This window comes from Trinickia sp., assembly GCF_035492435.1.
Lineage (GTDB): Bacteria > Pseudomonadota > Gammaproteobacteria > Burkholderiales > Burkholderiaceae > Trinickia.
The window spans coordinates 1-57671 of record NZ_DATJJF010000082.1; the positions used below are offsets into that span (position 1 = coordinate 1).

49 protein-coding genes and 2 riboswitches (1 of these 51 running past the window's edge) are annotated in these 57671 nt (G+C 61.5%); of the genes, 31 read left to right on the top strand and 18 right to left on the bottom strand.

The window, feature by feature from the left end:
* The 4 genes from VL598_RS05680 to VL598_RS05695 form a co-directional block, all read left to right on the top strand.
* A partial coding sequence (locus VL598_RS05680; protein WP_325325721.1) for an error-prone DNA polymerase occupies positions 1–2596 on the top strand: 2596 nt, incomplete at its 5' end.
* A gap of 1185 nt (positions 2597–3781) precedes the next feature.
* Positions 3782–4912 (top strand): porin, encoded by a 1131-nt coding sequence (locus VL598_RS05685; RefSeq protein ID WP_325325722.1) that lies wholly within the window; start codon positions 3782–3784, stop codon positions 4910–4912.
* 292 nt (positions 4913–5204) lie between these two features.
* The gene (locus VL598_RS05690) at positions 5205–6287 is read left to right on the top strand and encodes an NAD(P)/FAD-dependent oxidoreductase (RefSeq protein WP_325325723.1); all 1083 of its coding nucleotides are present in this window, start codon (positions 5205–5207) and stop codon (positions 6285–6287) included.
* A gap of 165 nt (positions 6288–6452) precedes the next feature.
* The gene (locus tag VL598_RS05695) at positions 6453–6926 is read left to right on the top strand and encodes a universal stress protein (RefSeq protein ID WP_325325724.1); all 474 of its coding nucleotides are present in this window, start codon (positions 6453–6455) and stop codon (positions 6924–6926) included.
* Between the two features lie 608 nt (positions 6927–7534).
* Here VL598_RS05695 and VL598_RS05700 read toward each other — a convergent pair.
* Positions 7535–8644, bottom strand: coding sequence for a CmpA/NrtA family ABC transporter substrate-binding protein (locus VL598_RS05700; RefSeq protein WP_325325725.1), 1110 nt, complete (start codon positions 8642–8644; stop codon positions 7535–7537).
* Positions 8645–8646: 2 nt separating this feature from the next.
* Positions 8647–9234, bottom strand: a complete 588-nt coding sequence (locus VL598_RS05705; protein ID WP_325325726.1) for an ANTAR domain-containing response regulator — start codon at positions 9232–9234, stop codon at positions 8647–8649.
* Positions 9235–9900: 666 nt separating this feature from the next.
* On the opposite strand from VL598_RS05705, the gene VL598_RS05710 reads away from it, so the two are divergent.
* Positions 9901–10554 (top strand): peroxiredoxin, encoded by a 654-nt coding sequence (locus VL598_RS05710; RefSeq protein ID WP_325325727.1) that lies wholly within the window; start codon positions 9901–9903, stop codon positions 10552–10554.
* Between the two features lie 100 nt (positions 10555–10654).
* On the opposite strand, the gene chrA is transcribed toward VL598_RS05710, so the two are convergent.
* The 3 genes from chrA to VL598_RS05725 all read right to left on the bottom strand — a co-directional run bounded on the left by chrA (position 10655) and on the right by VL598_RS05725 (position 13308).
* Complete coding sequence (gene chrA, locus VL598_RS05715) at positions 10655–11917, bottom strand: chromate efflux transporter (protein WP_325325766.1); 1263 nt, start codon at positions 11915–11917, stop codon at positions 10655–10657.
* Entirely contained in the window at positions 11913–12230 is a 318-nt protein-coding gene (locus VL598_RS05720) for a hypothetical protein (protein WP_325325728.1), read from the bottom strand. The genes chrA and VL598_RS05720 overlap by 5 nt, the downstream gene beginning before the upstream one ends.
* Before the next feature lie 130 nt (positions 12231–12360).
* On the bottom strand, positions 12361–13308 hold the full coding sequence (locus VL598_RS05725) for a universal stress protein (protein WP_325325729.1): 948 nt from the start codon (positions 13306–13308) through the stop codon (positions 12361–12363).
* 361 nt (positions 13309–13669) lie between these two features.
* On the opposite strand from VL598_RS05725, the gene VL598_RS05730 reads away from it, so the two are divergent.
* Positions 13670–14338, top strand: a complete 669-nt coding sequence (locus VL598_RS05730; protein WP_325325730.1) for a dienelactone hydrolase family protein — start codon at positions 13670–13672, stop codon at positions 14336–14338.
* Between the two features lie 191 nt (positions 14339–14529).
* On the opposite strand, the gene VL598_RS05735 is transcribed toward VL598_RS05730, so the two are convergent.
* Positions 14530–15921, bottom strand: coding sequence for a PLP-dependent aminotransferase family protein (locus VL598_RS05735; RefSeq protein WP_325325731.1), 1392 nt, complete (start codon positions 15919–15921; stop codon positions 14530–14532).
* Positions 15922–16324: 403 nt separating this feature from the next.
* Between VL598_RS05735 and VL598_RS05740 the strand changes: the two genes are divergently transcribed.
* The 9 genes from VL598_RS05740 (at position 16325) to scpA (ending at position 25240) form a co-directional block, all read left to right on the top strand.
* Positions 16325–16807: an MSMEG_0572/Sll0783 family nitrogen starvation response protein gene (locus VL598_RS05740; protein ID WP_325325732.1), complete on the top strand. Its 483-nt coding sequence runs from the start codon at positions 16325–16327 to the stop codon at positions 16805–16807.
* 15 nt (positions 16808–16822) lie between these two features.
* A complete protein-coding gene (locus tag VL598_RS05745; protein WP_325325733.1) occupies positions 16823–17857 on the top strand; it encodes a Nit6803 family nitrilase in 1035 nt (344 codons plus the stop codon).
* Positions 17850–18920, top strand: coding sequence for an MSMEG_0568 family radical SAM protein (locus VL598_RS05750; protein WP_325325767.1), 1071 nt, complete (start codon positions 17850–17852; stop codon positions 18918–18920). The genes VL598_RS05745 and VL598_RS05750 overlap by 8 nt, the downstream gene beginning before the upstream one ends.
* 2 nt (positions 18921–18922) lie before the next feature.
* Positions 18923–19483, top strand: coding sequence for an MSMEG_0567/Sll0786 family nitrogen starvation N-acetyltransferase (locus VL598_RS05755; protein WP_325325734.1), 561 nt, complete (start codon positions 18923–18925; stop codon positions 19481–19483).
* Positions 19480–20478 carry a sll0787 family AIR synthase-like protein gene (locus VL598_RS05760; protein WP_325325735.1) on the top strand — a complete coding sequence of 333 codons (999 nt, stop codon included), beginning with the start codon at positions 19480–19482 and terminating at the stop codon, positions 20476–20478. Before VL598_RS05755 ends, VL598_RS05760 begins: the two co-directional genes overlap by 4 nt.
* 51 nt (positions 20479–20529) lie before the next feature.
* Entirely contained in the window at positions 20530–20814 is a 285-nt protein-coding gene (locus VL598_RS05765) for an MSMEG_0570 family nitrogen starvation response protein (RefSeq protein ID WP_325325736.1), read from the top strand.
* Between the two features lie 97 nt (positions 20815–20911).
* Positions 20912–22210, top strand: a complete 1299-nt coding sequence (locus VL598_RS05770) for an MSMEG_0569 family flavin-dependent oxidoreductase (protein ID WP_325325737.1) — start codon at positions 20912–20914, stop codon at positions 22208–22210.
* Positions 22211–22214: 4 nt separating this feature from the next.
* Complete coding sequence (locus tag VL598_RS05775; protein ID WP_325325738.1) at positions 22215–23048, top strand: Pnap_2097 family protein; 834 nt, start codon at positions 22215–22217, stop codon at positions 23046–23048.
* A 68-nt stretch (positions 23049–23116) separates the two neighbouring features.
* Entirely contained in the window at positions 23117–25240 is a 2124-nt protein-coding gene (gene scpA, locus VL598_RS05780; RefSeq protein WP_325325768.1) for a methylmalonyl-CoA mutase, read from the top strand.
* 147 nt (positions 25241–25387) lie between these two features.
* Here the strand turns inward: scpA and VL598_RS05785 are convergent, their stop codons facing one another.
* Together VL598_RS05785 and VL598_RS05790 are read right to left on the bottom strand one after the other, a co-directional pair.
* Positions 25388–26746, bottom strand: coding sequence for a trypsin-like peptidase domain-containing protein (locus VL598_RS05785; protein ID WP_325325739.1), 1359 nt, complete (start codon positions 26744–26746; stop codon positions 25388–25390).
* A gap of 480 nt (positions 26747–27226) precedes the next feature.
* Positions 27227–28726: a cobyric acid synthase gene (locus VL598_RS05790; protein ID WP_325325740.1), complete on the bottom strand. Its 1500-nt coding sequence runs from the start codon at positions 28724–28726 to the stop codon at positions 27227–27229.
* Positions 28727–28896: 170 nt separating this feature from the next.
* On the opposite strand from VL598_RS05790, the gene VL598_RS05795 reads away from it, so the two are divergent.
* Genes VL598_RS05795 through VL598_RS05805 form a run of 3 tightly spaced genes read left to right on the top strand, consistent with a single transcriptional unit; the run spans position 28897 to position 31195 of the window.
* Positions 28897–29892 carry a CobD/CbiB family cobalamin biosynthesis protein gene (locus VL598_RS05795; RefSeq protein ID WP_414718662.1) on the top strand — a complete coding sequence of 332 codons (996 nt, stop codon included), beginning with the start codon at positions 28897–28899 and terminating at the stop codon, positions 29890–29892.
* A gap of 8 nt (positions 29893–29900) precedes the next feature.
* The gene (cobD, locus tag VL598_RS05800) at positions 29901–30962 is read left to right on the top strand and encodes a threonine-phosphate decarboxylase CobD (protein ID WP_325325741.1); all 1062 of its coding nucleotides are present in this window, start codon (positions 29901–29903) and stop codon (positions 30960–30962) included.
* Positions 30959–31195: a DUF1289 domain-containing protein gene (locus VL598_RS05805; RefSeq protein ID WP_325325742.1), complete on the top strand. Its 237-nt coding sequence runs from the start codon at positions 30959–30961 to the stop codon at positions 31193–31195. The genes cobD and VL598_RS05805 overlap by 4 nt, the downstream gene beginning before the upstream one ends.
* 48 nt (positions 31196–31243) lie before the next feature.
* On the opposite strand, the gene bluB is transcribed toward VL598_RS05805, so the two are convergent.
* Genes bluB through VL598_RS05825 form a run of 4 tightly spaced genes read right to left on the bottom strand, consistent with a single transcriptional unit; the run spans position 31244 to position 34291 of the window.
* Complete coding sequence (gene bluB, locus VL598_RS05810; RefSeq protein ID WP_325325743.1) at positions 31244–31888, bottom strand: 5,6-dimethylbenzimidazole synthase; 645 nt, start codon at positions 31886–31888, stop codon at positions 31244–31246.
* Entirely contained in the window at positions 31872–33170 is a 1299-nt protein-coding gene (locus tag VL598_RS05815; protein WP_325325744.1) for a cobyrinate a,c-diamide synthase, read from the bottom strand. The genes bluB and VL598_RS05815 overlap by 17 nt, the downstream gene beginning before the upstream one ends.
* A gap of 2 nt (positions 33171–33172) precedes the next feature.
* Positions 33173–33775 carry a cob(I)yrinic acid a,c-diamide adenosyltransferase gene (cobO, locus tag VL598_RS05820; RefSeq protein ID WP_325325745.1) on the bottom strand — a complete coding sequence of 201 codons (603 nt, stop codon included), beginning with the start codon at positions 33773–33775 and terminating at the stop codon, positions 33173–33175.
* 6 nt (positions 33776–33781) lie between these two features.
* On the bottom strand, positions 33782–34291 hold the full coding sequence (locus tag VL598_RS05825) for a cobalamin biosynthesis protein (RefSeq protein WP_325325746.1): 510 nt from the start codon (positions 34289–34291) through the stop codon (positions 33782–33784).
* 217 nt (positions 34292–34508) lie between these two features.
* A riboswitch (cobalamin riboswitch) is annotated at positions 34509–34790 on the top strand.
* Between the two features lie 57 nt (positions 34791–34847).
* On the opposite strand from VL598_RS05825, the gene cobW reads away from it, so the two are divergent.
* From cobW to VL598_RS05845, 4 genes are all read left to right on the top strand, one after another.
* On the top strand, positions 34848–35948 hold the full coding sequence (gene cobW / locus VL598_RS05830) for a cobalamin biosynthesis protein CobW (protein ID WP_325325747.1): 1101 nt from the start codon (positions 34848–34850) through the stop codon (positions 35946–35948).
* Positions 35949–35970: 22 nt separating this feature from the next.
* The gene (gene cobN / locus VL598_RS05835; RefSeq protein ID WP_325325748.1) at positions 35971–39798 is read left to right on the top strand and encodes a cobaltochelatase subunit CobN; all 3828 of its coding nucleotides are present in this window, start codon (positions 35971–35973) and stop codon (positions 39796–39798) included.
* Positions 39789–40898 (top strand): ATP-binding protein, encoded by a 1110-nt coding sequence (locus VL598_RS05840; protein ID WP_414718663.1) that lies wholly within the window; start codon positions 39789–39791, stop codon positions 40896–40898. The genes cobN and VL598_RS05840 overlap by 10 nt, the downstream gene beginning before the upstream one ends.
* 104 nt (positions 40899–41002) lie before the next feature.
* Entirely contained in the window at positions 41003–41575 is a 573-nt protein-coding gene (locus tag VL598_RS05845; protein WP_325325770.1) for a vWA domain-containing protein, read from the top strand.
* A 119-nt stretch (positions 41576–41694) separates the two neighbouring features.
* On the opposite strand, the gene cobJ is transcribed toward VL598_RS05845, so the two are convergent.
* Genes cobJ through cobG form a run of 4 tightly spaced genes read right to left on the bottom strand, consistent with a single transcriptional unit; the run spans position 41695 to position 46313 of the window.
* Complete coding sequence (gene cobJ, locus VL598_RS05850; protein ID WP_325325771.1) at positions 41695–43500, bottom strand: precorrin-3B C(17)-methyltransferase; 1806 nt, start codon at positions 43498–43500, stop codon at positions 41695–41697.
* Positions 43500–44234, bottom strand: a complete 735-nt coding sequence (locus VL598_RS05855; RefSeq protein ID WP_325325750.1) for a precorrin-2 C(20)-methyltransferase — start codon at positions 44232–44234, stop codon at positions 43500–43502. Before VL598_RS05855 ends, cobJ begins: the two co-directional genes overlap by 1 nt.
* A complete protein-coding gene (locus tag VL598_RS05860) occupies positions 44231–44857 on the bottom strand; it encodes a precorrin-8X methylmutase (protein WP_325325751.1) in 627 nt (208 codons plus the stop codon). Before VL598_RS05860 ends, VL598_RS05855 begins: the two co-directional genes overlap by 4 nt.
* A complete protein-coding gene (cobG, locus tag VL598_RS05865) occupies positions 44850–46313 on the bottom strand; it encodes a precorrin-3B synthase (protein ID WP_325325752.1) in 1464 nt (487 codons plus the stop codon). Before cobG ends, VL598_RS05860 begins: the two co-directional genes overlap by 8 nt.
* Before the next feature lie 104 nt (positions 46314–46417).
* A riboswitch (cobalamin riboswitch) is annotated at positions 46418–46594 on the bottom strand.
* A 79-nt stretch (positions 46595–46673) separates the two neighbouring features.
* Between cobG and cbiE the strand changes: the two genes are divergently transcribed.
* From cbiE to cobM, 4 genes are read left to right on the top strand one after another with little or no spacing between them, the layout of a single operon-like run.
* Entirely contained in the window at positions 46674–47909 is a 1236-nt protein-coding gene (gene cbiE, locus VL598_RS05870) for a precorrin-6y C5,15-methyltransferase (decarboxylating) subunit CbiE (protein ID WP_325325753.1), read from the top strand.
* A complete protein-coding gene (locus tag VL598_RS05875; protein WP_325325772.1) occupies positions 47909–49012 on the top strand; it encodes a cobalt-precorrin-5B (C(1))-methyltransferase in 1104 nt (367 codons plus the stop codon). Before cbiE ends, VL598_RS05875 begins: the two co-directional genes overlap by 1 nt.
* Positions 49009–49767, top strand: a complete 759-nt coding sequence (locus VL598_RS05880) for a cobalt-precorrin-6A reductase (protein ID WP_325325754.1) — start codon at positions 49009–49011, stop codon at positions 49765–49767. The genes VL598_RS05875 and VL598_RS05880 overlap by 4 nt, the downstream gene beginning before the upstream one ends.
* A gap of 16 nt (positions 49768–49783) precedes the next feature.
* Positions 49784–50512, top strand: coding sequence for a precorrin-4 C(11)-methyltransferase (cobM, locus tag VL598_RS05885; RefSeq protein ID WP_325325755.1), 729 nt, complete (start codon positions 49784–49786; stop codon positions 50510–50512).
* A 67-nt stretch (positions 50513–50579) separates the two neighbouring features.
* Here cobM and VL598_RS05890 read toward each other — a convergent pair whose 3' ends face one another.
* Entirely contained in the window at positions 50580–51035 is a 456-nt protein-coding gene (locus VL598_RS05890; protein WP_325325756.1) for a GNAT family N-acetyltransferase, read from the bottom strand.
* A 702-nt stretch (positions 51036–51737) separates the two neighbouring features.
* Between VL598_RS05890 and VL598_RS05895 the strand changes: the two genes are divergently transcribed.
* Together VL598_RS05895 and VL598_RS05900 are read left to right on the top strand one after the other, a co-directional pair.
* Positions 51738–52967 carry an aconitase X catalytic domain-containing protein gene (locus VL598_RS05895; protein ID WP_325325757.1) on the top strand — a complete coding sequence of 410 codons (1230 nt, stop codon included), beginning with the start codon at positions 51738–51740 and terminating at the stop codon, positions 52965–52967.
* Positions 52964–53476, top strand: a complete 513-nt coding sequence (locus VL598_RS05900) for an aconitase X swivel domain-containing protein (RefSeq protein ID WP_325325758.1) — start codon at positions 52964–52966, stop codon at positions 53474–53476. The genes VL598_RS05895 and VL598_RS05900 overlap by 4 nt, the downstream gene beginning before the upstream one ends.
* 85 nt (positions 53477–53561) lie before the next feature.
* On the opposite strand, the gene VL598_RS05905 is transcribed toward VL598_RS05900, so the two are convergent.
* The gene (locus tag VL598_RS05905; RefSeq protein WP_325325759.1) at positions 53562–54416 is read right to left on the bottom strand and encodes a GntR family transcriptional regulator; all 855 of its coding nucleotides are present in this window, start codon (positions 54414–54416) and stop codon (positions 53562–53564) included.
* Between the two features lie 562 nt (positions 54417–54978).
* Between VL598_RS05905 and VL598_RS05910 the strand changes: the two genes are divergently transcribed.
* The 3 genes from VL598_RS05910 to soxC form a co-directional block, all read left to right on the top strand.
* Positions 54979–55608: an AidA/PixA family protein gene (locus tag VL598_RS05910; RefSeq protein ID WP_325325760.1), complete on the top strand. Its 630-nt coding sequence runs from the start codon at positions 54979–54981 to the stop codon at positions 55606–55608.
* Between the two features lie 453 nt (positions 55609–56061).
* A complete protein-coding gene (locus tag VL598_RS05915) occupies positions 56062–56688 on the top strand; it encodes an alpha/beta fold hydrolase (RefSeq protein WP_325325761.1) in 627 nt (208 codons plus the stop codon).
* A 238-nt stretch (positions 56689–56926) separates the two neighbouring features.
* A protein-coding gene (soxC, locus tag VL598_RS05920) for a sulfite dehydrogenase (RefSeq protein ID WP_325325762.1) crosses the window boundary here: on the top strand, positions 56927–57671 show its 5' portion. It continues 530 nt past the right edge of the window; 745 of the gene's 1275 nt are visible here — the first part of the coding sequence; it begins with the start codon at positions 56927–56929; its stop codon lies beyond the right edge, outside the window.

A 57671-nucleotide genomic window follows, 5' to 3' on the forward strand; every position in this document is an offset into this window, starting at 1 on the left:
CCGGCGCGCTGCGCTCGCGCGCCAAACCGCCGTGCCGCTCATCGCCGTCAACGACGTGATCTATCACCATCCCGACCGGCGCGAATTGCAGGACGTGCTCACCTGCATCCGCAAGCACCTGACGATCGAAACGGCGGGACGCCGACTTGCCGCGAATGCCGAGCGCTATCTAAAGCCGCCCGCCGAGATGGCGCGTCTCTTCCGCGACGTGCCGGAAGCGATCGATGAGACCGCGGCGCTCGATGCGACGCTGACCTTCTCGCTCGATGATCTGCATTACGAATACCCCGAAGAGATGCGCGCGGGCTTCGCGACGCCCCAAGACGCGCTCGTCCATATGGCCTGGGAGGGCGCCGCCGCGCGCTATCCCGACGGCATCCCCGATACCGTCCGCCAATCGCTCGATCATGAATTGGCGCTGATCGCCAAGCTCAAATACGCGCCTTATTTTCTCACCGTCCATCACATCGTCGGTTACGCGCGGAGCCAAAACATCCTGTGTCAAGGCCGCGGCTCGGCGGCGAACTCCGCGGTCTGCTACTGCTTGCGCATCACCGATGTGGACCCGCGGGACGGCCGCCTGCTGTTCGAACGGTTCATCTCCTCGGATCGCGGCGAGCCGCCCGATATCGACGTCGACTTCGAGCATCAGCGCCGCGAAGAAGTCATCCAATATATCTATTCGAAGTATGGACGCGACCGTGCCGCAATCGCGGCTGCCGTATCGTGCTACCGGCTACGCGGCGCCCTGCGCGAAACGGGCAAAGCGCTCGGCGTTGATCCGCACATTGTTGATGTCGTAGCCAAGTCGCAACAATGGTTCGACGGCAGGCAGCATCTACTCAAGCGTTTCGAAGAATGTGGTCTGGATCCGCAAACGCCGCTGATCGAAACATGGGCAACGCTCGCCATCCAATTGCTCGGATTTCCCCGGCATCTATCGCAGCATTCGGGCGGTTTCGTCATCAGTCGGGGCAAGCTTTCGCGCCTTGTGCCCATCGAGAATGCCGCAATGCCGGACAGATCCGTCATCGAATGGGATAAGGATGATCTCGAATCATTAGGACTGCTAAAGGTGGATGTGCTGGCATTGGGCATGCTTTCGGCCATTCGTCGCACGCTCGATCTTGCCTCGGAGCGACGAGGCGAACGGTTTGAAATGCAGGATATTCCCGCCGAGGACGCCGAAACCTACGAGATGATCTCGCGAGCGGATACGGTTGGCGTGTTTCAGATCGAATCGCGCGCGCAAATGTCGATGCTGCCGCGACTCAAGCCCAAGGCGTTCTATGACTTGGTGATCGAAGTGGCCATCGTGCGTCCCGGCCCCATTCAAGGCGGTGCCGTTCATCCTTATTTGCGGCGCCGTCAGGGGATCGAGCCCGTAACTTATCCGAGCGAAGACTTGAAGCGGGCTCTTTCACGCACGTTGGGCGTGCCCATCTTTCAAGAGCAGGTCATGCAGATTGCCATCTTGGCGGCGGGCTTTTCGCCGGGTGAGGCCGATCAGTTGCGGCGGGCCATGGCGGCCTGGAAGCGCAAGGGCGATCTCGGGAAATACTATGAGCGCATCGTGGGCGGGATGACAGCACGTGGCTATGAGAAAGCGTTTGCCGACAGCATCTTCGAGCAGATCAAAGGCTTCGGCGAGTACGGATTTCCGGAGAGCCATGCTGCGAGCTTCGCATTGCTCGTCTATGCGAGCGGCTGGCTCAAGTGTCATGAGCCGGAAGCCTTTCTGGCTGCGATGCTCAACAGTCAGCCGATGGGGTTCTATTCTCCGTCGCAGCTTGTGCAGGACGCGAAAAGACATGGTGTTGTGGTCTTGCCTGCCGATGTCATGTTCAGCCATGGCGATGCGTCACTCGAGCAAATCGAAGCCGCCGACAGGCCCGCTGTGCGGCTCGGCCTCTCATTGTTGAAAGGCATGCGAGAGGAGAGCGCCGAGCGAATCGAGGTAGCGCGCGCGGTGCGTCCGTTCGAAAGCGTACGCGACATGGCGCGCCGAGCACAGCTCGATCGTCATGATCTTCAAGTACTCGCCGCAGCTAACGCGCTTTCGTCTCTTGCCGGCAATCGCCGGGAGGCATTGTGGCAATCGGTGTCGGCTGTGCCGGATAAGGACATGCTCGAGCGCGCCGTGGTGCAAGACGACACGCCGGTATTGAGCGCGCCGTCAGAAGGCGAGGATATCGTCGGCGATTACCGATCGATGGGGTTGACGCTCGGTCGTCATCCTTTGGCGTTGTTGCGGCCGCGCCTGCAGAAAAAGCGGCTGATGCAGGCCGCGGTCTTGCAGCACTACCCAAGCGGCCGGCTTGCCCGCGGATGCGGCATTGTGACCGTGCGCCAGCGGCCTGACACGGCAAAGGGCGTCATTTTTATCACGATCGAAGACGAGACCGGCAACGTCAACGTCATCGTCTGGCCCAAAGTTCTCGAACAGCAAAGGAAAGAAGTGCTCAGTGCCTCGTTTCTCGGCGTGCTGGGCGTATGGCAGTGCGAGGGGGAAGTGCGGCATCTCGTGGCGCACAGGCTAATCGATCTTTCGCATTGGCTTGGAGAGCTGCCATCCGTCAGCAGGAACTTTCATTGAGGTTTCGCGTGCGTTTGCTCGAACTTGTCGCATATTGCGGTTGTGGACCACCACGAACCGAAAGGGTGCAAGAGGCCCTATGAAATCAAACAGCGTTATGCCTATCCGCATTAGGGGCGTAACGGCCTAAGTCATCTTGCTATCGGCATCGATAGAAGTAGGGCAAGCCCGTGCAGGCGTTGCTCTGATTGCGACTTCGATCACGCCATCCGTCATTGCAACGTCCGCATGGGCAATCGGCATGCTGCGCCTCATCGCGGCGATTGCAGTCAATGTACCCCGTAGCCGCGGGATTGCATGCAATCGCCAAATGCATGCCAGTAAACCGTCATGGGCGGTTCAGGATGAGGAAGAGGAGGGAGCTGGGCGCCACTGGCCACCAACACTGCGCTTGCGTCAGCCGCGCTGGCAGCACCTATGACGTCGGCGCCGTGCGGTAATGGCGGTGCCGCTGTACCGCTGCCCACATCGAGTGCAGCGCCGACTCGCGGAGAGCGAGTTGGCCGTTGTGGTTGGCGCGTGATATCGACGCCCGTTTGCTGCTTCGCTTGCCAATAGCAATACGCTTCGTCGACGCTCTGTTGGCTCACAGATTGGCTGCGCAACGGATACGTTACGGGGCGTTGCGCCCACGTGATCGAGGGCGCCGTTATCGCCAATAAGAGACAAGCCCAAACACGAATGCTCATTGTTCGTGATGTTCCTTCCCATTGCGTCGCGTCACATAGCGTACGCGCACAGATGCCATGCGAGATAGCTTTCGAAGTATAGGTGCATGTACTAGGTAGCGAGCGAAAGAGTATCGCCAGAATCCGCCAGCCGATTGGGGGACGGGCGTCGATCGTGACTTCAATATGAAGACATGTTGTCAATTTGCAACTCTTTACGGGCTCGTTGGGCGGCCGACTGACGCGTCATCCGTGACTGTGGATGCGCTCGAAAGCGGGCATTAGCCTTGCAAAAACAGCTGGTTATGTCACGTGCCGAGAAGTTCATTTCCGTTTTCGAAAAAATGAATTGCACCGGCTACGTTCTCCCTTGTGAGGGCCGGCCCGTAGACTCCCAGCCATTGGGACGGTTTGGTCTGTCGCCTGTCTCCGCGCCACGGGCGCTGGGTGACGGCACCGTGACCGTCTGTAGTAGTCTGGTCCTCACGGGCCAGTCGTTATTAGGAAAGGCACTAACATGAAAAAAACTCTGATGGTCGCGGCAGCGTCCGCCTCTTTCTTCGCTGTGGCTGCTCATGCTCAGAGCAGCGTTACGCTGTACGGCATTATCGATGCAGGCATCACTTACACGAGCAATGCCGGTGGGCATTCGAACTGGCAACAAACGAGCGGTGGCATCGAGCAAAGCCGCTGGGGCGTGAAGGGTTCGGAAGACCTCGGCAACGGCCTGAAAGCAGTTTTCGACTTGGAAAACGGCTTTAACGTCGGTAACGGCAAATTCGCCAACGATGGTGGCGAGTTCAACCGTCAAGCGTATGTTGGTCTGTCGAGCAACTACGGCACCGTGACGCTCGGTCGCCAGTACGACGCTAATCAGGACTTCCTCGCACCGTTGACGGCAACGGGCAGCTGGGGCGGTACGTCCTTTGCCCACTACGGCAACCTGGACAACATGAACACGAATGGTGGCTACTCGGTCAACAATTCGATCAAGTTCATGAGCGCGAATTACGCTGGCTTCTCGTTCGGCGGCACGTATGGCTTCTCGAACGCGGCTGGCCAGTTTGCGAACAACCGCGAATACAGCGTTGGCGCACAGTACCAGTTCCAGGGTCTGCGTGTTGCGGGCGCCTACTCGGAAATGAACAACCCGTTCGGCTCGACGACCGGCGCGGTCGACTCGCTCAGCAGCCTTGGCGCGTTCACGAACAGCGCTACGACTGCCGCGCTGGGTAACACGCGTCTGCGTGTCTACGGTGCTGGCGCAACGTATGCGTTCGGCCCGGCGCAGGCTGGCGTCGTGTGGACGCAGGCACGTCTTGACAGCACCACGACGGCTGTTCCGACGATTCATCAAAACAACTACGAAGTCAACGCAAAGTACAACCTGACGCCGGCACTGGGTCTGGGCGTGGCTTATACGTACACGCAGCAGATGAACAACGACATCAGCCAGCACTTCAACCAAGTTGGCGCGCAAGCTGATTATTCGTTGTCCAAGCGTACCGACCTCTACGCTGAAGTTGTCTATCAGCGCGCATCGGGTGCCAACGCGTTTGTGTACAACCCGTCGACCATCGGTATGAACGGCGTGTCGAGCTCGATGAACCAGACCACGGCAACGGTGGGCCTGCGTCACCGCTTCTAAAGCCGGCTTGATCGCTTGATTGCTGAAAAGGCGCCCTTCCGGGGGCGCCTTTTTTCTTGTGCGCCCAGATTTAGGCGCACAGCATGGGCGGGCGAAGTCCATTGGCTTAGCCCTATCTCATTTGAACCTATTTCACCGCAGCGGGGGGCACTGCACCTGCTGTCGCTCGGCCCACTTATACTCGATTCGTTCGCAACAGATGTCCTCGTTGTGCCCCTCGTAGCGTCGGCTGACCGTCGCTTTACGTAGATGAGGCGTACAACCGTTTGTTGCGCTTCATGGAGGATCGAGCGTGGATCAGACATCGTCCCCAAACAGCACCACTGCAATCCGTACCGATGTAGTCATCGTGGGAGCCGGCCCCGTTGGCCTTTTCGCGGCGTTCGAAGCGGGCGTGATCGGATTGTCGTGCCATGTCATCGATGCGCTCGATGCGGTGGGTGGGCAATGCATCGAGCTTTACCCTGAGAAGCCGATCTTCGATATTCCCGCCATTCCCGTTTGCACGGCGCGTGAGTTGGTCGAGCGTTTAACGCAGCAGTGCAAGCCATTTGCGCCGCCTGTCCATCTCGGCCATCGTGTCATGCATGTCGAGCAGCGTAGTGACAACAAACGCTGGCAGGTCACTACGGAGCCAGGACTCGTTTTCGATACCGCCGCCATTGTGCTTTGCGCAGGCAACGGCGCTTTTGTCCCGCAGCGTATCGCGCTTGAGGAGGCGCGTGCACTTGAGGGGCGGTATGTTCACTACGCGGTGCGTCAGCGCGCCCCATTTGTGAATCAGCGCGTCATTGTGGCCGGCGGCGGCGACTCAGCACTCGACTGGGCGCTCGCCCTTCGCGATGTGGCCCAGCGCGTGACACTTGTGCATCGGCGCCAAGCGTTCCGTGCAGCCGAGGCGACGGTGCAGGAAGTCAGGCGTGCGGTGGCGGCCGGTGAGCTTGAACTGATCATCGGCACGATAGACGCTCTGGATGCGCCGGACGGCGTGCTTCGGTCCGTCATGATCAAGCAGATAGGGGGGACAGTTACCGTCGGGGCCGACCATGTGATTGCACTCTTCGGTCTCGTTGCTGAACTGGGCCCCATTGCACAGTGGGGGCTCGAGACGCTCGGCGGCCGTGTGACGGTCGATACCTCCCACTACGAATCTTCGAGGCCTGGCATCTTTGCGGTGGGCGATATCGCTGTTTATCCCAACAAGCAAAAGTTGATCCTCTCCGGTTTTCATGAAGCTGCGCTTGCGTTGCGCAAGGCATACACGTATGCCTTTCCAGACACAAAGCGGGTGCATGTGCACTCGAGCTACGACCCAAAGCTGTCGGAGCTCATTCTTGGCGGCGAGGCTGGAGCAGCGCAGCGCACGGACGCTTGATGGTGCCGGTTAACATACGCACAGAGTCGCCGATTCGCAAACCGCGGAGTTGTCCCGACTTCGATCGAAACCATACTGCCGCGGATGCCGGACATTCGCGATGCGCCGGCAAGTGTTTGGCATGGCAGGTGCTCTCAGACGCGGCGTTTTAGAGGGAGGCGTTCCATGTACCAGCGAATTTTGGTACCTATCGATGGCAGCGACGGTGCAATGCTTGCCCTCGATAAAGCCATCGAGCTTGCGCACCTCATGCACGCCGATATGCAGGCAGTTTTCGTGGTCGAGCACCGCGCGCAGACGGTCGATCTCACCGAGAATTTTGTGGAACCGATGGTGCCGGACGACGATACCGCAAGTCGTACGGCAACGTCCGTTCTTGACGATGCGCGCGAGCGTTTCGCACGCGCTCATATCGCGGGGAGCACGCGAGCGATCGATTCGTACGGGGACGGTGTCGCAGTTGTGCTGACGCGAGCCATTGAGGATTTTTCCGCCGATCTCGTCGTCATGTATTCGCATGGCCGAAGAGGGCTGAAGCGGCTACTTGCGGGCAGTGTCTCGGAATCGTTGCTGCGCGATACAACCGTTCCGCTGCTGTTGTTGCGTGACAGGGCTGATGTTGCCGTCGGCAACCGTTAAGAAGCGCACGTCACCATTGTGCGCTTCGGCTCACGCGAGCTGCTCGAAGTGGTCCTATCGCGCCTCTCGGCCAATATTGTCCTGGACGCTGCACGACAGCCGTCTGCGACGACAAGCGAATGGGCGATGGTGCGCAGCTTTTGTTCGTGCGGACGGGTGACGCGAAATCCGCCGCTTTGCGTCGCTTCTCGATTTTCTACGCTTTCGGGATTCGGCGAGCGTCGCCGCTTTCACCGCGTCGGCGAAGCGCTGCAGTGCTGGAAGCGGCCCGCTGACGCTGTGGTACGTCAGGCTGCCGATGCGTGCGTCGAGCAATATTTGCAAGCCCGCTTCCGTCGCCATTTCCATCAGGTTCATGGTTCTCTCCCCCGTCGGCTATGAACAACCAGCCGAAACCGCCCAGTCGTCGGTGCCTCGCACGCATGACGTGATCTTTGCTTCGTTGCCCCGACCTCGCCGACTGTCTGGCGCTATTGCACATCGCCGTGCGATTCGTCTTCAAGTTTTGAAGCCGATGCCGCCAATTGTCAGACTTGTGTGGCGCGGCGAATGTTCGATGCCGCACGCCGGCTCGTTTTTGGTTTGATCGGTGCTGATCGGTGGCCGCGTCAACCCCACGTGGCGCCGTCGCAAAACACGTCTTTTCGCGTTTCTTCGGGAATCGGCACTTCGACGATTGCTGCAGCGTCACGATAGAGCGCAGTCTGATTGATGGCTGACGCGATCTCGGCGTCGCCCGTTGCTCCGCTATCGCCACGTAGCAAGCCCCAGCGCCGATATTGACCGAGGAACCAGCACCCCTCCGAAATACGTGGATAGTTGACTGCGCCGCCGTCAAAAAACGACACGGGCAGCGGAGGTTCTGAGAAACGCCCCCCTGTCTGCCGACCGGAGAGGCGTGGGGCGATGAGTTCGAACGGCACGTCAAGTGCGTCTGGCTTGGCAAGCCATCGCGCGATTTCGTCTCGGTGGGACAGCGCGTCGACCCATCGGCAGGCTTCAAGCATGGTCTGAATCAAGGCGCGCGCCGTATTCGGGTGCCGTGCAACGAAGTCTCGCCGGCAGGCCAGGACTTTCTCCGGATGGCCTGGCCAAATGGCGCTCGTTGAAGCAACCGTTTCGCCGGCGCCGCAGGCTTGCGCGAGCGCATGCCATGGCTCACCGGCACAGAAGCCGTCCAGCATGTCGCGCGCCAGCGCGTCGACCATTCGCTGCGGCGGAATGACAACGCTTTCAATCTCCGTCAGCGGATGTACGCTCTGTGCAGCAAGCCAGTAATAGAGCCACATGGCATGAGTGCCAGTCGGAAACGTCTGTGCGAAGACGGGCCGCCGGCCCAGGGTGCCAAGCGCAGCTTTCAAATTGCCAGTTTGATCGAGTGCGTGCGCGAGTCGCTTGGAAAGCGTGATGGCTTGTCCATTCCGGTTCAACACCATGAGGACAGCCATATCCGCCTGGGGGCCGCCGATGCCAAGCTGGACACCATAGACGAGCCCATAAAGCGCATGCGCGGCATCGAGTTCGCCGGCGAGCAGCTTGTCGCGCACGGCCGCCCAAGAGGGCTGGCGGCACAGTTCGAGCGTCAGCCCGTGGCGGTGCCCGAACTCGAGTACCTTGGCGGCAACGATTGGCGCCGCGTCCGAAAGCGCCACGAAGCCCACGCGAAGATGCGTCTTTTCCAGCGTGGTTGCTTCCGTGGAAAGGGTGTCGTTGTGCATTTCTACCTCGATGAATCTGCCGCTTCGACAATCCGGCGCGCGATCTCGGCAAGCCGCACTCCGCCGTCCATTGCGCGCTTGCGCAGCATGGCATAGGCCTCATGTTCCGAAATCCTGCCTCGCTCCATCAGCAGCCGCTTTGCCCGGTCAATCGTCTTGCGTTCGGCCAGCTCGCCTTCGACTTTTGCGAGTCGTTGACGCAGTTTTTCCTCATGAGCAAACCGTGCCAGTGCGACCTCGAGAATCGGGGCTAGCCGTTCGGGCGCGAGGCCTTCGGCCAGGTACGCGGTGACGCCCGCATCCACGGCCTCCCGAATCAAGCGTTGGTTCGCATCGTGGCTGAACATCAGCACAGGCCGCGGGGCGGTTTCGTTCATGACGGCCAGATGCTCGAGGGTGTCACGTGAGGGCGATTCGGTATCGATGATGATGACATCGGGGCGTTCTTGCTCGACAACCTTGGGCAGTGCCTGCGGCGTTGCGGCTTCGGCGAGCATTTCGTAGCCGAGGCGCGCCAGTGCCTCGCGCATTTCGCCGATCGGTTTGTCGGTATCGGTAACGAGCAAGATGCGGAGCTTGGATGAGGTCATGCAATCGCCGTCGCGGTCAACAATCGCTTGCTTTCGGGCTCGCTGGAACCGCACACCGTACCGCAGCCGGTATGCTCAGCGATGGCTTTCTCGACCTGCGCCGGTGCCGCCCTCTTGCAATTGCAAACGAATCTTGCTCGAAGCGCAAGGGAGCGCGAGCATATTCGCCGCTCGGCAGAAAGGTTCGTGGCGCGAGCCACCCCGCAGGGCTTACAGATCGGCTCGGCTCGATCAGCGAGCGTGCCATGCTCGTTTTGCCCGTCAACAAGAAGCCGCTGATCATATCACCGCTCCATACGACACGCGGCCTACCTCAGCCGCGCTGGGGGTCGGTTTGCGGGCAGGTTGTTGGCGAGGCATTTTTTGTAACGCGGAGCATGATGCGGCGTCTGGCAAGCACTCACTATGCCTGCGCCGGCTATCGGGCCGGCAGCAAAAACGAATCGGTACTGCACTGAGGCGGCAGTTGCACCGTTGCGGTAAGCCTCGAAGCGACGCCTTACCCGTTCGACGCCCGCGATATCTGCTTCGGTGCGAGGCGGCCACCGGCTGCTCATTCGACGTCTATAATTTGGAGCTTCATCCCTTGCCTTTAGATGCGCGACATTATTCGCGTCAAGTACGAGGATCTTTGACTTGCCAACGCAATAGCAAAGGAGGTTTGAAATGACCATCCGAATCGGTGACGAAGCGCCCGATTTCAATGCCGACACGACTGAAGGCCCGATTCAGTTTCACCAGTGGATCGGCGACGGTTGGGCAATCCTTTTCTCACATCCGAAGGATTTCACGCCCGTATGCACCACCGAGCTCGGATATATGGCTCGGCTGAAGCCCGAATTCGACAAGCGCAACACAAAGATCATCGGTTTGAGCGTTGATCCCGTCAGCGACCACGAGAGGTGGGTTGGTGACATTGCCGAAACGCAGGGCCATGCCGTGAACTATCCGATGATCGGCGATGACGATCTGAACGTCGCCAAGCTTTACGACATGATCCATCCGAACGCGAGCAGTGGACCCAGGACAGCCGTCGACAACGCAACGGTACGCTCGGTCTTCATCGTCGGGCCGGACAAGAAGGTAAAGGCGATGTTGGTTTACCCGATGAGTGCCGGCCGCAACTTCGATGAAGTGCTGCGCTTGCTTGACGCCCTGCAGCTGAACGCCAAGCATACGGTTGCTACGCCTGTGAACTGGCGCCCTGGCGATGACGTCATTATTCCGACGTCGGTGTCGGACGAGGAAGCAACGAAGAAGTATCCGGCGGGCTTTAAGACGTTAAAGCCCTATCTGCGCACGGTGGCTCAACCGAAGTAGTAAATCACGATATCGATATGCCGGCGTGTTGAGCCGGCATATTTTCTAATTGGCTTGTCACGAGCCGATTTTTTTCAATGCGTGTCAGGCTAAGGCAAGCTCAGCCAAGTGCGACTTGAGCGGCGCCGGCTATTGCACAGAACGCCACGACTGCAAGCGGCGGCGATTTCCATTTTACAAGCAAGAAGAATCCGATCGCCGCAATGGCGAAGTCGATCGGGGTATGGATGGCGCTCGTCCATACTGGCGAATACAGCGCAGAGGCCAATAAGCCGACGACTGCGGCATTGATTCCGGCGAAGACGGCCGCTGTTGATGGACGGGTGCTCAGCGATTGCCAATGCGGCAAGGCTGCGATGACGAGTAACAGACCCGGCAGGAAGATCGCCGCTGTCGCCAGCGCCGCGCCGAAGATGCGGTAGGGCGCTGCTGTCATCACCCAACCAAGGAACGCCGCGAACGTAAAGAGCGGACCTGGGACTGCCTGTGCCGCACCGTAGCCCGAGAGAAATTGGCTGGGATCGACGGCCCCGGTAATTGCAGGTTGATGTTGCAGCAGGGGCAGCACGACGTGGCCGCCGCCGAAGACGAGCGCCCCCGAGCGATAGAACGCATCGAAAAGCCGCAGCGTCGCATCGAGCGCGTAGAGGTGCGCTGCATGCGCGAGGCCGGTGGCAGCCGGAATACCGAACAACAGCAGGCAGAAGATCGCAAGTGCGGCAATGCTTGCCCAGTGAGGCACCGGCACCGCTACTTTCCTCGAAGAGGACGGTTGCCCTTGCCTTGGCGAGGCACTCGCTCGACAGGCATAGACACCGACTACTGCGCCCAGCGCGATAACGAGAAGTTGCGCGTAATCGGATTGCACCACGCTGAGCAGCATGACAGCGCCGAGCGCGATCGCAGTGCGCCTTCGATCGGGGCATAGGCGTCTTCCCATGTCCCATACCGCTTGTGCGACGATGGCGACTGCGGTGAGCTTCAGGCCATGCACAAGCCCTTCGCCTAGCAGGCCGCTCAGCTTCGCTGCCGCGGCGGCGAACGCGATCAGCATCAGCGCTGAAGGCAATGTGAAGGCACACCAGGCCGCCATTCCCCCAAGCCAGCCAGCGCGCATGAGTCCAATTGAAAAGCCGACCTGACTGCTCGCTGGCCCGGGCAGAAACTGGCAGAGCGCGAGCAGATCGGTGTACGTCTCATCGTCGAGCCAACGTCGACGCTCGACGAACTCACGGCGAAAGTAGCCCAGATGGGCGACAGGGCCACCAAACGAAGTGAGGCCTAGCTTAAGAAACGCCGCAAATACTTCGAAAGCGCGGTTGGCGCAACGTGGGCAGGACGGAAGCGTGGCAGTCGATTTAATGATTGGACCTCTTCATTACTTCTGACTCCATCGCCGCTTGCCATTCTTCGGCGGCTTCTGTCGGGTCCAATTGGTCTTCGATGAGAAACTGCGCGCGCTCCGCGGCTAAGCGCGTTTCGTCGAAATCCGGGAGCACATCGTCTGCTTCGGCGGTCGGCGGCTCCAGCATGTCGCGTAGCATCGCAGCAAGCTCGGGGGTGTCCCACGGTTTGCCTTGTTGCTTGCGAACCTTGATGTAATGCCTGATCTCGGCATCTTGCTCCGGTGTCAACGGAAGCCCGCGAAACGTCCGGTTCGGGTCAAGGTCGTCCATGATGGCTCTCCGCCAAGGGTGCGTCACCCAAAGTTTAGCGCCGTTGTGGCCCGGACGGCTACTTTGAAGCGCATGGCCATAGGAGTGGAGCTCCAGCCCGGAATTGCGTACCTCATGCCGTGCGGATCAATCAATTCTGGTTTGTGCCAATGAGCAGTAGCGGCGTTTGGGTAAGCCGCGCGACGCGAATTACGTCATGGCTCGGCAACCAATGGGCCACGCCACGTCTGGCGCGGGTGCCCATCGTCAACAACCCTGCATTCCAACGCAAAGCCTCGCGCACCAGGGTGTGAGCGACATCGTCGGCGGTACGCTCAGTGGTGACCAGCGCGGTGCTCGTTTTGCTGGGTGTGCCGCTAAGAATGGTCTGCGCTTGTGTGAGCGCTGCGCTGCCTTTGGCGAGAAAGCCCTCGGCAAGTAGATGCACTGGCACGAAATCGGTGAGATGAACGGCCCGATCGACGACATAAATGGCATGCAAATGGGCGTCTGCCATGGCCAACCGCGCGCCGTAGCGAAGCGCGAACAGTGCGGCGTCGCTACCGTCGACGGCAAAAAGGATCCTTTTGCACGCGAATTCGGCATTGCGATCGAAGCTCGCTGGGACAACAAGCAACGGGCATTGAGCCAGCTTGCAGATCAGTTCTGCGACGGTGTGCTCGATCCAGCCTCGCTGCCTGTGCTCCGGACGCGCGCCGGCAACCACCAGATCGGCTTCCCAGGTTTGCGCCGTCTCCGCCAGGGCATGCGCAATATGGCCGCCACGCTCCGTCAGGTCGATGATCGTTGCATGCAAGACAATGTTCAACTCGGCGCAAAATTCGCGCGCTTGATCGACGGCTTCGCTGGTGTCGTTCATCCAGGGGTTGCGCGTCACCGGCGGCCCGTGCGAGTCAAGTGTCGTTGCAGGCACGGGCGATTTCGGACCGGCGCCCACGCGCACCGCCAATATTTCACCGCCAACTGTCGCCAGATCCCGCGCATAGGCCAACGCACGATGCGACGTTGGCGACGCGATTGAGTCATCGATTGCGAGGAGCACCTTGCGCGCTGGCAAGCGTTTGTAATCACTGTCCATTCCTTACCTCAACTCGCTCGCCAGGCAGCATGGGGGCGTGTCGCTCGAAGCGTCATGCTGCGGGCTAATCCGTCGAATCCGGCCTTTATCCATCACGTTTTCATTCGAATGCACCTCGAGGCGCAAAGCATGTTGATGGAGGAAGCAACGTGAGTGCCGTCTGTTGACACTCCTGCGCCGAATCCTGATCCGCTGAGGTGCCGCCCTCTGAAGCATATGTTGGGTTGTCCACATTTTCTGTGAACGTCTCTGTGGATATCGTCGGGGAAAACGATTTAAGTGATTGATTTAATGGAAGGAGTGCGCGTGGCACTCAATTTGCGCGCACTCGCATGGTCGCGTTGGACGCGGAGCCTGGGCCATGCAAACCGCAAAAGTGATGATCCCCAGCGATCGCCGGATGCTCGAGGGGATGCTGGTAATACCTGATGGGGCACGTGGCATCGTCGCATTCGCGCACGGCAGCGGCAGCAGCAGGCTGAGTCCGCGCAATCGCGATGTGGCGGATACGCTACATCAATTGGGGCTTGCCACGCTGCTTTTCGATTTGCTGACGGACGAGGAGTCCCGGCGCGATCTGCTTTCGGCGGAGTACCGTTTCGACATCCCCTTGCTGGCACAAAGACTGAGTTGCGCGCTCGATTGGCTGCGCCGGGAGCCGTCGACGGCATTGCTACCAATGGGGCTTTTTGGAGCCAGCACTGGGGCGGCGGCGGCGCTGAGCGTCGCGGCAGGCGACAAATCCGTTCGCGCGCTGGTATCGCGCGGCGGCCGCCCGGACCTTGCACAGGACGCGCTTACCGATGTGGCCGCGCCCACGCTCTTCATCGTCGGTGAGCTGGATAGGGAGGTTCTGCGTCTGAACGAAGCCGCGGCAGATCGGCTTGCCTGCGAGCATCGGATCGAAATCGTGCCAGGCGCCACGCATCTTTTTGAAGAGTCGGGCGCGCTCGAGCAGGTGGCGCATCTGGCGGCGCAATGGTTCTTGCACTGGCTGGCCGAGGCGGCAAGCGGTCCGGTTCCCGATTAGTGCTGTGCATCGCCGTGCGAAGGCGTTCGCGGGAGCATGAAGTATCCGCCGACGCAAGACCTGAAATACGCTGCTCGTCTGTTTATGGCAGTGAGCAGGCGACCGCCATCCGCTTGCTGGGAAGGGACTTCTGGTGCCGCGGAGCGCTTCTGTAGACATATCACCATCGCAGCTGCCACCGCTCATGATGATTACATCATCGGCATATGAAGCTGATGCGGATCCTCGAGCATGTCGGCGATCTGCTTCAATGCTTGGCGGCAGCCGTCTCGATCTTGCGGACCGCCCAAGCAGACGCGTATCGCGTTAGGCGAGTTTCCGTCCGTCGAGAAAGCGGCGCCCGCGACCGCGCCGATGCCTCGATTACGCAACTGCAGCGCAAGTTCAGGCGCGCTCCAGTCACATTGCGGCGGAATCGGTAACCACAGGTGAAAGCCGTCTTGATGGGCGTCGTATCGCCACGCTGCCAGTTCCTGCGAAGCGATCGCCTGGCGTTCGTTCGCTTCGCCACGGATCGCACTCAGCATGTCGTGCGCGATGCCGTCGCTGATCCACTGCGTTGCCAGCGCAGCGGTAAATGCGTTTGGCATGACGGTCGTCGCCCGTAGTGCGCCTGCAATGCGTTGCGTTTGCCGCACGGTCGGCGCGCTGACGTAGGCGATGCGCAACCCTGCACCCACCGTTTTGGCCAAGCCCGTCACATAAAAAGTCAATTCGGGCGCCAGCGTTGCGAGCGGTGCGGGACTGCGCTGCGGCAGGTTACCGTATGCGTCGTCCTCAATGATCGGAACGTTATAGCGAAGCGCGACATCCACCAATGCTTCTCGACGTCCAGCGGAAAGTGTCAGCGTGCTTGGATTCTGCAGTGTCGGATTGCAATAGAACGCCGCCGGCCGTTCGGCTTTGCACAACGCTTCGAAAACATGAGGTAGCGGACCGTCCTCGTCGCGCGCTAAACCTTGCAAACGCACGCCTAGTTGCGACGCGATCGCTTTGATTCCCGGATAGGCAAGCGCATCCAGACATATTGTCTCGCCGGTGCGGACCAGCTGCGAGAGCAGGGCAACGAGCACGCTATGAATACCCGGACAGACGAGCACCGTATCCTCATGGCAGCTCGGCAGACACTGTCTGAGCCAATCTCTGCCCGCTGCACGGTCTGCGGAGGTACCGCCGAAATCCTGGTAGCGCAACAGCCGGAACGGGTCCATGCCGGCGAACAGGCTCGCTGCCGATTCGCGCAAGCGTGCGGCCAACTGGGGTGGCTCCGGCGGCATGTTCATCGACATCTCGACACTGCCGCCGCCCGCAATCGGCAGCGTCTGCGTCCGGCCGCGCACGAACGTGCCGCTGCCTGCGCGCGCATCGAGAAGTCCTCGCTTGCGCGCCTCCGCATAGGCGCGTGCGACGGTCGTGTAGTTCAGATGCAGTGCATTCGCGAGGTCCCTCAATCCGGGCAGACGATCGCGCGGCCGCAGGCGGCCGCTCGCGAGATCTTCTTCGATCAGATCGGGAATGGTCAAATAGGCCGGCTTGCGGCTCTCCGACAATCTTTTAAGCCAATGATTAGTCAGAGCATTCATGATTGGACTGCCAAAACTTCATTTCCGGACAACGAAGATATCACGTTCGCCGTGGATGGATAAATAAATCAGTTATTTGTCAGATTATATTGATGGCATTGATCGCGTCGATGTTTTATTTTGGTGTTGGATGCACCAATACGCGGCAGCCTGCCTCAGGGCGGCGCACTTCAAGCGGTCTTCCGTGCAGTGCTCCACACGACGTATTGCACGGCGCACGAGTTGTCCGGGCAAAGATGAAAGAAATTATGTGGCGTCCAAGTCGTCAGCCACCTTAATGATTGCAAGTTGATTGCATTTTGAGTCCCTCGGCATGGCACAGCGGTTGCATTAATCCCTTCGCGTCTGTCCGAATAAATCGATTCGGCATTTTTATTAATTCGCAGTTGAGTCGGAGAACACCATGCCTGCAGTTAATACACCACTTCACAAGAACGGTGATTTCCTCGTCGATTACGAGGAGAAAGTTTTCGAGGACGTGAAAGCCGAGCCAGGCGAGAAAGCGCTGGTTACGTTCCATACGGTCGCGTTCGAAGGGTCGATTGGTTTCGTGAACCTGCTGCAAGCCACTCGCCTGCAGCGCAAGGGCTTCGAGACATCGGTGCTGCTCTATGGGCCGGGTGTGACGCTTGGTCTGCAGCGCGGCTTCCCGACGCTCGGCGATGAGGCGTTCCCGGGACATCTGAACTTCAACAAGCAACTCGTCAAATTCATGACTGAGGGCGGCAAGGTCTACGCGTGCCGCTTCGCGCTGCAAGCACTGTACGGGCACGGCGAGGCATCGCTCATCGAAGGCATTCGGCCGATCAACCCGCTCGACGTGCTCGACCTCCAGCTTCTGCATCGCAGGGAGAACGCACTCATCATCCACACGTGGACCGTCTAAGGGGCAAGTCCTAGCATGTCCGATCGACGCATCATTCGCGCGGCAGCCGTGCAGATCGCTCCGGATCTCGAGCGCTGCAGCGCAACGCTAGAGAAGGTTTGCGCGGCCATCGACGAAGCCGCAGGCAAAGGTGCGCAACTGTGCGTCTTTCCCGAAACGTTCGTTCCGTACTACCCGTATTTCTCGTTTATTCGTCCCCCTGTCGCATCGGGGGCCGAGCATATGCGCCTCTACGAGGAAGCGGTAGTCGTGCCGGGACCCGTGACGAAGGCTGTCGCCGAACGTGCGCGCAGGCATGCGATGGTTGTCGTGCTTGGCGTCAATGAGCGCGATCACGGAAGTCTGTACAACGCGCAGCTGGTCTTCGATGTCGACGGCCGGCTCGTCTTGAAGCGCCGCAAGATCACCCCGACGTTTCATGAACGCATGATCTGGGGGCAAGGCGACGCGAGCGGCCTGAAGGTCGCCCATACGGGAATTGGAAGAATCGGTGCACTTGCATGCTGGGAGCATTACAACCCGCTCGCGCGGTACACGCTCATGGCACAGCATGAAGAGATTCATTGCAGCCAGTTTCCGGGCTCGCTAGTCGGTCCGATATTCGCGGAGCAAATGGATGTGGCGATCCGCCATCATGCGCTCGAATCGGGATGCTTTGTCGTGAACGCCACCGGGTGGCTGACGGACGCACAAATCACATCGATCACCGACGACCCGAAACTTCAGCGAGCGTTGCGTGGCGGTTGCAATACCGCCATCGTCTCGCCAGAAGGCCAGCATTTGACCGAGCCGCTGCGAGAAGGCGAGGGCATTGTCGTCGCGGATCTCGACATGTCTCTTATCACCAAACGCAAGCGCATGATGGATTCGGTCGGCCACTATGCTCGGCCTGAGCTGCTGAGCCTCGCGATCAACGATCGCCCCGCCGTCCCGGTTAGCCCGATGCGCCATCCCAAAGCAGGGCAGGCAAATGACGAAGTCCTCAACGTAGGAGCATTTCATGAGCGTCAGCGAGAATGCGTCGGCGAAGAGCCGGCAATTGATGACTGAGCTTCAGTCGCGAGGCCTGCGCTTGGTCGACCCTGCTGCCGGCGCCTCGAGCCGCCGTGGTGGGGCCGGTCCGTCCGATCACAAGGCCGTCACCGTGGATGGTGTGACGATCATGGTGCCGGTGCATACCAGCACGGCGTGGAATTCGCCGTTCGTCGCCTCGCAACCCGACGAGAACGGAACGAGTGCGCTCATGAGCGGCACGATCCCGATCGCCAGTATTCGCTTCCCGAAGCAGCCGCGCTTTTACGCGCTGCAAACGCTCGACGGCGTGCCATATTCACAGATCGCAACGCTGCATAGCGCCGACGTGCTTGCGACGACGGTGCTGCAAACCTGCATTCGCTACGAAAGCCGCCGCAAGGCGTGCAAGTTCTGCGCAATCGGTCAATCGCTTGCCGCAGGCCGCACGATCGCCCGCAAGACGCCAGAGCAGCTGGCCGAGGTGGCGCGCGCGGCCGTGCTGCTCGACGGTGTGAAGCATATGGTGTTGACGACGGGTACCCCGCCAACGCCTGATCGTGGCGCGAAAATTCTGTGCGAAAGCGCGTTTGCGATTCGTTCGGCGGTGGACTTGCCGATCCAGGCACAGTGCGAGCCCCCTGACGACGATCGCTGGTTCGAGCGGATGAAGGCGAGCGGAATCGACACGCTCGGCATGCATCTGGAAGTCGTGACGCCGGAGGTGCGCGAGCGGATCATGCCGGGTAAGGCAACCGTGCCGCTCGCGCGCTACATGGAGGCGTTCAAGGCCGCAGTTGCAGTGTTCGGCCGTGGTCAGGTCAGCACCTACATCCTGGCCGGACTCGGCGATAGTGCTACCGGAATTCTCGACATGTCCCGCGAACTGATTGAGATCGGCGTGTATCCGTTCGTCGTTCCGTTCGTGCCGATCAGCGGCACGCCGCTTGAAGATCACCCGGCGCCGTCGCCCGGTTTTATGAAATCGGTACTGGCGCCGCTCGGCGCAATGCTGCGCGAGGCGGGCATGCGTTCCGCCGATATCAAGGCAGGCTGCGGCAAGTGCGGCGCGTGTTCGTCGCTGTCGTCATACGAGGAGTGAGCATGCTGGCCGAAATGATCGATGTCGACCCGTTGCCGCTCGCCTACGTGCCGACGGAATACCGCATCAAGTGGACGACGCTCGCCTGGGAAGCGTCCGAAGCGTTCAAGCTCCGGCGTGCGGTCTTTTGCTTGGAGCAAGGGGTTTTTGTAGGCGACGATCGCGACGACATCGACGAGCGCGCACAACAGCTCGTCGCGGTGAGCTGTATCGCCGGGATGCCGGAGCAGATCGTCGGCACGGTGCGCATCCATGAAACGGGGCCGGGGGTGTGGCTCGGTTCTCGGCTTGCCGTGCACGCGGCGTTTCGGCGCCACGGCAAAATTGGCTCGACGCTGATCCGTCTCGCGGTGAGCAGTGCGCACTCGCTTGGCTGCAAGACGTTTCTTGCACACGTCCAGAGCCAGAACGTGCCGCTTTTTCGGCGGCTGCGCTGGGATGTGCTCGGCGAGGAAACCTTGCACGGTCGCCCCCATCACTTGATGCAGGCGCAGCTCGAGCATTACCCGCCTTGCGCCACACCGCATGCGGGATTCGTGATTCGCACCGGGAGCGCTGCATGAGTGTCGAAGCACTGGTGGAGCGGCTGCGCGCCAGCCGCGGCTTTTGCCATAAGAACGATATCGCCGGAGTGGTCGCGTCGCTTGCCCAGAGAATGCCGGGCGGCATGCAAGACCTTTCTCAGGCGATCGCGGTCGGTGACGATTGTGCCGCCATTGCAGACGCGGATGGGTATCTGCTCTTTGCGATCGAAGGCATGGTCGGCGAATTCGTCAAAGCGATGCCCTGGTTTGCGGGCTACAGCAGCGTGATGGTCAACGTCAGCGACATCTACGCGATGGGCGGGCGGCCGATTGCCGTCGTCGATGCGTTATGGGCCGATGGTTTGACGGCTGCGCAGCCGGTGCTCGATGGGATGGCGGCTGCCTCGGTTGCCTACGGAATACCTGTGGTCGGCGGGCACACTAATACGCGCAACGACGGCGCACAGTTGGCCGTGTCGATCATCGGGCGCGCTCGGAAGCTTCTTTCGAGCTTCAATGCACGGCCGGGTGACCGACTGTTGATGGCTGTCGACTTGCGCGGCAAGTTTGAGGACCCCTATCCATTCTGGAACGCATCGGTCGGGGCGCCGGCAAACCGGTTGCGCGCCGATCTCGAGTTGTTGCCTGCGCTGGCCGAAGACGGCTTATGCGACGCGGCCAAGGACATCAGCATGGGTGGTGTACTCGGCACCGCTCTCATGTTGCTCGAGTGCTCCGGCGTCGGTGCGTGCATCGATCTCGATTCCATTGCGCGACCGCACGGTATCGAAACGGATGCCGATTTCGAGCGCTGGCTCCTGTCGTTTCCAAGCTTCGGTTTTTTACTCTCGGTACGCGATGCGCATGTCGACGAGGTCATGGCGCGTTTTGCGGATCGTTCGCTCGCATGCGCGGTCATCGGCACGGTCGATGCATCGCGCAAAGCGGTTTTGGAAAGACGAGGCGAGCAAGCGCTGTTATGGGATTTCAGCGACGCCGCCTTTATCGGCGCAAGCCATGGGGATGCGCTCTGACGTGCACAGCGCGAGGCCTTTCATTAAGGCGACTTTAGTCGAGGATTGATCATGCCTGTCATGTACTTTCGCATCCGGTGGCCCGATGGCGCGGAAGCGAACTGCTATTCGCCGTCGAGCATCGTCAGCGAGTTTTTCAAGCCCGGAGACCGGTACGCCCTTCACGAGTTCCTGGAGCGCTCGCGCGAGGCACTCGGCAACGCTTCCGAGCGCGTGCGCCAGAAGTATGGATATGCCTGTTCGGCTGCCATGGATCAGCTCGCGCAAATTGAGCATGATGCGCTGCGCTTCGTCGGCGTTCCCGATGCGGTGGTGACCGTGTTGGGCCTCAATTGACGTTAAGGTCCTGGTTTTTGATTGAATAACCCTGCACTCCCGTGTGTTCTGTCTTGCGGGGCTCGTAGTAACAGACTTTTAAAAGCGGAAATTCATCATGTCGCATCCGTCGAATATCGACACCGAGCTCACGCAAGGCGGTCATTACAGCGTGCTGATCGTCGGCGGCGGTCAGGCCGGGCTGTCCATCAGCTACTACTTGAAGCGGGCTGGCATCGATCACCTGGTGTTTGAAAAGCAGACGGTGACGCACACGTGGCGCAATCAACGATGGGATTCGTTTTGCCTCGTCACTCCGAACTGGCAATGCCTTTTGCCGGGACATCACTACACGGGCCCGGATCCGCACGGCTTCATGAAGAAGGACGAGATCATCGGCTACCTCGACGGCTTTATCGCATCAGTCGGCGCGCCCGTCCTCGAGGATACGGAAGTGAAGCGGGTAAAGCGGGGGGGCGATGGGCGTTATCAGGTCGTGACGACGCGCGGCGAGTTCACGGCGGACCATGTCGTCGTCGCTGCGGGGGGCTACCATCAGCCGATCGTGCCGCGCATGGCTGAACGTATACCGACGGACATCGTGCAAATTCAGTCGTCCGAGTACCGTAATGCGCAAGGCTTGCCCGAAGGCGCCGTGCTCGTCGTCGGATCGGGGCAGTCGGGCGCGCAGATCGCAGAAGATTTGCATTTGGCTGGCCGCAAGGTGTATCTGGCGGTCGGTCAGGCACCGCGCTGTGCCCGCTTTTATCGGGGACGCGATGTCGTCGATTGGCTCGCGGACATGGGCTACTACGAGATGCCGGTCGAGCAGCATCCGCTACGCGAAGGCGTGCGCGACAACACGAATCATTACGTGACGGGGCGGGACGGCGGCCGGGATATCGACTTGCGCAAGTTCGCTCGCGAAGGCATGGAGCTCTATGGCACGCTGCAAGATATGCGTGGAGGCGAGCTGTGTTTCGCCCCTGACCTCGTAGCGAACCTCGATGATGCGGACAATACGTACAACCGCATCAACGCAGGTATCGATGCCTTCATCGCAAAGAACGGCATCGATGCACCGCCCGCGACCCACTATGAAGCGGTATTGAGTCCATCCGGCGAACGCACGACACTCGTTCTCGCGCAAAGCGGCATCACGTCGATCGTCTGGTGCATCGGCTTCACGCCGGACTTTTCATGGCTCGATGCGCCCGTGTTTAATGGGCGCGGCTATCCGGCCCATCAGCGCGGCATCACCCCACAGCCCGGGCTTTATTTCATCGGGCTGCCGTGGCTGCACACCTGGGGTTCCGGGCGTTTCTCGGGCGTCGCTCGCGATGCCGAGCACATAGTCGATGCGATCGTCGCTCGTGAGGCGGCGTCAGCGTCCCGTGCGGCAACGATGGCGGCGTAAAGCGATGGTTTCAGCGAAGCATCGCTATATCGCGGGGATGCCACAGTTGTGTTTCACGGGGCTGTCCGAGAACTGGTTGCTCAAGGAATGCGGGCATCGGCATTGGGAAGCATTGGCGGAGCATTCTGGCCGCGATTGCCCGGACTTCGTCGCGGAAGACGGTTCTCGGTCGTACGCTGCGTTCACAGCGATCAGCTTGCGAGCAACGCGGATCGACAGGATCGTCGAAAACGACAGCATCGAGATCGAGACATCACTGTGCCGGACGGGGGCCGTTCGCCATTTCAGCATGCATAAGCTCCTATGGAACGGAATTGAGTCGGCAGCGCTTGCGATGTCGACTACGTTTGTTCAACGACATGCGGCGCGGGACAACCGTTCGGTTTCCCGCGCAGTATTGGCCAAACTCGCGGGCAACGTGAGTCCGATACCCGATGCCGCCAGAGAGATGGTGCTGCTGGGCAAGCGCTTGCGCGCCGGCGAGCGCGAAGCGTGTGAGCGCCTCGCCGGAGCAGCATCCGCGCTCTATGCGCCGAGCGTGTTCCTGCCGTGCCCGAGCAACGACTTCAATGGGGCCGACTTTCTTTACTTCGCCAGCTTTCAGGCCTTCATCGATCGCGCGGAATGGCAGCGGCACCTGTTCCCGGATCCCCCGGTACTGGCGAGGCGAGACCTGCATTTCTATGGCAACGTGAATATTGGGGATTCACTCGAGGTTCACGTGCTCGCCGAGAATGTCGATGAGATCGGCATTGCGCACTGGTGTGAGGTGCGGCGCGGCAGCGACGGGCAGAAGATTGCCGACGTATTGACCGAAAAGCATTGGAGGGTGCGATGACGGCATCGCCCGACGGGATGTCCGCGGACCCGATGAGCTGCGCCGGCGTCGATGATGCCGACAAACGAATGCGGCGGTTCAACGCACCGCTCAGTATCAAGCCGCTTTACACCGCAGCCGACTCCGTGGGCCTCCCGCATCTGGACAACTTGCCAGGCCATGCGCCATTCGTGCGTGGGCCTTACTCATCCATGTACACCCAGAGGCCATGGACGATCCGGCAGTATGGCGGCTACGCGGATGCGGCCGATTCCAATTTGGCCTTTCGCACGGCGCTTGCGCAAGGTGCACAAGGTTTATCGGTGGCGTTCGATCTGCCCACGCAGCGCGGCTACGATTCCGATGACCCACTTGTAGCTGCAGACGTCGGGATGGCCGGTGTTGCGATTGATACGGTCGAAGATATGGTGCGTCTTTTTGCGGATGTGCCCCTCGATCGAGTCTCCGTATCGATGACGATGAATGGCGCCGTGCTGCCCATCATGGCGGCCTTCATGGTTGCCGCCGAGGAGGTTGGCGTCCCATCGAGCCAGTTGAGAGGGACGATTCAGAACGACATCCTCAAGGAGTACATGGTCCGCAATACGTGGATCTTTGCGCCCGAGCCTTCTATGCGCATCGCCGCGGATGTCGTCGAGTTTCTCGCGACACACGCACCGCGCTTCAACGCGCTTTCGGTGTCGGGTTATCACCTGCAGGAAGCCGGAGCCGATGCCGTGCTCGAGCTTGCGCTCACCATGGCCAACGCGAGAGCGTATGTCGAATCGCTGATCGAGCGAGGCCTGAGCGCCGACAACGTGTGTGAGCGTGTGAGCTTCTTTTTCGGCGTCGGCTCGGATTTCTTCGCTGAAATCGCCAAGCTCCGTGCGGCTCGGCTCGTCTGGTCTCGCATCGCCGAATCATGCGGGGCTCGCTCGGATAAGGCACGCGCCTTGCGCATGCATTGCCAGACTTCGGGATGGACGTTGAGCGCGCATCAAACCGAGAACAACATTGTGCGCACGACAGCTCAAGCGCTCGCGGCCGTGTTCGGCGGAACGCAGTCGCTGCATACCAACGCATACGACGAGGCGATCGCGCTGCCGTCCGTGGCGGCCGCACGCGTCGCACGCGATACCCAATTGATTCTTCAGCACGAGATGGGGTTGTGCGACGTCATCGATCCATGGGCCGGCTCGTACATGATGGAGTCGTTGACCCACGACGTCGCGCAGCGCGTCGATGCGCTCATGCAAGAAATTGATGGCGAGGGGGGCGTGCTTCACGCGATTCGCTCGGGGTGGGTGCAGCGACGTATTCATGAGCGTGCCGTTCAGACACAGGCCAAGATTGACGGTAAGGAGCGCGTCGTCGTCGGCGTTAATCGTTTCGTCGCTGAGGACGTCGACGAGCACACCCATTGCTTCGAGGTGGACGGTCGGCGTGTACGCGCGCAGCAAGCCAGGAGAATCGAGGCGGCAAAGCATCGGCGCAACCAGGCTGACGTTGAGCGCTCGCTTGAAGCGCTAGCGAATGCTGCCCGCACCGGAACCGGAAACCTGCTCGCTTTGACGATCGATTGCATGCGCGCCCGTGCCACCGTCGGGGAATGTACGACGGCACTGGAAGCAATTTGGCCGCGTTACAACACGCCGATTTCAACGTCGGTCGGGCTTTACGCGCGTGCGCGCGTCGCCGATCCCGCATGGCGCGCAGCATGCGATCAAATCGAACGGTTTCATCGCGACACTGGGCGCACCCCTAGGGTGTTGATCGCCAAGCTAGGGCAAGATGGTCACGATCGCGGCGTGAAGTTGGTCGCGGCGGCGCTTAGCGATGCAGGTTGCGATGTATCGCTTGGGCAATTGTTTGCGTCCCCGCAGGCGGTCGTGCGAGACGCACTCGTGAGGCGAGTCGACGTGATCGGCATTTCGTCGCTTGCGGGTACGCATCTCGCGTTGGTTCCCGAAGTCTTGCAGGAGCTCGCCAGCCATCAGGCCCGCATCGCCGTTGTCGTAGGCGGTATCGTGCCTGATGAGCACGTGGCCGTGCTCAAGCGGTGTGGCGTCGAGGAGATATTCGGACCCGGGACGCCGCTCGATGCCGTGGTGGAGGCCGTCGCACGCGCTGCGCTTTGCACGAGGCAAGCGCAGCGATTTTGCCTCGGTCTTGCTGCATCGGATGCGCAGCGATGCGACGAGCGAGCGCGTTAGCACAGGCGAGGAACCTGCGACCATGAGCACTTGGAAGAAGGGCATGCTAGAGCACCCGCGGGCAATGCCCGCAGGGGGCGACGAGCGGTGCTCTCGGCGTAGGAAGAAAGCGCGGCGGGGGTAATGCGCCACACCGCGCTCAAGCGCTTATTTAAGTTCGAGCGACACGAAGCTGCGGGTGTTATCGCGCTGAATCAGCAACGCGATCTCTTTACCCGAGCGCTCGAGCAACGCATTGAGGTCATCACGGGAGGCGATGGGCGTGCCGTTGACCGACAGCACCGCATCACCCGCCTGTATGCCTGCGCTGGCGGCGAGACCCGCAGCTCCGTCAACCAGAAGTCCGCTGGAGAGACCGTTCGCGCGTCGCTCGCTTTCGGTCAATGGGCGCACGCTCAAGCCGATACGGTCGACCACGCCGCTGCTTGCTTTCGGTCGAGCTGCCTGCGCTTCGTCAGATCCGCCGACAGTCAGCACCATGGCCATAGGGCGCTTGTTGCGTATCACTCTCAGCGTGGCTTTCGCTCCTGGCTGCAGGTTCCCTACGTAATCGATGAAGTCGCTGGCACGCTCGATAATTCTGCCGCTAACCACGGTGATGACGTCGCCCGCCTTCAGGCCGTTTGCGGTGCTGCGAGACGACACAGCCGGTGCCACCGCGGTCACCAACGCGCCTGACGGCCGGGCCAGGCCGAATGCCGCCGCCAAGCCGGGATCGATATCTTGAACCTCGATGCCAAAACTGCCGCGTGCCGATTTGTTCGACGCCTGCGTCCGGCTGAATGCGATTGCCGTATTGATCGGAATGGCGAACGTGAGAACGCGGAATCGCTCGGTCTCCGCGTACACCTGAACATCGATGCCGATGACTTCGCCGGCGCGATTGAAGAGTGGGCCGCCCGAGTTGTCGGGGTGGACCGCGATGTCGGTTTGGAAATACGAAAACGCCGTGCCGTCTGCAAGCACACGCGGCTGCGCACTAACGAGGCCGGCGGTGACGGTGTTGGCGGGCCCGTCGGGGGCACCGATGGAAAGCAGTTGCTCGCCCACGCGTACATGGGAGGAGTCGCCAAGCTTGACGAAGGGCAGCTTCGTTCCGCCTTCGATTTGCAGGACAGCGACGTTGGTTTGCGGGTCGGTTGCAAGCACCTTCGCTTTGAATTCGCGCCGATCGGATAGTCTGACGGTGACTTCCTCTGCGCGATTGACGATATGCGCCGTCGTCAATACGAGGCCGTCGGGACTGATAATGAAGCCCGAGCCGCTGCCCCAGACGACGCGAGGCGGGTTCGTTGGGCCATCCTGCGCGGGTGCCCCGCGCTTGAAGAATGCGGCCAGTGGATCCTCTGTGTCGATCGCATCCAACGGCGTGGCGTTCTCGGGCTCAGATGAGGAAGCCGCGCTGATATTGACGACCGCAGCGCCGTACCGCTCGACGATGCTAGGAAAGTCTACGGGCCCGCTTGCACTGGTAGGCGGAGGCGGGGGCGGAAACGGAGCGGCCACGGCTTTCGTTGGGCTAGTGGCGGGAGGCGAGGCAACGGCAGACGATGGGGCGCAGAAGCATGTCGCTACAAACAAAGATGCAGCTGTCACTGTGGCGTTACGCAGATTTTGGGTAAGCGCCTTCTGGGAGGAGGAAATCACTGCGTGTCTCCAACTTAGCGTAGCCGTCGTGCGGCAAAGGCGGCGGAGCGTAGCCAGAAAGACGGGGCTTGCACGCGATGAGCGCCGATGGAGGCATTGTGATGCTTTGGGTAGACAAAGCCTGTGTTGAATCGCACAGATGAAATAAAACGGCGGCAAGGCAGAGTTGCAGCCGCGCTCGCTGGCGTGTGCTCGGGAGCGGCGCCCAAAAAAGACCAACTGACAGGCGTGCGAGTTCGTCAGCGGCTGATGTATTGACGCGCTCCGCTATAATCGGCCCCGTCCGTTCGCCTACCTTTTTCCGTGCATGCTTCGTATTCGCTTGTGCGCGCCCCGCGCCTATTCGATCAGGCGCCAAAGTGCGTCAATGTCGACGTTCGCCGCTACTGCGTCTGCAAGTTTGTCGATCGAAGCGAGTCGGCGCGCATCGTGATCGATACGCTCGACGTCGCGCAATCCCGCCCAGCGCAGCAGCGCTGCGCTGGCATCGGGGGAATCGAAGAGGCCGTGCAAATAGGTGGCGAGAATCTGTCCGTCTTCCGACAGTGCGCCTTCATCGCGAAGCGCATTGCCATCGCGCAATTGGATCGCTGCGCGTGCGAGTGCGGGCCCAACGGTTGCGCCCATGTGAATTTCGTAACCGCGCACCGGCACGTTATCGCCGACGCGCAGCGTGCCTTCTACATTGGCCAGCTGCTTGCGAGGCTCGAGTGTCGTGACGAAATCAAGCAGACCGAGGCCGCGCTCGCAAGCGACGTCGCTTTCAATGCCGTGCGGGTCGCGCAGCTCGCGCCCCAGCATCTGCATTCCGCCGCATACACCGATGAGCTTGCCGCCGTAGCGCAGATGTCGATGCAGGTACGATTCCCATCCGTTTTCGCGCAGCCACGCAAGATCGCGCTGTACGCTCTTGCTGCCCGGCAGCACGACGAGATCGGCGCCCGGCAACGGTTCGCCGGCACGCACAAAGCGAAGGTCCACTTGGCGGTGCGCGCGCAGGGGATCGAAATCGGTATGGTTGCTGATGCGGGGCAGCGCGGGCACGACGACGCGCAGGACTTCATCGCCCGTTGCAACCCGGCGGCTTGCGGCGGGCAGCATGTCTTCAGCGTCGATCCACAAGTTCGGCACGAACGGCACTACGCCGAGCACAGGTTTGCCCGTGCAAGTTTGCAGCCAGTCGATTCCCGGTTTCAGCAAGGCGACGTCGCCGCGGAACTTGTTGATGATCACGGCTTTGACACGCGCACGCTCGTTGTCGCTGAGGCACGCAAGCGTTCCGAGGATCTGCGCGAATACGCCGCCTCGGTCGATGTCGGCGACGAGCACAACCGGGCAATTGACCGCCTCGGCGAATCCCATGTTTGCAATGTCGCCCTCGCGCAAATTTACCTCGGCCGGGCTGCCGGCGCCTTCGACAAACACGATGTCTGCTTTTGCGCGCAGCCGTTCGAACGATTCGAGCACGGCTTGCATGGCGATCGGCTTGTAGCCGTGATAGGCACGTGCATCGAAATTGCCGCGCGCGTGGCCGTGAACGATGACTTGTGCGCCGATGTCGCTATTCGGCTTGAGCAGCACGGGATTCATGTCGATCTCGGGCGCAAGGCCCGCAGCCAAGGCCTGCCAGGCTTGTGCCCGGCCTATCTCGCCGCCGTCAATCGTGACGGCGCTATTGAGCGACATGTTTTGAGGCTTGAACGGCGCCACGCGCTGGCCGGCGCGTGCACCGAGCCGGCACAGCGCGCCGACGATCGTGCTCTTGCCCGAATCCGAACTCGTTCCTTGAATCATCAGCGTGCCGGACATCGTGGCAATTCTGGTGGCGTGGGGCGTCATGCGTGTGCGAGCAGATGTGGGGGATTGAGGATGGCGCAGCATTATGTCATCGGCGGTGCGATTGTTGAAGGTTGGCGCGACGGGCGCGCATTCCGCATGAGCAGGCGTTGGTGCGCGGAGGCCGTGCTCGGGACGGCGCACCGTTTAGGTCTTGCTGCGGGAGTTGCGCAATGATCGGGCCGCTCTCTGTGGGGGCGACCTGCCTGCTCGCACTGGCAGGCGTCGCGTTGGATGCGCTCTTGGGCGAACCGCGCCGGGCGCATCCGCTCGTCGGCTTTGGACGTCTTGCCAAGTGGATTGAGCGAAGTTTGAACCCCGATCACGATGCGCTCCAAGTCGCTGCTGACGATCGATGCGGGACGGCCGCGCGCGGTGCACTGGCGAGCCGTGCGATGGGTGTCGTGGGCTGGCTGCTCGCGGTTGCTCCTCCCGTCATTCTGCTCGTCGTGCTGACGCGGACGTCGCCCGTCGCGCTCGCGTGGACGCTGCATGTTGCATCGCTATGGTTTGCGCTCGGCGCTCGCAGTCTGACGGATCATATCGCGCCCATCAAAACGGCCTTGGAGGCAGGCGACCTGCCGCAAGCCCGCGCGTTGACATCACGCGTCGTGACGCGGGATTTGTCCGAAGCCGATGAAGGGGCTGTCGCACGAGCGGCGATCGAGTCAGCACTCGAGAATGGAAACGACGCCATTTTTGGGGCGCTATTCTGGTTTGCCATTGCCGGCGGCCCGGGCGCGCTGGCGTTCCGCCTCGCGAACACGCTTGACGCGATGTGGGGGTATCGAACGCCACGCTTTCTGTTTTTCGGATGGGCGGCAGCCCGGCTCGACGACATCGCGAACTATGTGCCCGCGCGGCTGACGGCGTTGACCTATGCCCTATGCGGAGACTGCAGGACCGCACTGGCATGCTGGCGGAGTCAGGCAAGCGCATGGGAAAGCCCGAATGCGGGCCCTGTGATGGCGAGCGGTGCAGGCAGCCTGAACGTGTCGTGCGGGGGGATAGCTCGCTACCATGGCGTCGACGAGCCGCGGCCCGTTCTGGGCGCCGGCCGACCGCCCGGCGCGGAGGACGTCGGTCGCGCGCTTTCACTGGTGCGCCGCGCAATCGGGTTATGGCTGACGGTATTCGCACTCGTCGGCGTGGTATCGATGATCGTTTAGGACTGCTTATGATCGATTTCAATGAACCCGTTTCCATTGCGCACGGCGGCAATCTGGGCGAGGCCGTTCGGCGATATGGCATCGCGCGTGAAAATTGGACCGATTTGTCGACCGGCATCAATCCGGACGGCTATCCCGTGCCTCCCATCGAACCCAGCGCATGGCTGCGCTTGCCGGATGACGACGACGACCTGGAGGCGGTGGCCGCCAGGCATTACGGTTCGGTGCGAGCGCTGGCGATGGCCGGTACACAGGCGGCGATCCGCATGTTGCCGGAGGTCTTGCCCGCGGGGCCGATCGGCATTGGCTTGCTGACCTACGGCGAGTACGCGCCTGCTTTTGCACGGGCGGGCTTCCGTGTAGAGCGCTTCATCACCGAGCCTTTTGCAGATCGGCGCGATAGCGCATCGTTCGTGCTGGAGCCAGGGCGTTCGTTGCCTGCGAACCTCAAGCATCTGGTCCTCGTCAATCCTAATAACCCTGGTACGGAACAGTTCGCGCCGGAGGTCGTTATGGACTGGCACCGGCAGCTCTCCGCACGCGGCGGCACACTCGTGGTGGACGAGGCGTTCGTTGAAGCGATACCGGGGCTTAGCGTGGCCTCCCGCTCGGACAGCGAAGGCCTGATTGTGTTGCGTTCGGTCGGCAAGTTCTTCGGCCTTGCGGGTGCACGCGCGGGTTTTGTTCTTGCCTGCCCGCGCGTCGATCGCGCGATGCGGCAGCTGCGGGGACCCTGGACGGTTTCGGGGCCGGCGCGTGCGGCAGTGCGAGCGGCTCTGCTCGACACAGCATGGCAGGCGCAGGCGCGCGAGCGGCTCACGGCGGCCAGCACTCGTCTTGTCAGGTTGCTGGGCGTGTACGGCCTGAATGCGCTTCACACCCCATTTTTTGCCTGGGTGCGCGACGCACGCGCGGAGAAATGGCAGGATTGTCTTGCCCGGCACGGTGTTTGGGTGCGCCGATTCGATGTCGTCGCAGGATTGCGTTTTGGTCTTGCGGCGGACGAATCCGCGTGGGGGCATATTGAGGACGCGCTGCGCGAAGCACGCAGCGAAATGGATGTTCGATGATGGAAAACCGAGAAAAAAAACCGTACAGTGATCTTGAAAATGCCATCGCCAAAGCACGGGTGCAACGACCCGTGGGCTCGCCGTGCATCGATGTTTGTCGATTGAACGCACAAACCGGCTATTGCGAGGGGTGTCTGCGCAATCGCGAAGAAATCAAGGCGTGGAGGGCGATGAGCGACCGCGAGAAGTTGCACCTGCTCGATCGTTTGGTCTCGCGAGGAGTAGGAGATTAGCGAGCAACACGCACCATGTGCTGCATTGCCCCCGTGGGCTCGTATCGGCTACGCCTCGGGCCATCGGTTCTCAAATAGGCATTCTTTCAGCGGCTTGCGCGTCGCCCAGCGCTCGGTCTCGAGCATGGGCTCGTCGTAAAACCGCTCGACGTGCCCCAGACACAGAATGGCGACGGGTTGCGCTCCAGTCGGAATGTCGAGCAGCGCGCGTACGTCGTCGGGATCGAAGATCGATACCCAACCCATGCCGAGCCCTTCCGCGCGTGCAGCGAGCCACAGATTTTGAATCGCGCAAGCAACCGAGGCGAGATCCATCTCTGGCATCGTGCGGCGTCCGAATACGTGACGTTCGCGGCCGTCCATCAAGGCCATCACGAGCACCTCGCCGCACTCGAGCATGCCTTCCACCTTCAGCTTCATGAACTCGTCACGGCGCTGGCCTAGAGCATCCGCTGTTTTTATTCGTTCACTCTCGACAGCCGCGTGCAGCGCCAAGCGCACGGCGGGATCGGTGATGCGCACGATGCGCCATGGCTGCATGTAGCCGACGCTCGGCGCATGATGCGCAGCGTCGATGAGGCGTTCGAGCACTTCAGGTGCGACGGGGCCCCGCACGAAATGGCGCATGTCGCGCCGCTCGTAGATGGCACGATAGACGGCCGCACGTTCGGATTCGCTAAAGGGATTCGCCATGAAAGAGTGCCGCCGTCAAAGTGGGGTTCGAGGGCCAGTAGCCATGCATGTATGTTGCGATGATAGGGCCGTGACGGAAAACCGCCTCGCCAGCCTCACCGGTTCCCGGGCGCGTCGCGTGGCGCTCGGCTTCGAGCGGAGTCGTCAAGCGCGAATAGTGAAACGTATGGCCCGTCATTGTGCCGTATCTCGTCGCCAATTCCTGCATGCCTAGCGCACCAAGCCGCGTTTGCATCGTTGCCTGGCCGGGCAGTAGACCGAGCATTGGCGTCGCGTTGCCTTCGACATCGGTCAAGTGATCCAGCAAATATAGCAATCCGCCGCATTCGGCGAAGATGGGCTTACCCGCGGCTGCATGAGCCCGAATCGATTCGGCGCTGCGCGCACACGCGGCTAGCGTCGCGGCATGAAGCTCGGGATAGCCGCCGGGCAAGTAGAGTGCGTCAGTGCCAACCGGCAGCGGCTCGTCGGCGAGTGGCGAAAAGCAGCTGACGCGTGCGCCGAGCTGCGTGAGCAGCTCAAGGTTGGCCGGATAGATGAAGGAGAAGGCGGCGTCTCGCGCGATGGCCACGTGCCGGCCCGCGAGTAGTGGCGGCACCACAGGCGCTGTCGACGATGGAAAATCGATGGCAGGGGGCAACTCGGCTAACGCGGTGCCCGCTAGCGCATCGGCCGCGTGCTCGATGCGCGCTTCGATGTCGTCGATTTCTTCGGCTTGGTGAAGCCCAAGGTGCCGGCTGGGTAGCTGAATCTGCCCTGACGGTGCCACATGGCCCAGCCATCGCAACGTCGAAGGTAATGACGATTCGAGCATTTGTGCATGGCGCGGCGAGCTCACGTGGTTGGCCAGCACGCCATGAAATGGAACGTCGGGCCGATACTGTGCGAGACCCCACGCAAGTGCGCCGAAGGTCTGTGCCATGGCCTTTGCAGAGATGACCGCCGCGACGGGCACATGAAACGTTGCCGCTAGGTCGGCGCTGCTCGGTGTGCCGTCGAACAGGCCCATCACGCCTTCAATGAGGATGAGGTCCGATTCTTGCGCTGCCTCGCTCAGCAGGCGACGGCACGCTTCTTCGCCGACCATCCATAAGTCCAGCGATTTCACCGGCGCACCGCTTGCCCGCGCGAGGATCATCGGGTCGAGAAAGTCCGGGCCCGCCTTGAATACGCGCACACGGCGTCCGGCTCGCCGATGGAGGCGCGCGAGACCGGCCGTGATCGTGGTTTTGCCCTGACCCGAGGCAGGTCCGCTGATCAAAAGGGCGGGACAAGCTGGCATCGTTAGAACTCCACGCCTCGCTGTGCCTTGACGCCTTGCTCGCGATACGGGTGCTTGACGAGTCGCATCTCTGTGACGAGGTCGGCCGCATCGATGAGTGCATCAGGCGCATGGCGGCCCGTTATGACGACATGCAGCATCGGCGCGCGCGCGTTCACCACGGCGAGCACTTCCTCGAGCGGGAGGTAGTCGTACTTCATAACGGTATTGAGTTCGTCGAGGATCACCATCCGGTAGTCGCCGCTTTCGATCATGCGAACAGCTTCGCTCCAGCCTTTGCGTGCGGTCGCGATGTCGGCATCGCGGTCTTGCGTGTTCCACGTATAGCCATCGCCCATCGTGACGAAATCGCATTGCGGGTGGCTGCCCAGAAAGTCTCGCTCAGACGTGTGCAATGCGCCTTTGATGAACTGCACCACCCCGATCCGTTCGTTGTGGCCGAGCATTCGCACAGCCATGCCGAAGGCAGCGGTGCTCTTGCCTTTGCCGTTGCCCGTATGCACGATCAACAGGCCCTTTTCGTGCGTGGCCGCAGCCTGTTTTTTCTCGTGGCCTTCTCGACGCCGTTGCGTCATGCGCTGATGGGATTCGTTGTCGGTTTTCATGGCTTTCTATCGGTTTGCGTCTGGGTTTGCGCCTGCGTCTGGGTCTGGCGGCAGGTCCGCGTCATTGCCGGCGGGGCTGGCATGGCCGGCTGCTGCTGCAATCGCGACCGTAACGCCGTCGAGTACCTGCTTGGCGGTAATCAACATACCCCCTGGCGTCGCGAGCAGTGCGCACGGCTCGCAGACGCCACCCACGCCCACGCGTTCGTGCACATTTGGCGAGCGGGCAAGTGCTGCGTTCGCATCCAGGCATGCCGTAATCATGCCCGATGAAAACGTAACGAGCGGCAAGCCGTAGCCATCGCAGAATTCGAGCAACGCGGGTTCATCGGCTTTCGACGCAATCGTCGCAACGCGCCCGACTTCGCAGATCGAACGCGCGCCGAGTGCAGCCCGGACGGCAGCATCGATCTGGTTCACCGTCGCGCCACGCCGGCAGCCGATACCCACAACAAGCGGTTTTATCGCTGCTTGTGTCGCATTGGTTTGCGGGGGAGGGGGCGCAAGGCGGCTCATTGTCGGCGCGGCGGCTTGGTCGCAGTAGCCGCTTCACTAGCGCGGAGTGCGCACGCGCGCGTGCAGCGTAGGTGGGTGAGTACAAGCAATTGGGGTGTGCCCGGTTGCCGAACCTTCAGCGCTAACGGCTGGCGTGCATTTCGCATTGTGCCCGGATGAGAGCATAAGATATCACAGACAAGGAAGCCCATTCCTTGACTGGACGGACCAACAAACCTACACTCGCAGCCAATCTGGTGCTCGCGTGCGCATTCTTGGCGCGCGCAGTTAAACGGGAAACAGCGGCTTTCCGGGATGGTTCAATCACGGCAAAGCCAATCTGTGCTGCCCCCGCAACGGTAGACGAATGCATCGCGGCAAGCGATGCGGAGCCGGCTTCGATGTATGCGCGCAAGGTCGCGCATGCAGGCAACCACTGCGTGAGAAACAGTTGACTCGCGTGGGAAGGTGAAGTGGCGCTTTCGTCAGCCCGGATACCGGCCAGAGGAGAGGTTGGACGCTGCGGGTAGGCGGCGCTTCCGGCTATGACTTCCTTTCTTGGTGCATCGCGCTCTGCATGCAAACATCCATGCGCAAGATCCCCGTGACGATCGTCACCGGTTTTCTCGGCAGCGGTAAAACCACGCTGCTTCGCCACGTTCTCGCACAAGCCAACGGCTTGCGCATCGCCGTGATCGTCAACGAGTTTGGCGAACTTGGCATCGATGGCGAAATTCTCAAAGGTTGCGGAATCGGCTGCGACGAAGCCGGCCGCGAAACCGAAGGTCAACTTTACGAGCTTGCCAACGGCTGCTTGTGCTGCACCGTTCAGGAAGCGTTCTTTCCCGTGATGGAGGCACTTGTCGAGCGCCGCTCGCAGATCGATCACGTGCTCATCGAAACGTCCGGGCTGGCTTTGCCGAAGCCGCTCGTGCAGGCTTTCAACTGGCCGTTGATCAAAAGCAGCTTTACGGTTGATGCTGTCGTGACGGTAGTGGATGGGCCGGCTGCGGCAAGTGGTCAGTTTGCGGCCGATCCGCACGCCGTCGATGCGCAGCGTTTGGCCGATCCCAATCTCGATCATGAATCGCCGCTGCACGAGCTTTTCGAAGATCAGCTGAGTGCGGCTGACCTCGTCGTGCTCAATAAAATCGATCTGCTCGATGACGCGCAGCGCGGTGCCGTCGAATCGCTGATTCGCGCCGAGGTTCCGCCGCAGGTGAAGATCGTGGCTGCACAAAACGGACGAGTCGACTTGCATGCGCTTTTCGGGTTGGAATCGGCCTCTGAAGAGACGATCGATACACGCCCAGACCATCATGGCGACGCCGACGATGCCGATCATCATCACCACGAATTCGATTCCGTCATGGTGACGGGCGCTCCGGCGTCGCGCGAGGCGGCGATTGCGGCGTTGCAGCGGCTCGTCGAAAGCTACACCATCTATCGCGCGAAAGGATTTGCCGCGCTTCCCGGCGCACCGATGCGGCTCGTGATTCAGGGCGTCGGTCGACGCTTCGATAGCTATTTCGACCGGCGCTGGCGCGAGGACGAAACGCCGGCGAGCCGCTTTGTGCTCATCGGCGAGGATCTCGAGCAAGCGGTCTTGCAGCGCGCATTCGATGCCGCGTTGGGCGAAGCGCTTATCGACGCTGCGGCTTCGGCCGTTCAATCCTGATCCGTCCTCGAGCTGACTCACCATGCATCTGCTGCGCACCGTGCCCGGTGGTTTCGTCGACGACACGGCCGGTGTCGTCCGCATCGATCAGCGTCCGGCGGATATCGTCGTGCTCAGCTCCGCTGACACGACGCTCTCGCTGCTCGCAAGCGTCATCGGACGTCTCGGCGATGATTTCCCGAGCGTGCGGCTTGCGAACGTGACGTATCTGCGGCAGCCCGCATCCGTCGATTTCTATGTCGACGATGTGCTGCAGCATGCGCGCGTCGTCGTTGTCGATCATTTGGGCGGCGAGGCGTATTGGCCGTATGGCATCGAGTGTGTCGTCGAGTTGGCCAGACGCAAGAATCAGATGCTCGCCATGTTCTCGGGTGATTTGCAGGAGGACCCGAACCTCATCGCCAAAAGCACCGCCAATACACAACTGTGCAAGCAATTGTGGCGCTATTTGCGCGAAGGCGGTGCGCTCAACGCAGAAGGCTTCCTGCGCGCGATTGCCTGGCATGCATTCGGCTGGGGACGGGAGCCTCAGCCGCCCGTCCAGCTGCCCGCCGCAGCGCTCTATTACCCGCAGCGCGATACCGTCACGATCGCTGACTGGCAGACACGCTGGCGTGCTGGCGCGCCGGTTGTCGCCATTCTATTTTATCGAGCGCATCTGCAGGCAGCGAATACGGCCGTGTTCGATGCGATGATCGACGCGCTCGAGGCGCGGCACATGAATCCGCTGCCGATCGCGGTTACGTCGCTGAAAGACGCCGTCAGTCGTGACGTCGTGGCACAGCTCAGCGCGCAGCATGATGTCTCGCTCGTGCTCAACACTACGGCGTTTGCCGCCTCGGCATTCGATGATCCGGAGCCGCTGGCCCTGGCAGGCGACGCGCCCGTCTTGCAGGTGATACTGAGTGGAGGCAATCGCGACGACTGGCTCAAAGACGAGCAGGGCCTGAATTCGCGAGACATCGCGATGCACGTCGCGCTGCCCGAAGTTGACGGGCGCATCGTCACTCGTGCGGTCAGCTTCAAGGGGCTCGCTTATCGGTGTCCGCTGACGGAGGTGGACGTCGTCCGTTATCAGCCCGATGCCGAGCGCATTGATTTTGTTGCGGAGCTCAGTCGCCGTTGGTGCCGGCTGCGCCATTTGCGCAACGACGAGAAGCGGCTCGCGCTCGTGCTTGCGAACTATCCGATCAGCGAGGGACGGATTGGCAACGGCGTGGGGCTCGACACACCCGAATCGGTGGTGGCCATTCTAAGGATGCTTGGCGACGAAGGTTATCGCGCGGCGGACTTGCCCGAGAACGGTGCTGCATTGATGAAGCGGCTGACGCAGGGCGTGACGAATGATCCGTCGATGCGTGACCTGCGCCCTGCACTTCAAAGTTATAGCCTCGACGATTATCGGGCCTGTTTAGCTGGCTTACCTGGCGAGGTGCGTGAGGCCGTGAACGCGCGCTGGGGTGCACCGGAGAACGATCCCACGGTTCGTGGCGGACGCTTCATGATTTCGGGCTGGCGCTGCGGTCGCATTTTCATCGGCATTCAGCCTGCGCGTTCTTGGGAGGCCAGCGACTACGCGAGCTACCACGACGCAGATCTGGTTGCGCCGCATGCTTATCTGGCGTTCTATTTCTGGCTGCGGCATACCTTTCAAGTCGATGCGATTGTGCACGTCGGCAAGCATGGCAGCCTCGAATGGTTGCCGGGCAAGAGCATCGCACTCAGCGAGCGCTGCTGGCCCGACCTGACGCTGGGCCCCATGCCGCATCTCTATCCGTTCATAGTCAATGACCCTGGCGAAGGCAGCCAAGCGAAACGGCGTGCGCAAGCGGTCATCATCGATCATCTGATGCCGCCGCTCACACGTGCTGAGACGTATGGACCGCTCCAGGATCTGGAGCGCCAAGTTGATGAGTACTACGAAGCATTGATGGTCGACGCGCGTCGGGCGAGGTTGTTGCGCGGTACGATACTCGACACCATCTTGAAGCATCGGCTTCATGAAGAGCTGAGTCTTGCAAAGCCGAGCGGGCAGGATGAGGAGGACGCGTTACTCACGCGCGTCGATGCATGGCTCTGCGAACTGAAAGAGGCACAGATTCGCGACGGCTTGCATACGTTCGGCTCATCGCCGAGCGGCACGCAGCGGCGCGATACGCTGCTCGCGCTTGGGCGTTATCCGGTCGGAGACGGGCACAACGCCAACGCGGGTTTGATCGATGCGCTGGCGAAGGATCTGGGTATCGACCATCTCTTCGATCCGTTGACGGCCGAATGGTCCACGCCATGGACGGGGCCACGTCCCGCACTGCTCGAGCAAGTCAGCGACGCGCCGTGGCGTCACAATGGCGACACGCGCGAGCGTCTAGAAGGGCTGGCGGCCAGGTTGCTCGACGCCGTCTGTAACGGTGCGGGTTCCGGCGAGAACGCCCGGGCGTCCGCAGCCTTGCTGCCGCCCGACGCTATGCCGCTCACCGAGCGCGTGCTCGGCCGGCTGCGCGATGACGTCCTGCCGCGCCTCGATGCCTGCGGCGACGAAGAGCTACGACAGCTGCGGCGCGGCCTCGAAGGCCGGTTCGTGCCACCGGGCCCGAGCGGTTCGCCTTCGCGCGGACGCCCCGACGTGCTGCCCACGGGCCGCAATTTCTATTCGGTCGACACGCGCGCGATCCCCACGCAAGCCGCGTGGGCGCTCGGCCTGAAGTCGGCACGACTCTTGATTGAGCGGCATTTGCAGGAACATGGCGATTACCCGCGTGCGATCGGCTTGTCTGTCTGGGGCACCGCCACGATGCGCACGGGCGGTGACGATATCGCGCAAGCGCTTGCGCTCATGGGCGTGCGGCCGAAATGGGCGCCCGGAAGTCATCGCGTCACGGACTTCGAGATTCTCCCGGCAGGAGTACTCGAGCGGCCGCGCATCGACGTGACGCTACGCGTGTCAGGATTTTTTCGCGACGCTTTTCCAAACGTCATGCATCTGTTCGATGCGGCCGTGCAGGCGGTGGCGGAGCTCGACGACGAGCCCGCGGACGTCAACCCAATACGAGAGCGTGTGCTGCGCGAACGCGATGCTTGGATCGCGCGTGGGCTCGACGCGCAAGAGGCGCGCAAGAGGGCAGGATGGCGTGTTTTCTGTGCGAAGCCGGGGGCTTACGGGGCGGGTTTGCAGGAGATGATCGATTTGCGCCAATGGCAAACCGACGCCGATTTGGCGGAAGCTTATCGCGCATGGGGTGGCTATGCCTATGCGCAGACGAGCGCAGGCGAAGCGGCGCCTGGGGTGTTCGCCACGCGGCTCGCGACGATCGACGTTGTGCTGCAAAACCAGGATAACCGCGAGCATGATGTGCTCGATTCCAACGACTACTACCAGTTTCAGGGCGGGATGGCGGCCGCCGTGCGCCATTTCGCTGGCCGACAACCTCAGATCTATCACGCTGACCATAGCAATCCCGCCGCGCCGCGCGTGCGCCCGCTCACGGAGGAGATCGCGCGCGTGATTCGCTCGCGCGTCGTCAATCCGAAATGGATCGATGGCGTGAAGCGGCATGGATACAAGGGGGCGGCCGAAATCGCGGCGACCGTCGACTATCTGTTCGGCTACGATGCCACGGCGCGCGTGATCTCCGATCATCAATACGCGCTTGTCACGGACGCCTACCTGAATGACGATGCCACGCGCACGTTCTTGCACCAGCACAATCCGCACGCATTGCACTCAGTGTGCGAGCGCTTGCTGGAGGCAATCGAGCGTGGGTTGTGGCAGGCCCCTGGCGCTTATCAGGAACAAATCGAAGCCCATCTGCTCGCGAGCGAGCAAAGGATCGAAGAGAGGTCATCATCGTGAACGAGCAATCCACGCAGCCATTGCCGAAGCCTTATCCATTCAGTGCGCTGATCGGGCAGGCGTCTTTGCGTCAGGCTTTGCTGCTCGCAGCAGTGGATCCGGGAATCGGCGGCGTACTCGTGAGCGGGCCGCGTGGCACCGCGAAATCGACAGCCGCCCGCTCGCTCGCGGAATTGCTGCCTGACGGGCGCTTTGTCACATTGCCGCTTGGCGCGAGCGAAGAGCGGTTGATCGGGACGCTCGATCTCAACGAAGTCTTGCGCGGCGGCGCAGTGAGGTTTTCGCCGGGACTGCTCGCTCAAGCACACAACGGTGTGCTCTATGTCGACGAGGTCAATCTGCTGGCCGATGCACTCGTTGATGCCGTCCTCGATGCGGCAGCAAGCGGCGTGAACGTTGTCGAGCGCGATGGCGTGTCGCATAGCCATGAGGCAAGGTTTGTTCTGATCGGCACGATGAATCCGGAAGAAGGGGAACTGCGTCCGCAGCTGCTCGACCGGTTCGGTCTCATGGTCGAGCTCGACAACTGCTTCGATCCTGAGGTGCGGCAGCAAATCGTCAAGGCTCGATTAGCCTTTGATTCGGACTCCGAAGCATTCCGGCAGTCGTTTGCGCGTGAGCAGGCGGAGTTGTCGCATCAGCTTCGTGTGGCACGCGAAACCCTGGGGCGGCTTGCTTTTGACGACGAGGTTCACGCTGACGTCAGCGCGCGCTGCATCGAGGCTGCGGTCGACGGCTTGCGGGCCGATCTCGTCATGCTGCGAGCAGCACGCGCGCTGGCCGCGCTCGAACAAGCCGAGACTGTCACAACGCGGCATGTCGAACGCGTTGCACAGGCCGTGTTGCTGCACCGCCGCCGCGAGTTACAGAGTCAGGCGCCGGACGGCCGCACAGACGATGATCGATCGCGCACCGAGTCCACCCAGCGTCCCGAACGTGGCTCCGGTCATCAAGGGGACGGCAAAGACATGCACAGCATGCCGCTCTCGCCCGACGCGTCGCAAAACGCTGGCGAAGACGATTGGGGTTATCTCCCGCCCGAACGCGCCGGCATGACGCCGGTGAAGGGTGTCATTGCGCTCACGCCAAAAAAACGCTGAGCCATCGAAAGGGTGCCACCGCTGACGCACGCAGCGGTTTTCGATGGCCTAGGGGCGCGGGTGTCGTCACGCGGCGCGGAGCACAGCCGAGCGGTGGTACGCGCATCGCTTGGTCGGCGACGCTCGCACGCAAGCGGCAAGACCCGCTGCGGGCCGCGCATTTGCAGTTCGTCCCCAAAGAAGCGCAAGCGGGCGTACTGCATTGTTTCTTGCTTGATTGCTCGGCATCGATGCTGAGCGGCGAGCGGCTCGCGATCGCAAAAGGGTTGCTCGTCGCATGCTTCAACCATGCAGCGACAGAGCGAGCCGAAGTGGCGCTGGTCTCATTTGGCGGCGCGCGCGCCGACGTGCGCTTCGGCCCTGCCATTCCGCGCTGGTGGAACGAACGCTGGCTCGATCCGATCGGCGGGGGCGGCGGAACGCCGTTCGCGCTGGGCATGCGGACGGCTGAGCAGGTGCTCGAGCGCGCTATACGTGACAAGCCCGCACAGCAGCGAGTGCTGTGGGTCTTGACGGACGGGCGTAGCAGCGAGCAGCCTCAACGGCCGGCAGCGGCCGATCGAGTCGTGCTGGTGGACTGCGAGCGGGACGTACCTGCGCTGGGACGCTGCCGGGCACTTGCGCAGGCGTGGGGCGCTGCGTATGCGCGACCTGAAGACATGATCGTTGCCGACTGAAGCGGCGTTCACACCTGCCGCTCGACCAACATTTCAGAGTCGGTCGAGCGATGCGTTGCGGCGCCGACCTGAAAAAAATGGCGCATCTTTGACCTTCAAACCGCAACAGCGCCGCCTTTTCAGACGTCCGGCCCACGCTCATCGTCAGCTGGGTACCACCTTGGCGTAAAAATCCATTCTCCATGCGGAGCGCCCGCCACGCCGCGCGTCGTTGACGACCCGACGATCACCATTGTCCGCATATCGACCTGCTCTGATCGCAGCTCGCCCAATGTGGTCGTGACGAGCGTCGCTCCGGGTCTGCCGATGTCGCGCCCCAGTACGACGCGCGTGTCCGCTCGCCGATAGGTGCGCACGATGTCCAGTGCGCGGTCGAGCTGCCACGGCCGCGCACGCGATATCGGGTTGTAGAACGCCATGACGAGATCGGCCTCGGCAGCATGGCGGAGTCGCTTTTCAATGATGGTCCAGGGCTTCAGGTTGTCGGACAGCGAGAGCATGCAAAAGTCGTGGCCAAGCGGTGCGCCGGCAACGGCTGCCGTTGCCATCGCAGCCGAGACGCCGGGCACGATCCGCAGCTCGACGGTTCTCCAGCGCGGATCGTCGGCGGAGTCGAGGGCCTCCAGCACTGCCGCGGCCATGGCAAATACGCCCGGGTCTCCCGAGGAGACCATGGCTACCTTGTTGCCTTCGCTCGCTAGGTCGAACGCGTGACGCGCACGCTGCAACTCCTCGCGATTGTCGCTGCCGTGCACGCGCTGCTCGATGCGGAAGGGGCCCGCCATCTTGACGTAGGTCTCATAGCCGAGGATGTCCGTCGCTTCATTCAGCGCGGTGCGCGCTGCGGGCACCATCAGCTCCGCGCAGCCCGGCCCGAGACCGACGACGGTGAGGCATCCGCGCGCGCGACCGACCACGTCAGCCGATACGGGCTTCGCTGCGACACCGAGCACGACCCCGTTGCTATGTGCGAGCACATCGTGGGGGACGGGCATGGCGGCGCCGAGCAATTGTGCGGTAGTGCGCGCCGGTGATGGATCGGTCGACTGGCAATTTGCCACAGGCTCCGGCTCACGATTGCGTGAGCTGTCTTCGGCCGCGAAAGCCAACGCGGCGCCCGTACCGGTGGGCGCAAAACGCAGCGGAACGCCGAGCAACCGTGCCGCGTCTTCAAGTTGGCGTTCACCGATGCGATGGCTTGGTGCAAGCAGTGCCGCGAGCGAAAGCGGTGCAAGCCGATGTTCACGCAAGGCCTCGAGCACCCGGTCGGCCGCGGGCGCCGCCCCGTCGCCAATGGCGGCCACGACGCTGCGCGGATGGATGACCAGCTCGTCGCGGCTATCCTCCGACTCATTCGGCGTCACGCGAATCGTCAGCCGTGCCGACGCAGCACATGGCAGCTTGGCGTCGTCCAGCCAAGGCGCGTCGCCGTCGATGCGCGCCTCTTCGCCCGCTAACAGATCCGAGACAAAGCGTTTGCCCTGCTCGAGACTGGCAAGCGTGTAACCGTCGGGCGGGTTGAGCAGGCAAGTGCCGAAACGCAGCTCACCGCTCGTGGTAATAGCCGGCGAGACTTCGAGGGCTTGTGCAATTGCGCGGGCCATTGCGTTGACGCCAGATAAGCCGCCAAGCAGCGGCACGACGGTACTGCCGTCCTCGGCGACGGCGAGCACCGGCGGCTCGGATCGTTTTTCCGCGAGCATCGGCGCGATGCAGCGAATGACGATACCGGCAGCGCACAGCGCGACGATCGGCGTGCCCAGCGCATAGAGTTCACGCAGGTGCGCACCGAGTTCGTCGTAGGCGACGTCGGCTTCCACGCGGGCCGCCAGCCCGTGCACGGTGGCGCCGGGGTAAAGCGCTTGAATACGACGTGCCGTTGTCTGCGCACTGCGACCGAGCACCACGATGGCGGGTGCGGTCATCATCCTTGCCATTTTTCCCCCGGCACGATGAGCAGCGAAAAGTAAGGTGAGGCCATCGGGTCGACCTCGGCGAGCGGCACGATTCGCTGGTTTTGCATGGTCGCGCGTTCGACATAAAGGGCGCGACCGGCGAGCCCGAGGTCGTCAAGGACGCGGCGCACTTTTTCAAAGTTGCGGCCGAGTTTCATGATGACCGCGGCGTCGGCATCGGCGAGCCGCCGGCGCAACTCATCTTCCGGCAACACGCCAGACAGCACCGACAGGCTCTGATTGCGATAGACGAGCGGCGCACCGAGTACGGCAGCGCCACCGAGCATCGAGCACACGCCCGGCACCACTTCAACTTCGAAGCGTGGTGCGAGGCGGTCATGCAGATACATGTACGAGCCGTAAAAGAACGGATCGCCTTCGCAGATGACTGCGACGTCGCGGCCCGCATCGAGGTGTCCCGCAACGACCGCAGCGGCCGTATCGTAAAAGTCCGCGATGACCGTCTCGTACGAGAGTGGCGGGGGAAGCGACTCGGTCGTCACGGGATAGATGAGCGGCAGGCGAATCTGGGACTCACTCAAATGTGCTTCGACGATGCCGAAAGCGTTCCCCTTCTTGCCTTTCGCGACGAAGTAGGCGAGCACGGGGGCGGCCTTCAGCAGGCGCAGGGCCTTGAGTGTCAGGAGTTCGGGGTCGCCGGGGCCGACGCCGATGCCGTAAAGACGTCCTGGGATCGCCATCATTCGACCTCCGTGGCGAGCGCATTGACGGCGGCTGCGACCATGGCACTGCCGCCGCGGCGGCCCTCGACGACGACATAGGGCACGCCACGGCTATCGGCCGCGAGCATGGCCTTCGATTCGGCGGCGCCTACGAATCCGACCGGAAAGCCGAGAATCAGCGCAGGGCGGGGCGCCCCGGCGTCGAGCATTTCGAGCAGACGGAAGAGGGCTGTCGGCGCATTGCCAATGGCGACGACGCTGCCAGCGAGATGCGGCCGCCATAGCTCGAGCGCCGCCGCTGAACGCGTGTTTTCGAGCTTGCGCGCGAGTTCCGGTATGGCAGGTTCTCCCAACGTGCAGAGCACCGGATTTGTCGCGGGAAGGCGCGCTCGCGTGATGCCCTCTGCGACCATCCGAGCGTCGCACAGAATGGGGGCGCCTTTCGCGAGCGCGTTGCGTCCTGCGGTGCCCGCACCCTCGGAAAACCGCAAGGCGTCGACAATGTCGACCATGCCGCAGGCGTGGATCACGCGTACTGCCAGTTTTTCGAGGTCGGGAGGAATGCGGGAAAGGTCGGCCTCGGCGCGTATCGTCGCGAACGACTCGCGGTAGATCGCCTGGCCGTCGCGGACATAGTCAACCATGAAAAGGACTCCGGGCCGCTTCGCCGAGTCGTTGGGCGGCCTCTTCGGGGGTTAGATGCGCCGCGATGCGCTGGCCGAAGCGCTGCGTCGCGGCGGTCCTGTCGTCAGACGCCGGCGCGTGACCAGGCGCCGGTTTCTGATCGTCAAACGCGTTTCGTCGGTACAGATCGTAGCGGCCCGGCTCGACCGCTAGCAGCGTATACGGCGCGCAGTGCGCGGCGGCGCACGAACGGATGCATCCGCTCAAGTGCACTTCGACGCCCGCCGGCAGGCATTCAGCGAGCTTGAGGGCGTCGGCTTTCGTATCTGCGCAGCCTCTTGCACAACCTGCTGAGCCGGCGCAAGCGATCGTTCTGGCGAATGGATGGGTCGTGTCGCGAACAAAGCCAAGCGTGTCGAAGGCTTTTTCGACGTGGCAAACGGAGGGTTCCGAGACATCCGTCAGCAGCACGCCCTGCCAGGGTGTCACCGTCAGCGTCGCGTTGCCGCGCGCAAGCGCTAGCTGCGCCAGTGCGCGCAGTGCGGGCGCATCGATGCGCCCGAGCGGCGGTTGGCCACCGACATGCCACAGATCGGCGGCGCGCTGTCGATGTGCACCGAAACGCAGCGAGGGTTGGGCGTCGGCGCGCCGCCATGCGTCGACAAGACTGTCGCGGCGCAGAGGAAAATTGACGCGCGCCGAAACGGCAGCAAGGATCGTTTCTACGCCCTGCGCCAAGAGCAGATGGCGCATTCGCGTATCGCTGGCACCAGCCAGATCAAGAAAAGTGTCGAGCAGCGCACGAACCAGGCCGGGAACGTTCGCAGGCTCGACGGCGGCGAGCGCGCAACCGGATTCCGTTGATGGATGACCGGCGAGGCCGAACGCGAACCACGGCTCGCCCCCGGAGGGGGCCATCGCGGCGAGCCAGATGTCGTGCGGATGATCGATCATCGCCAGTCTTTCGCCGCCATCGAGCAGCACCGCGAACTTCGGCGAAAGCTGGGTGAATCGTGGCTCGCCTTGCAGCAACGCGAGAATTCGCGCGGCAAGCGGCCTCGTGTCGTACAACGCGTGGACGTCTCGCCCCGCGATGGGGCTGCTCAGCATCAGATTGCGCACGTCGTCGGCTGCGGCGCTTGCCAATTTCGAATCCGGATCGTCCGACATGCTCGCGGCGGTTGCCGCCTCAACCGAGGGAACTTGAGGCCCGAGCCCCGCGCCCAGCAGCCGCTCGGTCAACTCGGCCTCATGGCCCGCACGCACGCCGCGCAGCTGGAGATTGGCTCGATTCGTCAGTTCGATGACGCCCGAGGTGTGGCCGTCGAGCGCATCGGCGATGGCGAGCGCCTGCTCGGCGCGCAACTCGCCGCCGGGGAGCTTGATGCGACACAGCCCGCCGTCGCGTGCAGCGACGATGCGAGAAAGCGCCGGGCAGGCGCTCGGCCGAAGCGGATAAGATGAAATCTGGCTCAAGGCTCAACGCTCAACGCGAGATAGGCGTCGCGCGGCGGCCAACGGCGAAGCGTCTTTCTGCCGAGAAAAAATACACCGGCTCACCCCGCCCGGTGTTTGGCTTTGCGCGAACGATCTGGCCGGCAGGTCTCCTGGCTCGCAGGTCTTCGTCCGCGCCGGCCTTCCCGGTCGACCAGTGGCGCCTAACGGCGCGGACTCGCTGCATACAGTTGCGGGGGCAGCCACAGCTCGACTGTGTTCCCTTTTCAGCCCCGAAGGGCGCCGGCGAAGCGGTATTATGCCGCTTTTCGGACCGACCACGAAGCTTAAGGACTGGCTGGCGGCGCAAGGCGAATCGATTGGATCGAAAGGAATGACGTTATGTCGGCTTGGCTGACGGTGGTGGGGATTGGCGAAGACGGCTATGCCGGGCTAGGCCGCGCCGCCCGCAGGGCGCTGCTCGAGGCTGCCGTCATCGTGGGGGGCGATCGTCACTTGGCGATGTTGCCTGCGCGGATCAGCGCACGGCGCGAACCGTGGCCGCGACCATTCGACGTGGCTCCTTTGCTCGCGAACCGCGGGGTGCCGGTGTGTGTGCTGGCGAGCGGCGACCCGATGTTGTTTGGCGTCGGCGCGACGCTTGCGCGCGACGTGCCGGCAAACGAATTGCGCGTGCTGCCGGCCCCGTCGTCGCCCTCGTTGGCGGCCGCCCGTCTCGGCTGGGCTTTGCAGGAGGTCGAGACGGTATCGCTCGTCGGCCGCCCTTTAGCCGCGCTGAATGGGCACTTGCATGACGGAGCCCGTTTGCTTGTATTGAGTCGCGATGGCGAATCGCCCGCCGCTATTGCGGCACAACTGACAGCGTGTGGATTCGGCGCGACACGGATGGCCGTGTTCGAACATCTCGGTGGCCCGCGAGAGCGACGTATCGATGCAGCTGCTCACGCGTGGCCCTTGCCCCATGTCGCCGCACTGAACGTCGTTGCGCTGGTATGCCGGGCGCCGCAAGCGCGCTCGCTGCCGCTGACGGCGGGGCTGCCTGACGATGCCTTCGTCAACGACGGCCAGCTCACCAAGCGAGACGTTCGCGCGGTCACGCTTGCTCGTCTCGGCCCCCGGCCCGGCGAATTGCTCTGGGATGTCGGCGCGGGTTGCGGGTCGATCGGCATCGAATGGATGCGCTCACATCCAGCTTGCCGCGCCATCGCCATTGAGTCGAACGTCACGCGTCAGCGTTTCATTGAAACAAATCGCGACACGCTTGGCGTCCCAGGGCTGCAACTGATCGCCGGCAGGGCACCCGAAGCGCTCGTCGGGCTGCCGACGCCCGACGCCATCTTCATTGGCGGCGGCGTGACAGCGCCTGGCGTGCTTGAGGCCTGCTGGGCGGCCCTGCGTTCGGGCGGACGGCTCGTGGCGAATGCGGTGACGTTGCAGGGCGAAGCCGCGCTTGTTGCGTGGCGAGATCGGCATGGCGGGACGCTTACGCGCATCGCGCTGAGCGTTGCGCAGCCGCTCGGCGGATTCGATACTTGGCGTCAGGCGTTGCCCATCACGCTGCTGGATATCGCAAAGCCCGGCAATGACGAAGCGGGGCGCCCAGACGGCGAGCCATGATGCGCGACGAAACGCCCGAAGCACCACGGCCTTTGCGCAGCGGCTACACCACCGGCAGTTGCGCGACTGCGACTTCGCTCGCGGCGGCACGCCTGCTACTGTGCGGCGTCGCGAGCGAGGTGGCGGAGATCGTACTGCCCAAGGGGCAGCACGTTCCGATGCCGCTTGTCTACTGCCGCTGGGTCAATGGCATCGATGGAGCGCAAGGCGCCGAAGCTGGCACGATCAAGGATGCCGGTGACGATCCCGACGTGACGCACGGCGCCGTCGTTTTCGCTCACGTGCGCCTGAGCGTGGAACCGGGCGTGCGCTTTCATGCTGGGCCGGGGGTAGGGATTGTGACGCGGGCGGGTCTCGTTGTACCGGTCGGCGAGCCGGCGATCAACCCGGTGCCACGTCGGATGATGCGCGAGCATCTTGAGGAACTTGCCGCGGAGTGCGGCTATGAAGGCGGATTCGACGTGGCGATCGGCGTGCAAGGCGGCGAAGCGCTGGCATTGAAGACGATGAACCCCCGGTTAGGCATCGTTGGCGGACTGTCGATCCTCGGCACGACCGGCATCGTGAGGCCCTTTTCCTGTTCGGCCTACATTGCGTCGATTCATCAAGGCATCGATGTCGCGCGGGCCAACGGCTATCGACATATCGCCGCGTGCACCGGTAACGCAAGCGAGGATGCCATGCGCTCGCATTATGGGTTAGCCGATATGGCGTTGATTGAAATGGGCGATTTTGCCGGGGCGGTGCTCAAGTACATGCGTCGCGCGCCCGTCGAGCGGCTTAGCATCTGTGGTGGCTTTGGCAAGCTGAGCAAGCTTGCCGCCGGCCACCTCGATCTGCACAGCAGGCAGTCAAGCATCAATCTCGAACAACTTTCGGGATGGGCGGGCGAACATGGGGCGAGCCACGCATTGCAGGCCACCCTCCGAGAAGCGAACACGAGCCAGCAGGCACTCGCTCTGGCGCACGAGCAAGGCATACCGCTCGGCGACATCATATGCCGCCATGCGCTTGCCGTGGCGCGCCGGATCGTGCCGTCCGACGTCGCCGTCGAAATGTTCGCGATCGATCGGCAAGGGCAATTCGTGGGAGTGGCTCTATGACGCGTGTGCTGTTGCTGGGCGGCACCGGAGATGCGCTCAAGATTGCCCGCGGCCTCGGGCCCGAGCATGTTTATAGTTTGGCAGGACTGGGCAGCGTGCCACGCGATCTGGCTTGCCAAGTGCGCGTGGGTGGCTTTGGCGGCAGTGAAGGGCTTGCGCGCTATATCAAAGCGCAAGGCATTGGTCTGCTAGTGGACGCCACGCATCCCTACGCGGCGAGGATCAGCGCGAATGCGGCGGCAGCGAGCCGCGCCGTGGGCGTTCCTTATTGGGCATTGCGCCGCCACGCCTGGCAGCCGCAGCCCGGCGACGATTGGCGTTTCGTCGACGACGACTGGAACACTCTGATGGCGGCACTTGCCACGTTTGAGCGGCCCTTGTTCACCTTGGGACGCGAGCCGCTTTCGCATCTGGGCGAAATTGCCGCGCATCAATACTGGACCGTGCGGTGCCTCGACGCGCATCCCGGCAACGAGCGCTGCCGCGTAATTGGCGCACGAGGTCCGTTTTCGATCGAAGGAGAGCGTGAGCTCTTCGCGGCGTGCGGCGTAGATGTCGTCGTCAGCAAAAACAGTGGCGGTGCGGCAACCGAAGCCAAACTCGAAGTGGCGCGCGAACGCGGCTTGCCGGTCGTCATGGTTCGGCGTCCGACATTGCCGGATGCGGATCGTGCCTTCGACGAGCCATCGACGCTCCTTGCTTCGCTCGGCCGTTGTTTGTCTCAATACGTGCCGCGAAAGTCCCCCGGCTTATGACGGAGTAATAGAAGAGATGACCGTTTTTTTTATCGGCGCGGGGCCAGGAGATCCCGAGCTCATTACCGTGAAGGGGCAGCGCCTTGTGCGCACCTGTCCGGTGATTTTGTACGCGGGTTCGCTTGTACCACCAGCCGTGCTGGCCGGTAATGTAGCGGAACGTGTCGTCAACACGGCCGACCTCGATCTCGACGAGATTGTTGCGTTGCTCGCCGACGCGCATCGGAAGGGGCAAGACGTTGCCCGTGTGCATTCGGGCGATCCATCGCTTTATGGCGCGATTGGCGAGCAGATTCGCCGCATTCGATTACTTGGCATTCCTTATGAAATTGTGCCCGGTGTGACTGCCACTGCCGCATGCGCGGCGACGCTTAAGTGCGAGCTGACATTGCCGGGGGTATCGCAAACGTTGATTCTCACACGCTACGCAACGAAGACAACGATGCCGGAAGGCGAAAGCCTCGGCGATCTTGCGCGCCATCGGGCGACGATGGCGATTCACCTCGGCGTGCGGCATTTGTCGCGCATCGTCGGCGAGTTGCAGCCGCATTACGGAAGCGATTGTCCGATTGCCGTGGTCTACCGGGCCAGTTGGCCGGACGAGGAACGGGTAACGGGTACCCTCGCCGACATCGTCGACAAAGTCGAGCGGACCGACATTGAACGCACGGCACTTATCCTGGTGGGCTCAGTGCTTACGGCGGATGGGTTCGCCGATTCGTCGCTGTACGGCAAGAACGGGTGAACCAACCGGCGAGGGGTGACTGCACTTGCCGGTACTTTCGGCCGACTCGTCAGAACGTGAGCAGCGTCTAGCCTTTCGTCTTTGGCGAACTTGGTTGGCGCACGTAGTAAATGTCCCACTCCGCTTCGTCGATTTGCACGAAGCCGTGCCGCTGATAGAAACGGTTCGAATCACTGCCACGCAAAGCGCCTAGACGGATGGACATGCGTTGCGCATCAGCATCTGCGAAGACCGCTCGCAACACCGCGGCTCCGATTCCTTTTCCCTGATGTTCAGGAACGATGTACAAGTGGTCGAGGAGCCAGTGGTCCTTTTGCGGGCGAACTAAGACAAAGCCCACTTTGACACCATCGGTTTCGATGAAGCGGGACAGCGCTGGGTCAAACGACGCCAAGAAGCGTTCCCGGGCGCGCTGTGGGTCGAAGCGTCCGATGCGCTCCAGGCTCTCTCGCATCGCGGCGATGCGGATGGCCACGAGGGCATCAGCGTCGGACTGCGTGGTGAAAGAGAACGTCAGATCCATGGGAAAGTTGGTCGGGCGCGTCGGTAGGAAACATCGAGAATAGCAGTTCCCCCCAGCTTCAAGTGGATCCTCCAAGTGAAAACCGAGCATTAGCCTCGCGAAATTGTGAACAGTGCCTAGTTCCCACCGGCACCACTCCAAAGTTCATAAAGCCACACGCCTACGCGCGTGTCGACAAAGACGTGGCGATCAAAAAGATACCGATTTGGCGCCTGATCCGCCGATGAAAGCGTATAGAAAAATAGCTAGCTTTGCACTAAGGAGTGGCGCAAAACCGTCCATGCCGAGTGTGGATAAAAACTTACAGGCGGGCCATTGACGACTTCAACCTGCGCCCCCTAATATTGTGACTCGTATTAATACAACCTAATACAAGTGAAAGAGCTTGCAAGCTGCTAAGTACGGTCGCGTTGTCCGTAGGGGATCCAGCAATGAACGCGTCTTCGACGCTTTAAGCCCGTCGCGATGGACTGGGGCGGTTTGGGTCGACGGTTGCGCTTGCATCGATCCTTGGCATTTGCCGTTCGCTTTGTCGATCGCACTGTCGGTGTTTGGAATTGTTGCGTCTTTTGGGATGCGCCCGGATAGGTCATTCGTCGATGACGACGCAAAGGCTTATACGCAGGGCTTGCAGGCAGTTCTGCCTGGAAAGCGGGCGTTAAATCATAGGTTGTTGGTGGTTATCCATTTCGGAGAGTCGGGATGCTCCTCAATAGTGAAGAGACAGCGATGCTCAACGGCGAGTTGGGCAAAGTGTTGCAAATGGCAATACGGCATCAGATCGAAGTTGGGACGTTTTTTGGTGCGCAAGATTTTGTGCCGGTTACGCAAGCGCACATCATGGCGGACACAGAAAGTCTCGGGCAGGCGGGCGTGATGTGGCTCGAGCAACTGGCCGATATGGGCGACGGGCGGGTTTGCGTGCCCACCATCACCGATCCCCGTGGGACGGATTTCAGCAAAGCCAATGAGCTCGGACAGCGAGATTGGATGCTCGATTTGGAGCGTCGTGCCATCAACGCGTTTGAAAGGCTTGGCGTCAGCATGACGGACACCTGTATCAATTACCAGACTGTGTTGGCCGCTACGCGAGGCGAACACGTTGCATTCGGGGATACGGGCGTTGTCATCTATTCGAATTCGATCAACGCTGCGCGTTCCAACTTCGAAGGCGGCCCGTCCGCGCTTGCTGCGGGGCTAACGGGCCGTACGCCGCGTTACGGCTATCACCTGCCCGCGAATCGGCAGGCGACCATGCGATTCAAGGTCGACTTCACCCCCACGTCGCTCAATGAGTGGGGGGCGCTTGGTGGTGTGATTGGACGTCTCGCGGGGAATTACTGGGAGGTGCCCGTGATCGAGGGCATCAAAATCTCGCCCACGTCCGATGAGTTCAAGCACTTTGGCGCGGCGATGGCAAGTTTCGGATCGACTGCGCTGTTTCACATGGTTGGCCTCACGCCGGAGGCCGTGCGCATCGAGGATGTCGGCGGGGACAAACTGCCCGTGCATCATCGGATCGACCGTGCTCAGGTTGAAGCATTGATTGCCAGCTACGCGGTCACCAAGAAGGTCGACGTCGTGGTGTTCTCCGCGCCCCAACTGAGTCTTTACGAACTTCGCGCGCTGGCCGAACTCTGCGACCGGCGGGACTTCAGGATTCCGCTTTTGGCCGTGACCAGCCCGCAGGTCAAGCCCGATTCGGATCGTTTCGGATTCACCGAACGTATTGAAAGAGCGGGCGGTACCGTTTTGGCCGGCATGTGCTTTTATCAGTCCTATGCGCGTGAAATGGCCGAAGCGAAGGGGTGGAAAACGCTGGCGACGAACAGCGCCAAGTTGGTGAACATCCTGGGAGGCTATGGCTACGTGCCGATGCTGGCTTCCATGGAACAGTGTGTCAAAGCAGCCGAGACTGGAGAACTTGCATGAACGAGATCGTGTTGACCGCGCGGCACGCAATGGGGCAGAAGGTAACAGCGCAAGCGCTTGTCGCGAAAGACGGTTTTTCTGCGCGCTATGACCTGAACCGGCTCGAGGGTGTTTTCTCGCGGCCCTCCCACAAGCTTGTCGGTCAGTCGTATGTCGGGCGCATTCTCGTGCTCGATACCGCGAAGGGCGGTGTGGCAAGCGCATGGATGCTGCACGAGATGCAGGCGCGTCACATGGCGCCGCTTGGCATCGTCTTCAACACCGTGAACACGATTCTCGCGCAAGGCGCCGCGCTCGGGGGCATCTCGATGCTTGCGGGATTCGACGTTGACGTGACTGAGGCGATCGAGCATGGATCGATTGTGGAAATCGATCCTGCTTCGAAGACGTTGAAGGTGCTTCGGGCTGGGTTTGCCGCGGATTCGCACGGCGCCAGTGGGAATCTTGCGCAACCTCAGCATGGGGAGGCGGAAACATCGCCGGTACGGATGGTGCCGACGCGCTACTGATCGTTGACGCCCGCACCACGAAGCCGATGTTTCGCCGCCGTTGCGGCGATAACATCGGCAAGCAGTATGGGCCGGCCAATATCGTCTATTTCCACTTCGATGGAGTGGAGGACAGGCTCGGCGCGCGGGTGTTTTTGATGGACGATCCGATCGGCAGCTTGCCTTGAACGCTCAATGTGAGTTCGTAGTTTTCGGGGCGCATGAAAAATGAGGTGTGCTCTCTCAGCTGACCGCCGATCCCGAACGATTCTCGCTCCATGACGAGCACGGCTGCTGTGCGGCTCAACCCGAGAATCTTGCCGATTGCGGTGCCCGCCGTCTGAGCACGGATGCGGATATCAGCTCGTGCGACGGCCAAGCCAAGCAAATTTTCAAGCATCGCATAGATCGGATTTCGATCGACTTGATCGGCGGTAAGCTTGCTTGCTTCGGGAGGAAGGTACGACCATACGAGTGTCATGGGCTCGTCGTCGACAAGGTAAAGCCGCTTCAAACAGCAGCATTGGCCTTCTGCCGTTTGTGCCATGCCGAATGCCTTAGCCACGGCTTCGGGCGCATCCGATTGGCCGAACTCGAGCACACGCGTCTGCGGTTCGATTCCTTGTGCAACTAGGGTGTCGTAAAAGCCGCGCAGCGGTTTCAAGTCATGCAGAAATTTGTGCTGCGAAACGTAGGTGCCCTTTCCCTGCTTAGAAACGACATACCCTTCAGCAAGCAGTTGAGCGATCGCCTGTCGGACGGTCACGCGGCTGACGTCGAATCGCTGAGTCAGCTCGCTCTCGGTTGGTAGCTTGTTGCCGTTGGCGTACAGGCCCGAGTCGATGTCGTGCTTCAACCGCTCCGCAATTTGGAGATACAGCGAAATGACGCTGTCGCGTTCAAGGGGGCGTGCTTGAGTACGGGTATTGGTGGCTGAGGCCGAAAGGCCCCTCAGTTTCATGTGCATCGATGACTCACACGAGGCGTTGGTCGCGATTCAACTTCCATCCGCGCATTTTAGGGGATTCGGCCAACTGGCGCGCCAAAGCTGGGTGCTAATCTCGGCAAGAACCGCGTTGCGGGCTCGGGGGTGCGAGCCGCTTGTCGCATCACGTGACTCGATGATCCGAAATGCAAGCCCGTTGACGGACCTCAACGTGATGCTGTCGAAGTTGGCGGTCGGGACGTCCGAGCAAGCGTTCTTGGTCAGAGGCCATGTCGCCAAAGCGGCACGGGTGCCCCGTCCTGGCGAACCTCGCTCGTAGCGATGTCGTGCCTTTTGAACAGGCCCGGCGTTCCGCCTTGCAATTGCAATTCCGAAGCTATCTCTTGCGGCCTGTCTTTCAACTATAGAAAAGCATAGGTTCTGTTCACTCAAGGTTGATCTATGCTCGCCTCGCGTCTGCTCGAAACTGGCAATCGCATGTGTGCCTGCAGTGATTTTGGTTGATGTTTGACTCGATATCGTCGGGGCCGTTCCTTTCATGCGGCCGTATGCGTTGATTTTATTATCGGAGATGGCTATGTCGGATAGATTTAAGCCTAGTATTATTGATGTTGCGATCATGGTTGACGCGCCGCGCATTATGTTCGATTACGGGCCGAATAAGGCACAGGATCGCAAGACCTTTTCGGATTTTTTTAACCTCGGAAAGGGGGTTGGTTACGTATATATGGCAGCCACGTGGTGGGATTCGCAGAACGAGGGCGACTCGGAGCTAGACGTTTTCGGCGTGAAGGGGAACACGATTCGATGGCGCATGCAGACATTGTCCATGGGTGGCCGAGCGGATGCATCATTGGACTCGGCAGCGGCCCCTGTGGCATTCCAGGCCGTCATAAGGGGGTTCGTGTTCCAGGGGACCCAGTGGAGCGAGTTCATCACGAAGCCCACGCGAAAAGTAGAAACCGTGAAGACTTGGGGGTTCGATGCGGATGGGAACGTCGTTCGCCAGAATATCACCGACGTTTATTGGGAATCTCAAGTTATCACACCCGGTCCGGTAACTTACCATACACCGTTCAACATTTTTTGCGATAGTCCAAATTGCAGTGATGGCAGCGATGGTAGTGACGATAGCGGTGGCGGTGGTGGCAATGGCTGCGGCGGATACCAGCATGACCCGTATATCAATGTTAATCTGAATCAGTAGTCGCGGAGCGGACGCCACTGTTGCTTCATAAATAGATTCGTGTCCGTTAGTGACTGCGGTGGGTGGCGGCTCGTCGCTGCCCGCCGCTGTCATAAGATGCCGGAGCGACATCTTCGATGTCCGTGTGCGCGCATTATCCATTGACCGAGACTTGCAGCCTACCGCTGTTGCTGCGCGCTTATACAGTCGTAATCACCTGCTATTGCGGACGACTAGCTCTCGCTGTGTATCGGGCCCTCCCCGAGCGCGTCATCTAAAAAACATGTCCGCCTCCATCAAAAGAGTTCATCGCGTTCCCGGTCCGCTTGCCCAGTACGTCGCCGACCGGCGAGAGCGACAGTCAAGAAAGAATGTTTCGAGGATTATCTGCTTTACGTCCTCGCTCGCATCGCCGACCATCCGTTCGACCGCGCCGCGCTCCTCGGCGCGAGCCAAACTACGGAGGAACGACGCTTGCATGCTCCATCGAAACTGCTCTTCTTACCAGGCGCATCGGGCAACGCCGCGTTCTGGCAGCCGCTCGCGAATCAGCTAACGACTGATGCCGAGAAGGTCATCGTCGGATACCCAGGGCTGGGTCAGGAGCCTCCTGCCCCGAACGTCAAGGGCTTCGATGACCTTGTCCGGACGGTCGTATCTCAAATTGACCAACCGACGGCCTTAATAGCCCAATCGATGGGCGGGGTGATCGCGATTTGCGCTGCGCTTGAAAAGCCTGAGCTGGTTACCCATCTGGTGCTGGCTGTTACATCTGGCGGGATAGAAAGCCGGGAGCTGGGGGCGCGGGATTGGCGTGCCGGATTGGTCGAGTCCAATCCGTCTCTTCCTGAATGGTTTGTATCTTTCAAATCAGATCTCACGCATGAGCTAGGCAGAATTACTCAACCGGTGCTTCTGCTGTGGGGCGATGCCGACCCGTTCAGTCCGGTCGCAATCGGCCAGAGGCTACTTGAGTTGTTTCCGAATGCGCTTTTGCACATGACTTCCGGAGGCAATCACAATCTGGCGCATGACCACGCGCCACGACTCGCTCCGGTTGTCGACGCTCACTTGACGCCCGCCACTTATGCCGGCTGCTGAAGGGCGGTTTTTTGCGTAGCTGAGCCGAAGAAGCGGGGGGGCGGACTCCGCCATTTAGTGCTTTACATGCGCATGACACACAATTGTGCGATCCGCCTATATACCCGACGCTCGGAGCTTGCCTATCGGCCAAACGAAACGCGCTCATCAATTTAAGTTTGCCGTTTCTGTGCCGATATATACAGAGTGCGTTTGGTCGCAATCGTGCCAACCGACCTACAGTAACTCCGAGAGAAAGATGGGTGACAATAAATTTCCCCAACCGCCCAAGCGCCGTTTGGCATCGCCCGCGCGCCGCAAGGTGGTTGAAACCGTGGGAGCCGGCTTAGCGAGCGGCTTACTTTTCGGTCGCGCCCAAGCGGCGACAACTGCGGCTCCCCTTGCGGTCGATGCATGGACGACGCAACCGGGCGAGCCCACGGGTTGGCATCCTTATGGTGTCCCGTCGCCGTTCGAGAAGGACGTGGTGCGGCGCTTCCCACAGCCCCCGAAGATGCCCGGCTCGGCATGGACGCTGACTCCGCTTGCAGACCTGTTCGGTACCATCACGCCAAGCGGTTTGATTTACGAGCGGCATCACGGCGGAATACCGCAGATCGATCCAGATCAGCATCGCCTTGTCATCCACGGACTGGTGCGTCGGCCACTCGAATTCACGATGGACGACCTGGTGCGTTTCCCGTCCGTCACGCGAACGCATTTTCTCGAATGCTCGGGCAATACCGCCAGCGAATGGGCAGGACCGAGCGGCCTGCCTGTGCAGATGACGCACGGTTTGCTTTCCTGCGCCGAGTGGACGGGGGTTCCGCTTGCCACATTGCTCGACCAAGTCGGTGTTGAGCCTGCGGGCAAGTGGCTGCTCGCTGAGGGCGCCGACGCTGCAGCGATGACGCGCAGCCTGCCGCTAGATCGCATCCTCGAGACCGCCATCGTGGTCTATGCGCAAAACGGTGAGCGGTTGCGTCCGGAAACCGGCTATCCGG

Coding starts and splice junctions, on each gene's coding strand:
- VL598_RS05895 (WP_325325757.1), top strand. CDS start 51,738: ATGCTCCTCAATAGTGAAGAGACAGCGATGCTCAACGGCGAGTTGGGC.
- VL598_RS05755 (WP_325325734.1), top strand. CDS start 18,923: ATGCTGGCCGAAATGATCGATGTCGACCCGTTGCCGCTCGCCTACGTG.
- cobJ (WP_325325771.1), bottom strand. CDS start 43,500: ATGACCGCACCCGCCATCGTGGTGCTCGGTCGCAGTGCGCAGACAACG.
- VL598_RS05725 (WP_325325729.1), bottom strand. CDS start 13,308: ATGGACAGTGATTACAAACGCTTGCCAGCGCGCAAGGTGCTCCTCGCA.
- cobM (WP_325325755.1), top strand. CDS start 49,784: ATGACCGTTTTTTTTATCGGCGCGGGGCCAGGAGATCCCGAGCTCATT.
- cobD (WP_325325741.1), top strand. CDS start 29,901: ATGATCGATTTCAATGAACCCGTTTCCATTGCGCACGGCGGCAATCTG.
- VL598_RS05735 (WP_325325731.1), bottom strand. CDS start 15,921: ATGAATGCTCTGACTAATCATTGGCTTAAAAGATTGTCGGAGAGCCGC.
- VL598_RS05775 (WP_325325738.1), top strand. CDS start 22,215: ATGGTTTCAGCGAAGCATCGCTATATCGCGGGGATGCCACAGTTGTGT.
- VL598_RS05855 (WP_325325750.1), bottom strand. CDS start 44,234: ATGATGGCGATCCCAGGACGTCTTTACGGCATCGGCGTCGGCCCCGGC.
- VL598_RS05910 (WP_325325760.1), top strand. CDS start 54,979: ATGTCGGATAGATTTAAGCCTAGTATTATTGATGTTGCGATCATGGTT.
- VL598_RS05900 (WP_325325758.1), top strand. CDS start 52,964: ATGAACGAGATCGTGTTGACCGCGCGGCACGCAATGGGGCAGAAGGTA.
- VL598_RS05765 (WP_325325736.1), top strand. CDS start 20,530: ATGCCTGTCATGTACTTTCGCATCCGGTGGCCCGATGGCGCGGAAGCG.
- VL598_RS05795 (WP_414718662.1), top strand. CDS start 28,897: ATGATCGGGCCGCTCTCTGTGGGGGCGACCTGCCTGCTCGCACTGGCA.
- VL598_RS05890 (WP_325325756.1), bottom strand. CDS start 51,035: ATGGATCTGACGTTCTCTTTCACCACGCAGTCCGACGCTGATGCCCTC.
- VL598_RS05760 (WP_325325735.1), top strand. CDS start 19,480: ATGAGTGTCGAAGCACTGGTGGAGCGGCTGCGCGCCAGCCGCGGCTTT.
- cobO (WP_325325745.1), bottom strand. CDS start 33,775: ATGAAAACCGACAACGAATCCCATCAGCGCATGACGCAACGGCGTCGA.
- VL598_RS05815 (WP_325325744.1), bottom strand. CDS start 33,170: ATGCCAGCTTGTCCCGCCCTTTTGATCAGCGGACCTGCCTCGGGTCAG.
- VL598_RS05790 (WP_325325740.1), bottom strand. CDS start 28,726: ATGACGCCCCACGCCACCAGAATTGCCACGATGTCCGGCACGCTGATG.
- VL598_RS05875 (WP_325325772.1), top strand. CDS start 47,909: ATGCGCGACGAAACGCCCGAAGCACCACGGCCTTTGCGCAGCGGCTAC.
- VL598_RS05750 (WP_325325767.1), top strand. CDS start 17,850: ATGACTGAGCTTCAGTCGCGAGGCCTGCGCTTGGTCGACCCTGCTGCC.
- VL598_RS05880 (WP_325325754.1), top strand. CDS start 49,009: ATGACGCGTGTGCTGTTGCTGGGCGGCACCGGAGATGCGCTCAAGATT.
- VL598_RS05770 (WP_325325737.1), top strand. CDS start 20,912: ATGTCGCATCCGTCGAATATCGACACCGAGCTCACGCAAGGCGGTCAT.
- VL598_RS05745 (WP_325325733.1), top strand. CDS start 16,823: ATGTCCGATCGACGCATCATTCGCGCGGCAGCCGTGCAGATCGCTCCG.
- VL598_RS05905 (WP_325325759.1), bottom strand. CDS start 54,416: ATGAAACTGAGGGGCCTTTCGGCCTCAGCCACCAATACCCGTACTCAA.
- scpA (WP_325325768.1), top strand. CDS start 23,117: ATGCGGCGGTTCAACGCACCGCTCAGTATCAAGCCGCTTTACACCGCA.
- VL598_RS05710 (WP_325325727.1), top strand. CDS start 9,901: ATGACCATCCGAATCGGTGACGAAGCGCCCGATTTCAATGCCGACACG.
- VL598_RS05705 (WP_325325726.1), bottom strand. CDS start 9,234: ATGACCTCATCCAAGCTCCGCATCTTGCTCGTTACCGATACCGACAAA.
- VL598_RS05860 (WP_325325751.1), bottom strand. CDS start 44,857: ATGGTTGACTATGTCCGCGACGGCCAGGCGATCTACCGCGAGTCGTTC.
- VL598_RS05685 (WP_325325722.1), top strand. CDS start 3,782: ATGAAAAAAACTCTGATGGTCGCGGCAGCGTCCGCCTCTTTCTTCGCT.
- VL598_RS05720 (WP_325325728.1), bottom strand. CDS start 12,230: ATGGACGACCTTGACCCGAACCGGACGTTTCGCGGGCTTCCGTTGACA.
- VL598_RS05805 (WP_325325742.1), top strand. CDS start 30,959: ATGATGGAAAACCGAGAAAAAAAACCGTACAGTGATCTTGAAAATGCC.
- VL598_RS05695 (WP_325325724.1), top strand. CDS start 6,453: ATGTACCAGCGAATTTTGGTACCTATCGATGGCAGCGACGGTGCAATG.
- VL598_RS05700 (WP_325325725.1), bottom strand. CDS start 8,644: ATGCACAACGACACCCTTTCCACGGAAGCAACCACGCTGGAAAAGACG.
- VL598_RS05825 (WP_325325746.1), bottom strand. CDS start 34,291: ATGAGCCGCCTTGCGCCCCCTCCCCCGCAAACCAATGCGACACAAGCA.
- cobW (WP_325325747.1), top strand. CDS start 34,848: ATGCAAACATCCATGCGCAAGATCCCCGTGACGATCGTCACCGGTTTT.
- VL598_RS05740 (WP_325325732.1), top strand. CDS start 16,325: ATGCCTGCAGTTAATACACCACTTCACAAGAACGGTGATTTCCTCGTC.
- cobN (WP_325325748.1), top strand. CDS start 35,971: ATGCATCTGCTGCGCACCGTGCCCGGTGGTTTCGTCGACGACACGGCC.
- VL598_RS05730 (WP_325325730.1), top strand. CDS start 13,670: ATGCAAACCGCAAAAGTGATGATCCCCAGCGATCGCCGGATGCTCGAG.
- bluB (WP_325325743.1), bottom strand. CDS start 31,888: ATGGCGAATCCCTTTAGCGAATCCGAACGTGCGGCCGTCTATCGTGCC.
- cbiE (WP_325325753.1), top strand. CDS start 46,674: ATGTCGGCTTGGCTGACGGTGGTGGGGATTGGCGAAGACGGCTATGCC.